The sequence below is a fragment of the Streptomyces sp. NPDC005393 genome (assembly GCF_040606675.1).
Taxonomy (GTDB): domain Bacteria; phylum Actinomycetota; class Actinomycetes; order Streptomycetales; family Streptomycetaceae; genus Streptomyces.
Map to the genome: position 1 here is coordinate 57,672 of NZ_JBEXFG010000018.1, position 57,010 is coordinate 114,681.

Sequence of the window (57,010 nt, forward strand, 5' to 3'; positions counted from 1 at the left end):
AGGAGTCCGGCACCCCCTGCCGCTGCCGCCGGCCCCGCGGGTTCGCCGTGCTTGCGGCCTGGACGATGCCGCGCAGTGCCCGGTGGAAGGCATGGCTGTGGGCGTTGGCCAGGCCGGGGATGGTCAGACCGTGGAGGGTGACGGAGCCTGCGCGCGGTATGGGGCTCCCGGGCCGCACCTCCGTGATCCGCCCGTCGGTCGCGGCCACGATGACCACATCCGGCATCACCCGTCCGTCCAGCCAGGCGTACTCCGCCCAGTAGGTCTGCGCCGTCAGTGACACGCCAGGCCCTCCAGTACATCGGCGAGTGCGGCCACACCGGCGAGGCAGTCATCCTCGCCCGCCGTCTCCGCGGGTGAGTGCGAGACGCCGGTGGGGTTCCTTACAAACAGCATGGCGGTCGGAACGCATGCGGACAAAATGCCCGCGTCGTGTCCGGCGCCGGTGGGGAGGACCGGTACGCCGCCCAGCAGGCTCGACAGCTGGTCACGCAGGCCGTGCGCGAATTCCACGATCGGAGTGAAGGACTCCCGGGTGACCCGGACGTCCACCCCGTCGCGCCGGCCGCGCTCGACGGCGGCGCGCTCGATCTCGCCGACGACGGCGGCCAGGGTCTCCTCGTCGGCGGCGCGGGAGTCCAGCCAGCCGCGTACCAGGGAGGCGATCGCGTTGACACCGTTCGGCTCGACGCTGACCTTGCCGAAGGTCGCCAGCGCCCCGGCGGTCCGGGCCTTCTTACGGGCCGCGAGCACGGTGTTGGCGTACGTGAGCATCGGATCGCGGCGGTCCTCGATCCGGGTCGTCCCGGCGTGGTTGGCCTCGCCGTGGAAGTCGAACCGCCAGCGGCCGTGCGGCCAGATCGCCGAGGCGACGCCCACGGGGGCATCCCCCGCGGCGGAGCCGCTGTCGGACAGCGCCGCCAGGGCGCGGCCCTGCTCGATATGCAGCTCGACGAAGGCGCCGATGCGGGCCAGGCGCTCGGGGTCGGGGCCGATGGCCTCCGGGTCGTACCCCGCGCGCTCCATGGCCTGCGGGAGGCTCACCCCGTCGCCGTCGCGCAGCGTATGCGCCTGCTCGACGCTGAGCTGCCCGCCGGCCAGCCGGGAGCCGACACAGGCCAGCCCGAAGCGGGCGCCTTCCTCGTCGCCGAAGTTCACGATCGCGAGCGGCTTGGCGGGCCGCGCCCCGCGCGCCCGCAGCTCGTCCAGGGCGGCGAAGGAGGAGACGACGCCGAGCGGGCCGTCGAAGGCGCCGCCGTCCGGTACGGAGTCGAGGTGCGAGCCGGTCACCACGGCGTCCCCGGCCGCCGGGTCACCGAGCCAGGCCCACTGGTTGCCGTTGCGGTCCAGCTCGTAGCTCAGGCCCCGGGTCTCCGCCTGGGCACGGAACCAGGCGCGGCAGTCCGCGTCGGCCTCCGTCCAGGCGTAGCGGCGGTAGCCCTTGGTTGTCGCGTCGCGGCCGATGGGGGCCAGGTCGCGCCACATCTCGTGGAACGAGGGCCCGTACGCGGCTTCCGGCCGGCGGGTGGGTTGTGCCCGCCCGTTCCGCCCCGCGGAGGGATGGCCCGCGACCGGGTCGTGCTCCGTCACTCCGACTCCCTCATCGGGATGCGGACCTCGCGCTCCCGTGCCACCTCGTCCGCGCGGTCGTAGCCCGCGTCCACGTGGCGGATGACGCCCATGCCCGGGTCGTTCGTCAGCACCCGGCGGATCTTCTCGCCCGCCAGCGGGGTGCCGTCGGCGACCGTGACCTGGCCCGCGTGGATCGAGCGGCCCATGCCGACGCCGCCGCCGTGGTGAAGGGAGACCCAGGAGGCGCCCGAGGCGACATTGACCATGGCGTTGAGCAGCGGCCAGTCGGCGATCGCGTCCGAGCCGTCGAGCATGGCCTCGGTCTCGCGGTACGGGGAGGCCACCGAACCGCAGTCCAGGTGGTCACGGCCGATGGCCAGCGGCGCGGCGAGCGTTCCGTCGGCGACCATCTCGTTGAAGCGCTCACCCGCCTTGTCGCGCTCGCCGTAGCCCAGCCAGCAGATCCGGGCGGGCAGCCCCTGGAAGTGGACCCGCTCCCCCGCCAGCTTGATCCAGCGGGCCAGCGACTCGTTCTCGGGGAAGAGGTCGAGAATCGCCTTGTCCGTGGCCGCGATGTCCTTCGGGTCGCCGGAGAGCGCCGCCCAGCGGAAGGGGCCCTTGCCCTCGCAGAACAGCGGCCGGATGTAGGCCGGGACGAAGCCGGGGAAGGCGAAGGCGCGCTCATAGCCCGCGAGCTTGGCCTCGCCGCGGATCGAGTTGCCGTAGTCGAAGACCTCGGCGCCCGCGTCCATGAAGCCGACCATGGCCTCGACGTGCCGGGCCATGGCCTCGCGTGCCCGCTGGGTGAAGTCGGCGGGCTTCTCGGCGGCGTAGGACGCCATCTCGTCGAAGTCCATGCCGATCGGCAGATACGCCAGCGGGTCGTGGGCGCTGGTCTGGTCGGTGACGATGTCGATCGGGGCGTTCATGGCGAGCAGCTGCGGGACCAGCTCGGCCGCGTTCCCCAGGACGCCGATCGACAGCGGGCGCCTGGCGTCGCGCGCCTCGACGGCCAGCTGGAGGGCGTGGTCCAGGCTGTCGGCCCGGACATCCAGATAGCGGTGCTCGATCCGGCGCTCGATGGCGCGCGGGTCGCAGTCGACGCAGATCGCGACGCCGTCGTTCATGGTGACCGCCAGCGGCTGGGCGCCGCCCATGCCGCCGAGGCCCGCGGTGAGCGTGATCGTCCCGGCCAGGCTGCCGTTGACCCCTTTACCCATTGAATGCAGCTTCGCCGCCACGGCCGCGAAGGTCTCATAGGTGCCCTGGAGGATGCCCTGGGTGCCGATGTAGATCCACGAGCCCGCGGTCATCTGGCCGTACATGGTCAGGCCCAGGGCCTCCAGACGGCGGAACTCCTCCCAGTTCGCCCAGTCCCCGACCAGGTTGGAGTTGGCGATCAGCACCCGCGGCGCCCATTCGTGCGTCTGCATCACGCCGACCGGACGGCCCGACTGGACCAGCATCGTCTCGTCCTGCTTCAGCGTCCGCAGGGTGCGGACCATGGCGTCGAAGGAGCGCCAGTCGCGGGCCGCCTTGCCGGTGCCGCCGTAGACGACGAGCTTGTCGGGGTGCTCGGCGACCTCCGGGTCGAGGTTGTTCTGGAGCATCCGCAGGGCGGCTTCCTGCTGCCACCCCCGGGCACTGAGCTCCGTACCGCGCGGTGCCCGTACGGGTCGCGGACCTGACATGGGTCGTGCCTCCCTGCCATCGTGGATCGAGATATTCACATCTTGGCCGCAGTGAATATAGCTAGTCAATAGCATCGGGTGGGGCATACACCCGAGTGGTTCACCGAAGACCCGTGAGCGGATGTGCGGCGGGCTCGCGGTGGACACATACGTCAGGAACTAGCGTCGCCGGGTCGCGTCCGCCCCGACCGCCCAGGAGCCCGCCGTTGTCGCTGCCCGCCGCCACCCCGGTCCCGTCTCCGCCCACCCATCGCGAGGTGCGCCTCGCGGCCCGGCCCGAAGGGCCGCTCGCCACCGGCCACTTCGAGGTCGTCAGCGCCCCCGTCCCCACGCCCGGCCCCGGCCAGGTGCTGGTGCGCAACCGGCTGATGAGCGTCGCCGCCGTGATGTGCCCCCTCCGGCTCGCCGACCCCGACGCCCTCGGCCTGCCGCAACTGCTGAACAAGGTCGGCGATGTAATGCGCGGCCCGGCCATCGGCGAGGTGATCAGCGCGCCGGGCACGGACCTCGCCCCCGGCACCCTCGTCCGCCACCACCTCGGCTGGCGCGAGTACGCCGTCCTCCCCGCGGCCGAGGCGCCCCCGATCGCCCCCGAGGTGCTGCCCGACCCCGCCGCCCATCTGTCCCAGGGCTTCACCGCCTGGCTGGGGGTGGTGCGCGGGGCCGGGGTACGCCGCGGGGACACGGTGTTCGTCACCGGCGCGGCGGGCGGAGTGGGCTCCCTGGCCGGGCAGTTCGCCCGGCTGCACGGCGCCGTACGGGTCATCGGCTCCACCGGATCCCGGAAGAAGGCCGACCGGCTCGTCGAGGAGCTGGGCTACGACGCGGTCGTGATCCGCGGCGCGGGGCCGATCGAGGAGCAGCTGCGGGCGGCGGCACCGGACGGCATCGACGTCCTCTTCGACAACGTCGGCGGCGAACAGCTCCAGGCTGCCCTGGCGGTGGCCCGCCGCAAGGCCCGCTTCGCCATCGTCGGCGCGCTGTCCGCCCAGCTGTCCGACGACGCCCTGGCCCCGACCGGGATCAGCACGCTCGCCCTCATCGCGCGGGGCGTCATCCTGCGCGGCATCAGCGGCCTCGACCATCTGGACGCCCTGCCCGAGTACGCGCGCGAGTTCGGCCGGGCGCTGCGCGAGGGCACGATCGCCTATCCGCACGCCCGGCTGACGGGAATCGACCAAGCGCCGCGCGCCTTGGTCGAGTTGATCGAGGGCCGTCACCTCGGCGCGGTGCTCGTGGAGCTGTGAGGGCATCGGCGAGCGGCTGACCCGGCAGCGCGGCGGGCTCGCGCGGCGGGCTCACGCGGCGGGGCCGGCCGCGCGGCGGGTCGGCAGCCCGCTGCTGAGGCGGGGGCGCTGAGGCCGGAGTGCCGAGGCGGGGGTGCCGAGGCGGGGCTGGGCGGCCTGGCCGGGTGCGGCTTTCGTTTCGGCTGCGGTGCTTGGAGCATCGGGCGGGGTGGGGGCATGTGCCGCGCCGTCGCCGGGTGACGGGCCGGTGGTGGGCCGAGCGTAAGACGGGCGCGTGGGGGCGGGTGCCGGGTACCTTCTGCGGAAACGCTTGACGAGATAGTTGCGTTAGGTCAAGCGTTTTTTGTGAGGCGCACCGTGAGGCGCCCGCGCCCGCCACCGACCCGGAAGACGGCGACGCTCCGGTACCTGCCCCCTGCCCGCCCGCTGCTCCCTCTTTGCGCCGAAGGCGCGAGACGATGCCCGCACCCAAGGTGCCCCACCAGCACGAGACCACCCGCCGAGGCCACCGGCCCGGAAGACGGCGACGCTCCGCTGCCCGCCCCCTACCCGCCCGCTGCTCCCTCTTTGCGCCGAAGGCGCAAGACGATGCCCGCACCCAAGGTGCCCCACCAGCACGAGACCACCCGCCAAGGCCACCGACCCGGAAGACGGCGACGCTCCGGTACCCGCCCCCTACCCGCCCGCCGCTCCCTCTTTGCGCCGAAGGCGCAAGACGATGCCCGCACCCAAGGTGCCCCACCAGCACGAGACCACCCGCCAAGGCCACGGCCCGGAAGACGGCGACGCTCCGGTACCCGCCCCCTGCCCGCCCGCCGCTCCAAGCACCACAAGCGAGACGATGCCCGCACCCAGGCACGCCCCACCGGCACGAGACCACCCGGCACCACGAGCGAGACGATGCCCGCACCCAGGCACGCCCCACCGGCACGAGACGGCCTCGCGCTGGTCTTCGGTCGGGCCCCGGTGGTTGGCTGAGGGCATGACATCGAAACCGGTTGCGGCGGCCGTCCGGCGTGAGCGGGCCGTGCGGGCCGCCGTGGAGCAGGGGCTGCTCGGCCAGGATCAGCCCGTCGTCGGGCTGCTGGATGTGGCCGGTATCCGCGCCGCCGCGGCCGAGCTGCGGGCGGCGTTCGAAGAGATCGTCGCGCCCGGCACCCCCGTACTGCACGCCTTCGCGGTCAAGGCCGCCGCGCTCGTCCCCGTGCTGCGGCTGCTGGCCGACGAGGGGCTGGGCTGCGAGGTGGCCAGCCCCGGTGAGCTGGCGCTGGCCCGCGCGGCCGGGGTGGGGCCCGAACGGATCGTTCTCGACTCCCCCGCCAAGACCACCGCCGAGCTGCGCGAGGCCCTCGGCCTCGGGATCGCCGTCAACGCCGACAACCCGCAGGAGCTGGACCGCCTCGGCGAGCTCCTGCAGCCGCAGGCAGGGCCGCCCGGACCGCTGGGTCTGCGGGTCAATCCGCAGGTGGGCGGGGGCAGCATCGGCGCGCTCAGCACGGCCACCGCGACCTCCAAGTTCGGCGTCGCGCTCCAGGACGAGGGGGCCCGCGAATGGGTCGTGCGCGCCTTCGCCGAGCGGCCGTGGCTGACCCGGCTGCATGCGCACGTCGGCTCCCAGGGCTGTCCGCTGGAGCTGATGGCGGCGGGCGTACGGGCGACATACGAGCTGGCCGAGGAGATTAACGAGACGGTCGGGCGGCAGCAGATCGACACGCTCGACATCGGCGGCGGGCTGCCGGTGAACTTCGGCTCCGACGGGATCACGCCCAGCTACCGGGAGTACGCGCAGCTGCTGCTGGCCACCGTCCCCGGGCTCTTCGACGGCCGGTACGGGCTGGTCACCGAGTTCGGGCGGTCCTTGCTCGCCAAGGCGGGCCTCGTCCTGGCCCGTGTCGAGTACGCGAAGTCCGCCGGTGGCCGCCCCATCGCCGTCACCCACGCGGGCGCCCAGCTCGCCACCCGTACGGTCTTCGACCCCGAGTCCTGGCCGCTGAGGGTCGAGACCTACGACGCCGAGGGCCGCCCCAAGACGGCGGGGCCGGACGGCCCGGTCGCCCAGGACATCGCCGGGCCGTGCTGCTTCGCGGGCGACCTGGTGGCGCAGAACCGGCCGCTGCCGGAGCTGGCCGCGGGGGATCTGGTGGGCCTGCTGGACACGGGGGCGTACTACTTCTCCCACCACTTCGCGTACAACAGCCTGCCGCGGCCGGGGGTGTACGGCTTCACGGCTGGAGGCGGGGACGAGGTCCGGTTCGCGACGGTGCGGGAGCCGCAGACGGTGGAAGAGATCGTCACCGAAAGCGGCGCCGCCCACGCGACGTCCCTCGCCGAGCTCTAGCCGGGGCTGTACCCCCCTACCCCCGCGCCCGCCGTGCAGGGATCCGGCCCCGGGCAGGGCCCCGGGGCCCTCAGTGCGCAGCGACCGGGGCCGCGCGGCCCCGCCTCGCCCCGCCCGGCCCCGCGTCGCCGGCCACGATGCCCGTCGTCTGGTAGGCGCGGACCGTCTTGCCCGCGGGCCGGCCGCGGGCCACCCACTCCGGCCGTACCCACAGCAGCACATCGTTCGTCCGCTCCCAGCGGCCCAGCCACAGCGCCTTGCCCCACAGACCGGCGCCGGCCCCCGCCATAAGCATCCCGGCCGCCGCCGGGACGGCGAAGGACGAGGCCACCGCGGCGAGGAAGGCCGGCAGCAGCCACCAGCGCAGGGCGCGCCGGCAGGCCCGTACGGTCACGGCGCGGTCCTGGAGGAAGACCGCCTTGCCCGCGCGCGACGCGGCACGCGCCAGCTCCAGATACCGGTTGCGGCGCACCGTGAAGACCGCGATCGCCGCGATCAGGAAGAGCGCCGCCCCGGCCAGTACGCCGATCCGGCGCCCCGTGAGGCCCGGCACCAGCACTCCGACACCCGCGGCCAGCACCCCCGGCCACCACAGCCACCCCGCAGGCGCCCGCACGATCACCGCTACCCGTGCCAGCGCATACGCCCCGCGCCCCACACCGACCTCCTCATCCCGGCGAACCGACCACCACACACTTACAGCCGTTCGGCGGGGGACTCCAGACAGCGCGCCTGAGAATTCGATAAGACCGGCTCACTCCACGAACAGCCCGCGCGCGGCGGCGTTCGCGTCGAACTCCTCCAGTCGCGCCTGCGCGTCCGGCAGCGCGTCGCACATCGCCTCCAGCAGCACCCGCCCCAGCAGCATCGGCGCGCACGCCGTGTCGAAGGCGAGCGCCGTGCCCACCGCCGCGGGCAGCAGCAGATCGCTGTGGCGGGCGACCGGGGCGAAGGCGCTGTCGGCGACGGTGACCACGGTCAGGCCCGCCTGACGGGCGTACTCCAGGCCCTCGACGACCTCACGCGGATGGCGCGGGAGCGCGAAGCACAGCAGGGCGGTCGCGCCCGCCCGCTTCGCCGCGTCGATGCGGTCGGCGAGCATGGTGCCGCCCTCGTCGAGCAGCCGGACGTCCGGGTGGACCTTGCGGGCGAAGTAGGCGAAGCCGCCCGCCTGCGCGGAGGCGGCGCGCAGGCCGAGGACCGGCAGCGGGCGGGATTCGGCGAGCAGCCGGCCGGCGCGTACGACGGGGGCGGGGTCGGCGAGCAGGGAGGCGAGGTGGCGCAGGTTGTCGATCTCGGCCTGCACCGCCTGCTGGTACTCGTTGGCCGAGCCCTCGCCCGCGGCCCGCTCGGCGGGGGCGACATCGCGCAGATGCTTGCGCAGCGCCGGGTAGCCGTCGAAGCCGAGGGCGACCGCGAAGCGGGTCACGGACGGCTGGCTGACGCCCGCCAGTTCGGCGAGTTCGACGCTGGACAGGAACGGCGCGTCCGCCGCCCGCCGCACCATGCAGTGCGCGATCCGCCGCTGGGTGGGGGTAAGCCGGTGGCCCTCGAAGAGCGCCTGCAGCCGGGCGGCGGTGGAGGCGGTGGAGGCGGTGGAGGCGGTGGAGCCCGGCGCAGCGGTCGTCGCGGCCGATGCGGCATCCTCGGCCGCCGACGTCGCCACCGCGCCGTTCACCCCGTTGTCCGTACTCATCCCGTCCTCCTGACCCTCGTCACTCATGTCTCCGCCAGCCGATCGAGCAGGCCCGCGGCTACCGCCACATCCTCCGTCAACGGCCGGTCCTCCATACGCGGATCGAGTACTTCCGACGCGAGGGCGAAGGCGGCGCCCACCGGTAGCTGCGGATCCGGTTCCAGCCCGCGCTGGCGCAGGGCCCGTACGGCCGCGACGAGTTCGCAGCCCAGCACCAGCCGGTAGTGGTCGGCCACCCGGAGCGTCTGGCGGGCGCCGAGCGAGGCGAAGCTGGCCTGTTCCTCGACGCCGCGCGAGAGCACGGCGTGGCCGAGGGAGGCGGGGTGGGAGACCGCCCGCATCTCGCCGAGGGCCGCCCCCGCGGCGTACTCCAGGATCATCACGCCCGAGCTCGCGGGCGCGGCGTCGCCGAGGAAGGGGCGCAGCCGGGTGAAGTCGGGCTCGCTGAGCGCGGAGAGCCGGGCGGTGGACAGCCGGGCGGTCTGCAGGGCGGCGAGCCGGAAGTGGTCGAGGGCGAGGGCGGTGTGCGCGGCGTAGAAGTTGCCGTGGTGGTAGGCGGCCTCGTCGGCGGGGCTGATCAGCGGGTTCTCAGCGGCCGCGTTGAGCTCGACGGTCAGCACCCGCTCCAGCGCGTCGGCGGCGTCCAGCGCCGGGCCGTGGATCTGCGGCAGGCAGCGGAAGCCGTACGGGTCCTGTATCCGGCCGAGCGGCGGGGTGGGCCGGGCGGGCGCGCCGAGCAGGGCGCGCATCCGGGCGGCGGCGTGAATGGAGCCGGGGTGAGGGCGGGCGAGCTGTACGGGTTCGGCGTACGCCTCGTACGAGCCGCCGACCGCGATCAGCGAGAGCGCGGCGACGGCGAGCGAGGCGGACAGCAGCCGCCGCAGCTCGGCCAGGGCGAGCGCGGACTGGCCGAGGGTGAGGGCGTTGCTGCTGATGAGCGCGAGGGCGTCGTTGCTGTCGAGGCCGATGGGGTCGGGGGCGTGTCCGCCGGGGACGACATCGGTGAGGTCCCAGGGGTGCTCGCCGACGAGCGCGAGACCGGTCTGGGCGAGCGCGGCGAGGTCGCCGGTGCCGACGGCGCCGTATTCGTTGACGACCGGGTGGACGCCACTGTCCAGCGCCTCGACGAGGCTGGTGACGACGGCCGGGCGCAGCCCGGCGCCGCCCGCGAGCAGCTGGTTGGCGCGGACGGCCATCATGGCGCGCACCTCACGGCCGGGCAGCGCGGCGCCGATCGCGCCGGCGTGGCTGCGCAGCAGGCGCAGGCCGTGGTCGGAGTCGGCGGGTCCGACGTCCTCGGTGCGGTTGGCGCCGACGCCGGTGCTACGGCCGTAGACCCGGCCGGTCGCGGCGAGCCGGTCCGCGGTCTCCCAGGCACGCTCCGTGAGGGCGAGGGCGGCGGGGTCGGGCGCGGTGGGCCGGTGCGTAAGGTCAGCCAGGTGCACGACATCGGCCACGCGCAGACTCCGGCCGTCCAGCGTGATCCGCGGTGCGGCGTCCACGCTGTCAGCCGTCGCCGTCGAATCCACCATGTGAGACAACATCCAGGGCAACCCCTTCCGAACACACCCTTTTCGGGCAGCCGCCAAGCGTTCCGTCCCATATCGCGAGCAGAAGTAACCGGTGATTAACGCAGACCTATTGACTTCTATTCACTCGACTATGACTGTGCATGACTATATGCAGACAGGGCAAGGGGAAGCGGATGATCAGCTTCAAGGGCGTCAGCAAGCACTATCCGAACGGCACCACCGCCGTAGACGATCTCAACCTCGAACTCCCGGAAGGGGGCATAACCGTACTTGTCGGCTCGTCGGGCTGCGGCAAGACCACCACCCTCCGGATGGTCAACCGCATGGTCGAGCCCAGCAGCGGCACGGTCAGCGTCGGCGGGCGTGACGTCCTCGAAGCGGACGCCGCCGAGCTGCGGCGCGGCATCGGCTATGTGATCCAGCAGGCCGGGCTCTTCCCGCACCGCACGATCCTCGACAACATCGCCACCGTCCCGCTGCTGCTGGGCTGGGGCCGCCGCAAGGCGCGGGCGCGCGCCGCCGAGCTGCTGGAGCTGGTCGGGCTGCCCGCCGACTCCGGCAAGCGCTACCCGCACCAGCTCTCGGGCGGTCAGCAGCAGCGCGTCGGGGTCGCCCGCGCGCTGGCCGCCGATCCGCCGGTGCTGCTGATGGACGAGCCGTTCGGCGCCGTCGACCCGGTCGTCCGCCAGCAGCTGCAGAACGAGCTGCTGCGGCTGCAGAGCGAGCTGCGCAAGACGGTCGTCTTCGTCACCCACGACATCGACGAGGCGGTACGGCTCGGCGACCGCATCGCCATCTTCCGCACTGGCGGTCATCTGGTCCAGTGCGCGCCGCCCGCCGAGCTGCTGGCCAGTCCGGCCGATGACTTCGTCGCGGGCTTCCTCGGCGCCGAGCGCGGGCTGAAGCTGCTCTCGCTCTCCACGCTCGCGGACGTACCGCAGGAGCCCGCCCCGGCCCCCGGCTCCGGCCGCTGGCGGCTGATCACCTCCGGGCGCGGCGAACCGCTGGGCTGGCGCGACGGCGACGGACCGGACGGCGACGACGCCCCGCTGGTGCCGGTGCGCCCGCTGCGGGACAGCGACTCGCTGCTGGCAGCCCTCGACGAGTCGCTCGCCTCCCCCGCCGGTCTGGTCGCCCGCGTGGACGCCGACGGCGTGCTCACCGGGGTGACCGGCCGCGAGCGGATCCATGAGCACGCGGGGCGCCGCCATACGGAGGCGGGAGCGGGCCGTACGGAGGCGGGAGCGGGCCGTACGACGAAGGCGGCCCAGGCGCGTGAAGACGCTCCGGACCCCGACGCGAGCGTGACCGCGTGACCATCGACTGGGGCTGGTTCCCCGATCACCAGGACGATCTCACCACGCTCACCCTCGACCATCTCTCCACCGCCGTCCCGGCCGTCCTCTTCGGCCTGCTGATCGCGCTGCCGCTCGCCGTGATCGCCCACCGGGTACGGCCGCTGCGCGGGCTGCTGCTCGGGGTCTCGAACATCCTGTTCACCATCCCCTCCATCGCGATCTTCGTACTGCTGCTGCCGGTGACCGGCCTCACCCGCACCACCGCGATCACCGGACTGACCATCTACACACTGGTCGTGCTGCTCCGGAACACCGTCGAGGGCCTGGACAGCGTCCCCGCCAAGGCCCGCGAGGCGTCCACGGCAATGGGCGCCCGTCCACTGCGGACCCTGCTCACCGTCGAGCTGCCGCTCGCCTTCCCCGTGATCATGGCGGGCGTACGGGTGGCCACGGTGATGGCGATCTCGCTGGTCAGCGTGGCCAGCTACATCGGGTACGGCGGCCTCGGCCAGCTGTTCACCGACGGCTTCCAGCGCAACTACCCCACCCCCGTGGTCGCCGGAGTCGCCCTGTCCCTGCTGCTCGCGCTGGTCGCGGACGCCGTGCTGGTCGCCATCCAGTGGCTGTGCACCCCGTGGCTGAGGAGGCGTGCCTGACATGATCGAACTGCTGAAGAACCTTGGCCACTGGCTGACCAGTGGCGCCCAGTGGTCCGGGCCCGACGGCATCGCCATCCGTCTGCTGGAGCACCTCCAGTACTCCCTGCTGGCCACCCTGGTCGCCGCCCTCATCGCCCTCCCCGTCGGGCTGCTGATCGGCCACACCGGGCGCGGCGCGTTCCTCGCCATCAACCTCTCGGGGTTCGGGCGCGCGCTGCCGACGGTGGGCCTGGTCACCCTCGTCTTCCTGGCCAGCGGGCTGAGCATGTGGCCGGTGTACATCTCGCTGGTCGCCCTCGCGATCCCGGTGATCGTCACCAATACGTACGCGGGCATGGCGGCCGTCGACCCCGAGGTCAGGGACGCGGCACGCGGCCAGGGCATGCGCTGGTACCAAGTGCTCTTCCAGGTCGAGCTGCCCCTCGCGCTCCCCCTGATCATGACCGGGCTGCGGCTGGCCGCCGTCCAGGTCGTGGCCACCGCCACCATCGCCGCGTACGTCAGCTTCGGCGGGCTCGGCCGCTACGTCTTCGACGGGCTCGCCCAGCGCGATCTGGTGCAGGTGCTGGGCGGGGCGGTGCTCGTCGCCGTACTGGCCATCGCCCTGGACCTGGCACTGGCCGGAGTGCAACGCCTGCTGTTCCGCAACCGCCCCCCGCGCGCGCACGCGCACTCGTCCTAAGGACCTTGAGGAGAAGTCACCCCATGAACCGCAGGGAACAGCTGAACCGCAGAGCGGTGCTCGGCGGCCTCTTCGCCGCCGCCTCCGTCCCCGCCCTCGCCGCCTGCGGCGGCGGCGTCACCTCGCTCAAGGGCGACGGCGGCTCCGGCTCGGGCGGCGGCAGCAGCGCGGGCGGCCTGGTCATCGGCACCGCCAACTTCACCGAGAATCAGCTCCTCGGCTATCTCTACGCCGAGGCGCTGCGCGCCGCGGGCATCAAGGCGAGCGTCCGGCCGAACCTCGGCTCGCGCGAGATCGTCATCCCCGCCCTGCGGCAGGGCGATATCGATCTGCTCCCCGAGTACCAGGGCAATCTGCTGCTGCACTTCGACGACAAGGCGAAGCAGACCCAGGCGGGCGACCTCCAGAACGCCCTCACCGTCGCCCTCCCCAACGGCCTCGAAGCCCTTCCGTACGCCGCCGCCGAGGACAAGGACGTCTTCTGCGTCACCGGCGAGACCGCCGACAAGCAAGGCCTGCGCAGCCTCACCGATCTGAAGAAGCTGGACCGCAAACTGGTCTTCGGCGGCCCGGCGGAGGACAAGAAGCGGGTCGTCGGCCTGGTCGGGCTCAAGTCCGTCTACGGCGTCACCTTCAAGGAGTTCAAGGCCCTGGACGCCTCCGGCCCCCTGGTGAAGGGCGCTCTGAAGAAGGGCGACGTCGACGTCGCCAACCTCTTCAGCACCGACCCCGACATCGAGGGCAACGGCTGGGTGATCCTCGCCGACCCCAAGGCGCTGATCCCCGCCCAGCACATCGTCCCCGTCATCCGCGGCGCCAAGGCGGACGCCAAGGTCCGCAAGGCCCTGGCCCGGCTCGGCGGCGCGCTCACCACCCATGAGCTGGCCAAGCTCAACAAGCTGGTCAGCGTGGACAAGAAGGACCCGGACAACGTCGCCGCCCAGTGGTCCAAGGACCACGGCATCGCCAAGAGCTAGCCGCGGGAGCGTCCGTATGCCCGCTTCCCTGGTCGAGAAGCGCTCGATCGACGTCGTCCCCGACGCGGAGCGCCATGGCACCGCCTCAGCCAGTTCACCCTGTGGCTCGGCGCGAACCTCCAGATCACCGCCGTCGTGACCGGCGCACGCCCTCGCCGTCGTCTTCGGGGCGGCGCCAAGGAGGTCTTGCCGACCCCCGCGGTGCCGGCGATCACCCAGATCGAGACGGCAAGGGGCTCACCGCCGTCGTTCGCCAGAAGGGCGTCGAGCGCTCCCAGTTCACCGCCCCGGTTGACGAACCCCCGGACACCACCGGGCAGCTGTCGGCAACGGCGGCGCGAGACGGTCAGGCGGGGGGCAGGAGCTTTTTTTGGGGCTTGCCCATGGCGTTGCGGGGGAGGGCGTCCAGGAAGCGGATCTTGCGGGGGCGTTTGTGGACGGAGAGCTGGGTGGCGACGAAGTCGATCAGCTCCTGTTCGCCGATGCCGTCGGCGACGACGTAGGCGACGATCTGCTGGCCGAGGTCGTCATGGGGGGCGCCGATGACGGCGGCCTCGCGGACGGCGGGGTGGTCCAGGAGGGCGTTCTCGACCTCGCCGGCGCCGATGCGGTAGCCGCCTGACTTGATCATGTCGGTGGAGGCGCGGCCAACGATGCGGTGGAAGCCGTCCGGCTCGATGGCGGCGATGTCGCCCGTGCGGAACCAGCCGTCCTCGGTGTAGGAGCCGGTGGTGGCCTCGGGGCGGCCCAGGTAGCCGGCGAAGAGGGTGGGGCCGGTGAGCTGGAGCTCGCCGATCTCGGCGCCCTCCTCGGCGGCGATACGGGTGCGGATGCCGGTGAGCGGGGTGCCGACATAGCCGGGGCGGCGCTCGCCGTCGGCGCGGGTGGAGAGGGTGATGAGGGTTTCGGTCATGCCGTAGCGCTCGACGGGGCGCTGGCCGGTGAGCTGTTCCAGGTCGCGGAAGACCGGGGCGGGGAGCGGGGCGCTGCCGGAGACCAGGAGGCGGGCACCGGCCAGGGCGCGGGCGGACTCCGGGTCCTGGACGATCCGGTTCCAGACGGTCGGCACGCCGAAGTAGAGGGTGCCGCCGGCCGCCGCGTACGCCGCCGGGGTCGGCTTTCCGGTGTGCACCAGGCGGCTGCCCACCCGCAGTGCGCCCAGTACGCCGAGCACCAGACCGTGCACATGGAACAGCGGCAGGCCATGGACGAGGGTGTCGTCCGCCGTCCAGGCCCATGCCTCGGCAAGCGCGTCCAGATCTGCGGCGACCGCCCGGCGCGAGATCAGCGCGCCCTTGGGGGCGCCCGTGGTGCCCGAGGTGTAGAGGATGAAGGCGGCCGACTCCGGATCCGGCTCCGGCTTCGACCACGCCGCGTGCTCGCTGAGGTCCACCGGGACGGTCTCGACCGGGGCCTCGGCGGCTTCCCCGGTGAGGAGCAGCGCGGCGCCCGAGTCCCGCAGTATGTGGTCCCGCTCCGCGGGGCCGGAGTCCGGCGGTACGGGCACCACCGGCACCCCGGCGAGCAGCGCGCCGACCACGGCCACCACCGTCTCCGGGGACGCGGACGCCCGGACCGCGACGACCGGCGCACCGGCAATGCGGGCGGCGACCGCGCCCGCGGCGCCGAGCAGTTCCTCGCGCGCGAGGGGGTGGCCGCCGACGGTGAGCGCGTCGGCGCGGTCACCACCCGGCGCGGCGAGGGACGTAAGGAGAGGTGCGGTCACGGAACTGACTCCTTCCATGCAGGCCGGGGGTACCGGTTGCCCCCTCTTCCTTTCGGGGGGCTAGCCCTACCGACAAAGCGTCCCCGCGACCGTACCGTCGTAAAGCATGGAAGCCCGTGACCCCGATCTGAAGAAGGAACTCGACGCGACCCTGCAGACCCGCAAGGAACTGGGCGCGGAATACGAGTCGGAGCTGGTCGACTCCTTCATGGAGAAGGTCGAACAGCGGTTCAGCGATACGGCCGACCGGCATGTGCGGCGGCAGTTGGCCGAGCAGCAGATGGCGGCGGCGCGCGGGACGCGCCCGTACGCGACCGGAGCGCAGCCGGGGCAGGCTCATGGGCTCGGCGTCAGCGAGCGGTTCGCCTTCGTCGGGGTCTCCCTGGTCCTGGCGGTGCCGCTGTCGGCGATCGGCGCCGTCAACGCGGGGCTGGCCGGGCTGCTGATCACCTGGGCCGGGATCTTCGGCGTCAACGCGGTGCACGCGATGGGCGGCTTCTCCTGGCTGCGGCGGGATCGTAAGCCGGGCGACAGCGACAGCGACAGCGACTGGGACGGCTGAGGGCTCCCCGCTTCTGCCCGGCTGGGGACACCTCCCAGCGGTAGCTGGGGGCGAGCCGAAGGGGCGCGCCGCTGTCGAAAGGGAGAGCGCGCGGAGAGCCCTCGGGCCCCATCCGGTATGGGGTGCCCCCTGGCGAGTGAGCCAAAGGGGCGCGCCGCTGTCGAAACGGAGAGCGCGCGGAGAGCCCTCGGGCCCCCATCCGGTTGGGGTGCCCCCTGGCGAGTGAGCCAAAGGGGCGCGCCGCTGTCGAAAGGGAGAGCGCGCGGAGGCCCCGAGGAACGAGGGGCCGAGCACGGTCGACCGTCGACAGTGGCTGGAGCGCCCCGGAGGCGAACCGAGCCCCAAAAAAGGGGGGCCGAGCACGGTCGACCGTCGACAGTGGCTGGAGCGCCCCGGAGGCGAACCGAGCCCAAAAAAAAGGGGGGATACCGCGGGGACCGCCGCACCCCGGCGCTGGGCGCCGAGGGCGGGACGACGGCGGTCCCCGCGAGGGACGCCGGCCGGGTCGGGCCTTCGCGTCCGGGCGACCGTGGAGGTCCGGGAGCCGCTCCGGAGGTCCTGTCGCCGCACTTCGGGTGTCGGTGTCTTCCTTCCGACACCCACTAATCTGCCAGAGCTGTGTTAACCCTGTGCTGCGAGCGCGTGACACGTACGTACCACTTGCCCGAAGCCCGAGCGGGCCCTTGTCGCCGGCCAGTTGGCCCTGTCACTTGGTGCCGCGGGCCAGGTAGGCCAGCAGGTCCTGCCGGCTCACCACACCCGTCGGCTTGCCCTCCACCAGGACGATCGCCGCGTCGGCCGTGCCCAGCACCGCCATCAGGTCCTCGACCGGTTCGCCGGAGCCGACGTGCGGCAGCGGCGAGCTCATGTGCTTCTCGAGCGGGTCGGTCAGCTCGGCGCGCCGCGCGAACAGGGCGTCCAGCAGTTCGCGTTCCACCACGGAGCCGATGACCTCGGCGGCCATCACATCCGGGTGCCCCGCGCCGGGCTTGACGATCGGCATCTGCGAGACGCCGTACTCCCGCAGCACGTCGATGGCCTCGCCGACCGTCTCGTCCGGGTGCATATGGACGAGCGAGGGCAGCCCGCCCTCCTTGCCCTGGAGCACATCGCCGACGCGCACCGCGGGGCCGTCCTCCTCGAGGAAGCCGTAGTCCGCCATCCACTCGTCGTTGAAGATCTTGGACAGATAGCCGCGGCCGTTGTCGGGCAGCAGCACGACCACTACATCGTCCGGGCCGAGGTCCTTCGCGACGCGCAGCGCGCCGACGACGGCCATGCCGCAGGAGCCGCCGACCAGCAGCCCCTCCTCCTTGGCCAGCCGCCGGGTCATCTGGAAGGCGTCCTTGTCGGAGACGGCGACGATCTCGTCCGCGACCTTGGGGTCGTAGGCGGTGGGCCAGAAGTCCTCACCGACGCCCTCGATCAGATAGGGGCGGCCGGAGCCGCCGGAGTAGACCGAGCCCTCGGGGTCGGCGCCGATGACCTTGACCCGGCCCTCGCTCACGTCCTTCAGATAGCGGCCGGTGCCGCTGATCGTGCCGCCGGTGCCGACACCCGCCACAAAGTGGGTGATCTTCCCCTCGGTCTGCTCCCACAGCTCGGGGCCGGTGGTCTCGTAGTGCGAGCGCGGGTTGTTGGGGTTGCTGTACTGGTCGGGCTTCCAGGCGCCCGGCGTCTCGCGCACCAGCCGGTCCGAGACGTTGTAGTACGAGTCGGGGTGCTCGGGGTCGACCGCGGTCGGGCAGACCACGACCTCGGCGCCGTAGGCCCGCAGCACATTGATCTTGTCGGTGGACACCTTGTCCGGGCAGACGAAGATGCACTTGTAGCCCTTGCGCTGGGCGACCATCGCGAGGCCGACGCCCGTGTTGCCGGAGGTCGGCTCGACGATCGTGCCGCCGGGCTGGAGCTCTCCGGAGGCCTCGGCCGCCTCGATCATCCGTACCGCGATCCGGTCCTTCACCGAGCCGCCTGGGTTGAAGTATTCGACCTTGGCCAGGACGGTCGCCCGGATGCCCTCGGTCACGGTGTTGAGCTTCACCAGCGGGGTGTTGCCGACCAGCTCAATCATCGATTCGTAGTACTGCACGCCTGCTCCTGGTCCGGTTCCGCGGGATCTCCGCGTCGGGGCGGCCGCCGTGGCGGGCCCGTGCTGCCAGCTTATTGCGCGCCGGCGCCCTCCGACCGGCGCGTTGCGAGGAAGCCTGGGCGGGGCAACAAGTTGTTGGCAAGGCGTACAAAGGAGCAATAAGGCGCATGCGCGTGCGGACGGAGGTGGGCTGGGCCATGTCGATGTCGAGGGCGAGGGTTGCGCGGCGGATCGCGGCCGCGGCGGCGTACGGGGGCGGCGGCATCGGGCTGCTGGGCGGGGTCGCCGCCGTGCTGGTGCTCACCGAGGTGTCACTCGCGAAGCGGGTCGTCGGCGGGTCCGAGGCGGCCCCGCCGCGCGCGGACGGCCGATATGGCTTCGCCTTCGCCCGCAGGACCGGCCAGCCACCCTTGCGGCTGGCCTTTCTCGGCGACTCCACGGCCGCCGGACAGGGGGTCCACCGCCCTAGTCAGACGCCGGGCGCGCTGCTCGCCTCCGGGCTGGCGGCGGTGGCGGAGCGCTCGGTCGACCTGCGCAATGTGGCGCTTCCGGGGGCGCAGTCCAGCGATCTGGAGCGCCAGGTCACGCTGGTGCTGGAGGATCCCGAGCTGCTCCCCGACGTCTGCGTGATCATGATCGGCGCCAATGACGTCACCGGCCGGATGCCGCCCGCCCAATCCGTGCGGCTGCTGTCGGACGCGGTGCGCAGACTGCGCGAGAGCGACTGTGAGGTGGTGGTGGGCACCTGCCCCGATCTCGGGACCATCGAGCCGGTCTATCAGCCGCTGCGCTGGATCGCGCGGCGGCTGAGCCGGCAGCTGGCCGCCGCGCAGACGATCGGGGTGGTCGAGCAGGGCGGGCGTACGGTCTCGCTGGGGGATCTGCTGGGCCCCGAGTTCGCGGCGAATCCCCGCGAGCTGTTCGGCCCGGACAACTACCACCCGTCGGCGGAGGGGTACGCCACGGCCGCGATGGCCGTGCTACCCACCCTGTGCGACTCGCTGGGCCTGTGGCCGGAGGAGGCGCCGGAGACGCGCGACGAGGGCATCCTGCCGGTGGCCAAGGCGGCGGCCGAGGCGGCCTCCGAGGGCGGCTCCGAGGTCACGGCGGCCCGCGGCCCCTGGGCCCGGCTGCTGCGCCGGCGCCGGCTCGCCGAGGAGGAGCCGGAGGTGTCCGCCGGGGACGCCGCGGACGCCTCGTCCCCGGCCTGCCCACCGGGAGCCGGCTGCTGAGGGCGTCAGCCGGCCGCTGAGGACGGGCGTCAGCCGCTGAGGACCGGCTGACGCCCTCAGGGCGGGCGTGGCCACTGAGGACCCGCGTCGACCGCTGAGGACCGGCGCCAGCCGCTCAGCACCCGCGCCAGCTGCTCAGAATCCGCGTCGACCGCTCAGGACCCGCGTCGACCACTGAGGACCCGCGCCATCCGCTCAGGACCCGCGCCATCCGCTCACGCTGAGGACCCGCGCCAGCCGCTCAGGACCCGCGTCGACCACTGAGGACCCGCGCCAGCCGCTCAGGACCCGCGCCATCCGCTCACGCTGAGGACCGGCGCCAGCCGCTCAGGACCCGCGTCGACCACTGAGGACCCGCGCCAGCCGCTCAGGACCCGCGTCGACCACTGAGGACCCGCGTCAGCCGCCGAGGACCGGCGTGGGCCTCTGGGGGCGGGAGCCTGAGCCCGGTGGACCGGTCAACGGGCCGATTCGGGTCCCGCCGGGGCCGACTGAGCGTACGCTTGAAAAAAGAGTCCCGCGTCACAGCCCGCGCCTCGTGACCCCCTGCGGTACGTGCGGGTAACTTCCCTCAGAGTCCAGCCTTCCCTTCCGCCTCATGGAGCCGTGATGCCCGAAGCCGTGATTGTCTCTGCCGCCCGTTCACCCATCGGCCGAGCCTTCAAGGGGGCGCTCAAGGATCTGCGGCCGGACGACCTGACCGCCGAGATCATCCAGGCCGCGCTCGCCAAGGTCCCCGAGCTGGACCCGCGCGAGATCGACGACCTGATGCTCGGCTGCGGTCTGCCGGGCGGTGAGCAGGGGCACAACCTGGGCCGGATCGTGGCCGTGCAGATGGGGATGGACCACCTGCCGGGCTGCACGATCACCCGCTACTGCTCCTCCTCCCTCCAGACCTCCCGGATGGCGCTGCACGCCATCAAGGCGGGCGAGGGCGACGTCTTCATCTCGGCGGGCGTCGAGATGGTCTCCCGCTCGGTGAAGGGCAGCTCGGACGGGCTCCCGGACACCCACAACCCGCTCTTCGCGGACGCGGAGGCCCGTACGGCCGAGCGCGCCGAGCAGGAGGGCACCGACTGGCACGACCCGCGCGAGGACGGCCTGATCCCCGACCCGTACATCGCGATGGGCCAGACCGCCGAGAACCTGGCCCGGATCAAGGGGATCACCCGCGAGGACATGGACGAGTTCGGCGTGCGGTCCCAGAACCTCGCCGAGCAGGCCATCGAGAAGGGCTTCTGGGAGCGCGAGATCACCCCGGTGACGACGCCCGACGGCACGGTCGTCTCGCAGGACGACGGCCCGCGCGCGGGCACCACGCTGGAGGCGGTAAGCGGCCTGAAGCCGGTCTTCCGCCCCGACGGTCTGATCACCGCGGGCAACTGCTGCCCGCTCAACGACGGCGCCGCCGCGTTGGTGATCATGTCGGACACCAAGGCGCGTGAGCTGGGCATCACCCCGCTGGCCCGGATCGTGTCGACCGGCGTCTCCGGGCTCTCCCCCGAGATCATGGGGTACGGGCCGGTCGAGGCGTCCAAGCAGGCGCTGGCCCGCGCCGGGCTGGCGATCGGCGATATCGACCTGGTCGAGATCAACGAGGCGTTCGCCGCGCAGGTGATTCCCTCCTACCGCGATCTGGGCATCGACGTGGACCGCCTCAATGTCAACGGCGGCGCGATCGCGGTGGGCCACCCCTTCGGCATGACGGGCGCCCGGATCACCGGCACGCTGATCAACTCACTCCAGTTCCACGACAAGCAGTTCGGTCTGGAGACGATGTGCGTGGGCGGCGGCCAGGGCATGGCCATGGTGATCGAGCGGCTGAGCTGAGCTGCGGCGGGGTTGTGACCTAATCTCCCCCAGGATGTGACAAACGTCCCGGGGGAGGCTTGTCTCCCCAGCTCAGCAGCGTTGACCCGGGCCCTTCCGGACTCCAAGTCTGTCCATTTCGTGACGTTTTGCGCTGAGGCCGAGAGGCGGTGCGCGTCAAGCTGAGGTAGGAATTCGGGGGATCCAAAGCAACCGGGAGTTAAGTCAGTGAGCCCCATGATTCTTGCCGTCCTCCTGGCCGCGGTCACCGCCACGGCCGTGGGGGCCGCTGCCCTGCACACCGCACGCGGGGTGCGCCGGCAGATCGGCGAGCTGCGCGCCGAGCTCGCGGCCACGGTCCCCGCCGTGGGCGGCCCGGCGGGCCGGGGCGGCCAGGCGGGCACCGTGACGGTGCCCGCCGCCCGTGCCACCCCCGCCGCCGAGATACGCGCCGCAGTCGCCGACGCGCTCGCCGAGGAGCGGGAGCGCGAGCTGGCCGAGGCACGGGCGTTCTGGGCCGCACAGGAGGCCAGGGACTCCGCCGGCTCGGCCGACGCGCATTCGCTGCTGGGCGGGCCGGCCGGGTTCGGCGAGGACTCCTCCCAGGACGCGCAGCTCTTCGTGCCCCGCCAGGCCGATCTGGCCGGGCTCGAACCGCTGCTCGGCCTGGACGCGCTGGGCCCCGACACCCTCGACTCCGCCGGGGAGCAGGAGCCCGAGGCGGAGATGGAGCTGGAGCTGACCGTGGAGGCGGGCGCAGAGGCTGAGCTGGAAACCGAGCCCAGGGAGTCGGCCGAGCTCGCGGCGGCGCGCCGGCGCCATCCGTCCCATCCGGACTTCACGCCGTCGTCGCCCGTCGCCGACCACGACCGGACCGTGACCCGGCTCACCGAGCTGGCCGACGCCCGCACGCCGCTGGCCGATGTGCGCCCCGGCCCGCTCGGCACCCTCGATGTGTATGTCTTCACCGACGGCACCACGATCTGTATGACGCCGGGTCACCGCGAGACGGCGGAGCGGCTCGCGGAGGCGGTGCGCGAGGGCACCGCCCCGGTGCTGCTCGGCGGCTCGGGCGTCTCCGGCGCGTACGCGCTCACGTTCGGCTGCGGGGACGAGAACGTCTACGTCCTCGCCGACCGCGTCATCACCTCGCGGTGACCCCGGATCCGGCCACCCCGGCCCCGGCTCCGGCCACCCGGCCCGGCCCCGCGCCACCCGGCGCGAAGGGCAGCGGCCGGCGCCCGTACCGCCGGTCAGACCCCGCAGCGCGCGGCCGCCTCTTCGACGAGGGCCACCGCCGCGGCGAGCTCCTCCGCCGTGCGCCCGCTCCCGCCGTCGCCGACGCCGCCCGGCGCACGCTCCAGCGCGTGCGCCAAGTCATGGCCGGCCACCGCGACCTGGTCGGCGACCACGAACGTCCCCGCGTCCGGGACGGTCAGCGGCGCGGCTCCCGGGTCCTCAAGACGCTGGGCGCGCAGCGACAATTCCCTTGCCAGCGCGAGTCCTTCGGCCGCCGCGCCCGCGCGCAGCCGGGACTGGGGCAGGGTGCGCAGCCGGTCGGCGAGCCGGTCGACGGCGGTGAGCAAAGGGGTCACATCATCCACGCTCCGAGCGTATGCGCCACCCAGGGGCTGTTGCCAACAGCCGAACACTCAGGCACGGTGAGCTGAAGGACCCCACCCGGGCCGCACAGCCCGGGTCCGGCACGGACGCGTCCGGAGGCGCCGATGTCCCAAATCTTCTCCGACGAGACTCACCGGAACCTACTCTCCCGCATCCCCCAATGCACCGGCCGTGAAGTCGCCGACTGGCTGCGCACGGTGGACGAAGGCCCCGCTCTCTTCCGCTTCGAGGAGAAGGTCAGCTGGCTGCGCGGTGAGCACAAGCTCGCCTATGGCCACGCCAAAGCGATCATCCATGAACACGACTTGAGGCGAGCGGCGCGCAAACTGCTGTAGCCGCCGCCCGGAGTCAGAAGCGTGTCCGACAGACGGACCCAAACGGGGCGGGTTGTCCCGAAGATGGCGAAGGGCCCGCGGAGGCGACTGCCTCCGCGGGCCCTTGTGCTACCGGGAGCCTTACGGCCCCTGACGCTAGTCCCTGAAGATGGAGATCAGCCGGAGCAGCTCCAGGTAGATCCACACCAGTGAGAGCGTCAGACCGAAGGCGGCCAGCCACGACTCCTCGCGCGGAGCGCCGTACCGGACGCCGTCCTCGATCTGCTTGAAGTCCATCGCCAGGAACGCCGCGCCGAGCACGACGCCGACGAGGCCGAAGACGATGCCGAGGCCACCGCTGCGGAAGCCGAGGCCGTCACCGCCGCCGAAGGCGGCGAACAGCAGGTTGACCGTCATCAGCAACAGGAAGCCGATGGCGGCCGCGAGCACAAAGCGCTGGAACCGCGCGTTCACCCGGATGAGCCGGGTCTTGTACGCGGCGAGCACACCGACGAAGACGGCCATCGTGCCGAGGACCGCCTGCATCGGGATGCCGGACCAGCGCTCGTTGTACACCTGGCTGATGACGCCGAGGAAGAGCCCCTCGAAGAGGGCGTAACTCATGATCAGCGCCGGCGAGGCCGTGCGCTTGAACGACTGGACGAGACCGAGCACCATCGCCACGAGCGCGGCACCGAAGCCCACGCCCACGGGAAGCTGCGCGATCCAGGCGACCGCGGCGGCGACGATGACCGTACCGAGGGTCATACCGGTGCGCATGACGACGTCGTCCATCGTCATCCGGCCGGTCTGCAGCGGGCCCGCCGGTGGCGCGCCGTACATCTGCTGCAACTGCTCGGGCGTCAGATTCTGCTGGTCACCGGCTGCGTAGGGGTTCGTCGGCGCCTGCGCTTGCGCGTACGGGTTACCACCGGCGTACGGACTGCCCTGACCTGCGGCGGGGCTCCCGGCCTGCGGCGCCGCGCCGAAACCGGCGTAGCCGCCGGCGCGGCTGAATCCCCGTCGCGAGAAAACCGGGTTGCTGCTCCTCATCTCACTCCTCCATGGCCGCCCTGCGCGACCTTGACTCAAGAGTAATGGGTAAGCAAAGAAGACACCCTAGTGCCCAAGGAGGATCTTTTCACGCGCGCGCAGACCGCGCGAGGCCCCCGCGGGCCCCGCGCACGAACCGTGGGCAACGGCATACGCACGCTGAGTGCGCCCACCGGATCTGGAGGTGCCCGGAACCGGACTTGAACCGGTACGCCCGCGAGGGCAGCGAGGTTTAAGCTCGCCGTGTCTGCATTCCACCATCCGGGCATCGGCTCCCTGGGCCGTACGAGGCGCATACGACCCTCCCCTATAGGAGAGCAGCACGAGCCTATCCGGGGACAGTTCCCCGAACAGCGAATCCCCGGACCGAGGTTGTCTTATTTTATTGGCAACTGAGGGCCCATCAGCAGCGGGGCGGGGCCCCGTGGATGCCCGCTGCCGACCGGACCTGCCCATATACCGTGAACCCCGTTTAACAGGGGATTGACGCAATCTCGACGCCCCGTCCGGGGGTCCTCCTACCCAAGGAGGACCTGCGCGCCCGCGCCTACGACCCGAGTCGCCCGCAGAACCGGAGCACGGGCTGATCCCGCCCCCGTATGGCGCAAGGAACCATAGGAGGACGTCCCGCCCAGCCCCGCACAGCACGACAGGAGCCCTCCACCGTGACGAACACCTCTCCCGGCGTTGAAACCGCCAGCCGCTCCACCGTGGCGGCCGCCCGTGCCACGGACCTCTCCAAGGTCTACGGCCACGGCGAGACCCAGGTGATCGCCCTGGACACGGTCTCCGTCGAGTTCCGGCAGGCCGAGTTCACCGCGATCATGGGCCCCTCCGGCTCCGGCAAGTCGACCCTGATGCACTGCATGGCGGGGCTCGACTCGGTGTCGAACGGCTCGGCCCGGATCGGCGATGTCGAACTGACCGCGCTCAAGGACAAGAAGCTCACCCAACTGCGCCGCGACAAGATCGGGTTCATCTTCCAGGCGTTCAACCTGCTGCCGACGCTCAACGCGCTGGAGAACATCACGCTGCCGATGGACATCGCGGGCCGCAAGGCCGACCAGGCGTGGCTGGACCAGGTCGTGGACACCGTCGGGCTGTCCGGGCGGCTCAAGCACCGCCCCAACCAGCTGTCGGGCGGTCAGCAGCAGCGCGTCGCCGTGGCCCGCGCGCTGGCCGGCAAGCCCGAGATCATCTTCGCGGACGAGCCGACCGGAAACCTGGACTCCCGCGCCGGCGCCGAGGTCCTCGGCTTCCTCCGCAACTCGGTGCGGGAGCTGGGGCAGACGGTCGTCATGGTGACCCACGACCCGGTCTCCGCGTCCTACGCCGACCGGGTGATCTACCTCGCCGACGGCAAGATCGTCGACGAGCTGCTCGACCCCACCGCCGAGGCGGTCCTGGACCGCATGAAGCGTTTCGACGCCAAGGGCCGCACGAGCTGACGCGAGGCGCGCGCCTGTCCCCGTAACGCCGCCCCGCACCTGTCTCTCTCATCTCAGGACTGACACCTCATGCTCCGTACCGCCGTGCGCAACGTGCTCGCGCACAAGGCCCGGCTGCTGATGACCGTGCTCGCCGTACTGCTCGGCGTGGCCTTCGTCTCCGGCACCCTGGTCTTCACCAACACCATCTCCGCCGCCTACCAGAAGAGCTCCGAGAAGGGATTCGCGGGCGTCGACGTCGCCATCACCCCGCACACGTCCGACGACGACGCGGCGAGCCCCGGGTCCGCGCCGCGCCTCGGCCAGCGGGTGCTCGACAAGGCGGCCAAGGTGCCCGGCGCCGCCTCCGCCACCGGCGTCGTCCACGGCTACACCGCCCTCTCCAAGAAGAACGGCGACCTGCTCGGCAGCGGCTTCTCCACCCTCGGCGGCAACTACTACCCGGGCACCGACGGCAAGGACCCGCGGTACACCATGACGCAGGGCCGCGCGCCCAGGGCCGAGGGCGAGATCGCGCTCGACTCCAAGTCCGCCGAGCGCGGCCACTACAAGGCCGGGGACTCCATCCGGGTGTCCGTCGACGGCCCGGTGCGCGCCGAGAAGATCGTCGGCGTCTTCACCACCGACGACGGCAATGTCGCGGCGGGCGGCAGCCTCGCGCTGTTCGACAACGCCACCGCGCAGCGGCTGTTCGCCAAGCCCGGACAGTTCGACGAGCTCGATGTGAAGGCCGCCCCCGGGACCTCGCAGGCCGCGCTGAAGTCCGCGGTCGACAAGATCCTGCCCAAGGAGGCCGAGGCCGCCACCGGTCAGAAGCTCGCCGACGACCAGGCCGAGCAGATCAAGCGGGGCATGAGCACCATGCAGACCGGCATGCTGGCGTTCGCCGGGATCGCGCTCTTCGTCGGCATCTTCATCATCGCCAACACCTTCACCATGCTGGTCGCCCAGCGCACCCGTGAGCTCGCCCTGATGCGCGCGGTCGGCGCGACCCGCCGTCAGGTGACCCGCTCGGTGCTGATCGAGGCCACCTTCGTCGGCGCTGTCGCGGCCGTGGTGGGCCTCGCGGCCGGTGTCGGCATCGGCGCCGGGCTGCGCTCGCTGCTCAACTCCACGGGGGCCCTCGTCCCGGACGGCCCACTGGTCGTCAAGCCGACCACCGTGCTCGTCTCGCTGGTCGTCGGCATCGTGGTGACCGTGCTCGCCGCCTGGCTGCCGGGCCGGCGCGCCGCCAGGATCCCGCCGGTCGCCGCGATGAACAGCGTGCACGCCAAGCCGAGCACCCGCGGTCTGGTCGTACGGAACTCGATCGGCGCGGTCCTGGCCGCGGGCGGCATCGCCCTGGTCCTGGCCGGGGCGGGCATGGGCGCCGACGGCAAGGGCCCGATGGGCCTCGGCGCGGGCGTCCTGGTGATCGGTGTCTTCGTGCTCACCCCGCTGCTGTCCCGGCCGCTGATCGCGGCCGCCGCGCCGGTGCTGCGGGTGTTCGGGATGCCCGGCAAGCTCGCCCGGCAGAACGCGGTGCGCAACCCGCGCCGTACCGCCGCCACCGCCTCCGCGCTGATGGTCGGCCTCACCCTGATCACCGGGATGACCGTGATCGCGGGCAGCGTCCAGAAGGGCATCAACAAGATGGCCGCCGACGGGCTGAAGTCCGACTACGTCGTCAGCATGGGCGGCTTCGGCGGCTCGCGGCCGCTGTCGCCGGATGTGTCCAAGACCCTGGGCAAGCTGCCCCAGGTCACCGCGATCAGCCCGCTGCGCACCTCCCCCGCCCGGGTCGGCGGCGACACCGACTCCCTGACGGGCGTCAACGGCAAGGCCGTCAGTGACCTGGTGGGCGTGGACTTCAGCCAGGGGTCCTTCTCCGGGCTCGGCGGCGACAAGGTCGTCATCGACGACAAGACCGCCGACAAGCACGGCTGGAAGCTCGGCTCCAGCATTCCGGTGACGTACGAGGACGGCCGCGGCTCCAAGCTGACCGTGGGCGGTGTTTACACGGGCAACCAGATGATCCGCGGCATCATCATGGACAGCGCCACGATCACCCCGCACATGTCCACCGTCACCGACTTCCAGGTGATGCTGAAGACCAGGGGCGGGGGGACCGAGGCCAACAAGCACGCCCTGAAGAAGGCGCTCGGTGACAACCCGGCGATCCAGGTCCAGAACAAGAAGGACATCTCGGATGGCATCGCCAAGTTCTTCACCCTGATGCTGAACATGCTCTACGGGCTGCTGGCCATGGCCGTGATCGTCGCGGTGCTGGGGGTCATCAACACCCTGGCGATGTCGGTCTTCGAGCGGTCCCAGGAGATCGGGATGTTGCGCGCCATCGGCCTCGACCGGCGGGGCATCAAGCGGATGGTGCGGCTGGAGTCACTGGTCATCTCGCTCTTCGGCGGGGTGCTCGGGCTCGGCCTCGGTGTCTTCTTCGGCTGGGCGGCCGGCGAGCTGATCTCCACCGGCCTGCCGACGTACCAGCTGGTGCTGCCGTGGGGCCGGATGGGTCTATTCCTGGCGCTGGCCGCCTTCGTGGGCGTGCTGGCGGCGCTGTGGCCGGCCCGGCGGGCGGCCAGGCTGAACATGCTGGCGGCCATCAAGGCCGAGTAGCGCGGACGGCGCCTCTCGTGCGGCGGGACGTCCCCGTCCGCCCCGGTGCGGGGTGGGCGGGGACGTCCCTTTGGTCACTCCCGCCAGTCGCGGGCGCGCAGCGGAAGCCCCGAGGCCCCGTCACCGGGGGTACGGACGGCGAGGATCTGGTTAACGCCGATCCGGTTGCGTTCGAAGGAGAGCACACAGGCGGCCATATAGAGCCGCCAGACCCGGGCCCGGCCCGGGGAGGTGAGCCGTACGGCCTCCTTCCAGGACGCTTCGAGGCGGGCCACCCAGCGGCGCAGCGTGAGCGCGTAGTGCTCGCGGATGGCCTCCACGTCGCGCACCTCGAAGCCCGCCTCCTCCAGCTGGGAGACGGTCCGGCCGACCGGGGCCAGCTCCCCGTCGGGGAAGACATAGCGGTCGATGAACTCGTCGACGTGGTACGTCTCCTCGTCCGGCTCGGGGCGCCGGGCGATCTGGTGGTTCAGCAGCCGTCCGCCGGGCTTCAGCAGCCGGTGCAGAATGCCGGTGTACTCGGCGTAGCGGGCGGCGCCGACGTGCTCGGCCATGCCGATCGAGGAGATCGCGTCGTACGGGCCGTCCGGGACCTCGCGGTAGTCCTGGACCCGGATCTCGATCTGGCCGGTGAGCCCGGCGTCCGCGATGCGCTTACGGGCGTACGACGCCTGCTCCTCCGAGAGCGTGATGCCGACGGCGCTCACGCCGTACTCGCGCGCCGCGTGCAGCACCATCGAGCCCCAGCCGCACCCCACGTCCAGCAGCCGCTGACCGGGTTTCAGGGCCAGCTTGCGGCAGACGAGGTCGAGCTTGGCGCGCTGGGCGTCTTCCAGCGTCGTATCCGGTCCGTCCCAGTAGGCGCAGGAGTAGACCATCGAGGGTCCGAGCACCAGCGCGTAGAAGTCGTTGCCGACGTCGTAGTGGTGGCTGATCGCCTCCTTGTCGCGGCGCGGGGTGTGCAGCGGTCCGCGCCGGGTGGTCCGGGCCTCCTCGCGGGGCGGGGGCGGCGGCAGACCGGGGCCGGCGAGCGCGATGAAGGTACGGACGGCGGCGCGCCGCCGGGGGTCGCGCAGCACCTGGAGGGCGGCGGTCAGCCGGGACTGCCGCGGGGTGGCGGAGTCGCGCTCCCACAGATGTCCGGCCAGCCGGCCCAGGGCGTCGTACAGATCGCCCTCGACATCGAGGTCGCCGGAGACCCAGGCGCGGGCGAGCCCCAGTTCGCCCGGGGTCCACAGCAGCCGGCGCAGCGCCCGGCGCCGCCGTACGACCAGGGTGGGTGCGCCGGGCGGACCGGTCTCGCTGTGGTCCCAGGCGCGGATGCGGATCGGGAGGGGGGTTCCCAGCACCTCCTCGGCCAGGGTGGCGAGTCGCCCAGCGGCGTCGGCCATGTCGCACCTCCGTGATGGCGAGTCAGGAAGATTCACTCATCACGTAAACACCATGGAACCCCCCGCGCAGTCCCGCCGACACGTCCGGAATCGGCAAAAGAGCGGAAATTCCTTCCGGATCACGGCATGACGAAGGGCGTCCGCCCCACGGATGGCGGACGCCCTTGGCGTCGGAGGTGCTCGGGTGACCCGGGTGTCAGGACGCCTTCGCCTTCTCGGCGGCCGGGGCCGGCTTGGCGGTGGCCGCGGAGACCGGGGAGACCGGGGAGACCGGGGAGGCGGCCTCGTAGAACTCCTCGCGGGGGTTCTCGATGGCGCCGAGGGAGACGACCTCACGCTTGAGGAACATGCCCAGCGTCCAGTCGGCGAGCACCCGGATCTTGCGGTTGAAGGTCGGCATCGCCATGCCGTGGTAGCCACGGTGCATGTACCAGGCGAGGCGGCCCTTCAGCTTGATCTTCATCTTGCCGAAGACGATCATCGCGACGCCCTTGTGGAGGCCGAGGCCCGCCACGGCGCCCTTGTTGGCGTGCTTGTACTCGCCCTGCGGGAAGCCCCGCATGCCCGAGATCACGTTGTCACCGAGGACCTTGGCCTGGCGCAGCGCGTGCTGGGCGTTCGGCGGGCACCAGGCGCCCTCGCCGACGGCGAGGTCCGGCACCTGGGCGTTGTCGCCGGCGGCCCAGATGTAGTCGGTGCCCTTGACCTGGAGGGTCGGGGCGGTGTCCACATGGCCGCGCGGGCCGAGCGGGAGGCCGAAGCGGGCGAGCGCCGGGTTCGGCTTGACGCCCGCGGTCCACACGATGGTGTTGGAGTCGACCTCAAGGCCGTTCTTGAGGACGACATGGCCGTCGACGCAGGAGTTCATCGAGGTGTTGAGGTAGACCTCGACACCGCGCTTCTGCAGGTGCTCAAGACCCCACTGGCCGAGCTTCGGGCCGACCTCGGGGAGGATCTTGTCGGCGGCGTCGACGAGCACGAAGCGCATGTCCTCGCGCTTCACGTTCGGGTAGTACTTGGCGGCGTCCCGGGCCATGTCCTCGACCTCGCCGATGGTCTCCGCGCCGGCGAAGCCGCCGCCGACGAAGACGAAGGTGAGCGCCTTGCGGCGGATCTCCTCGTCCGTGGTGGAGTCGGCCTTGTCGAGCTGCTCGAGGACGTGGTTGCGCAGGCCGATGGCCTCCTCTATGCCCTTCATACCGATACCGTTCTCGGCGAGACCGGGGATCGGGAAGGTACGGGAGACCGCGCCGAGAGCGACGACCAGGTAGTCGAAGGGCAGCTCGTACGCCTCACCGACGAGCGGCTGGACGACGGCGACCTTGCGGTCCTGGTCGATGGTCGACACTCGGCCGGTGAGGACCTCCGCCTTGGGGAGCACGCGCCGCAGCGGAACCACGACGTGGCGCGGGGAGATGCTGCCGGCCGCAGCTTCGGGGAGGAAGGGCTGGTACGTCATGTACGAGCGCGGGTCGACGACCGTGACAGTCGCCTCGCCGTACCGCATCTTCTTGAGGATGCGGCGCGCCGCGTACAGGCCTACGTACCCACCGCCTACAACGAGGATCCTGGGACGCTCCGTGGTGCTCATGATTCGAGTATCCAGCACCCCCTGGGGGTGAGCTCGTGAGCCCCTTCACAAGCATAGTGAAGGTATCTGCTACACTCCCCCGCCCCAAGTGACGGACGCCATAGCGACACGGGGGACCAGAAGGCGGATCAGCGCGCTCCGGGCCCCGCTGAGCAGGACTTGCCGTTGAACGCGGGAGTAGACCACCCCTGCCGCGGGCGGCCCCGCGGGACTGTTGGGATACCTCACGATTCATTCAGCGGCCAGGCGCGGTCACCGAAACCGCCCTGGAGCCCCCCATACGGCGGCCACCAGGCATCTTTTTCATGTGAAGGATTTCACGAACTTTCTCCGAAGCGGCTCACGGAAGGCCCTCACAGGGGGTTCCGCGGCCGCTCATACGATATCCCGCCCGCTCAGGCGATGCTCCACGCGATCCCGTCAAGGATGTCGTGCTCGCTCACCACGACCTCCGACGCACCGGTCCGTTCCATGATCGAAAGCAGGACGAGCGCCCCGGCGGCGATCACATCGACCCGCCCCGGATGCATCACCGGAATCGCCGCGCGCTCGGCGTGGGTGGAGCCCAGCAGCCACTCGGTGATCTCGCGGACCCGGCCGACCGGGATCCGGGAGTGATGGATGGCGGCGGGGTCGTACGTGTCGAGCTCCAGGGCCATCGCGGCGACCGTGGTGACCGAGCCGGCCAGCCCGACGAGCGTATGGCCGCCCTCGCCGGGCCGGCAGGCGCCCGTGAGCGGCACGGTCTCCTCGGCGAGGTCCAGCGCGCGATCGATATCGCCCTTCATGGCGGAGACCTGATCCGCCGACGGCGGATCTGCCACCGTGTCGTGGTTGACCAGATGGCGCTCGGTCAGCCGTACGCAGCCGATGTCGACGCTGCGGGCGGCCCGTACATGATCGTCACCGACGACGAACTCGGTCGAGCCGCCGCCGATGTCCACCACCAGATACGGCCCCGCCACATGCTCATGGCCCTTCAGCTCCTTGGTGGCGCCGGTGAAGGAGAACTCCGCCTCCTGGTCCCCGGTGATCACCTCGGGCTCGACGCCCAGAATGTCGACGACGCCGCGTACGAACTCCTCGCGGTTCTCCGCGTCACGCGAGGCGGAGGTGGCGACGAAGCGGACGCGCTCCGCCCCCAGCTCGCGTATGACCTCCGCGTACTGGCGGCAGACGGCGAAGGTGCGCTCCAGCGCCTCGGGGGCGAGCCGCCCCGTACGGTCCACGCCCTGGCCCAGCCGGACGATCGTCATCCGGCGGTCGAGCTCGATCAGCTCACCGGTGGCCGGGTCGGCGTCGGCCACCAGCAGCCGGATGGAGTTGGTGCCGCAGTCCACGGCCGCGACGCGGGTCATGCGCTCTCCTCCTCGGCTGGCGGTTCCGTAGCGCCGTTGTCGTCGGTGCCGCACGGCGCCACGCACGGGCCCTTGCGCCACCACTCGGGCAGCATGGCCAGGGCCTCGTCCCCGAGCGGATTGACCCCGGGGCCGGCCGCGAGCGCATGGCCGACCAGGACGTGCAAGCACTTCACCCGGTCCGGCATGCCCCCCGCGCTCGGGAAGCCCTCCAGCACCTCGATGGCGTCGCGGCGCGCGAGGTAGTCCTCATGGGCGGCCCGGTAGGCGGCGGCCAGTTCCGGGTCGGTGGCCAGCCGGGCCGTCATCTCCTTCATCACGCCCTCGGCTTCCAGCGTGCCGATCGCGGACGCGGCGCGCGGACAGGTCAGGTAGTAGAGGGTCGGGAAGGGCGTGCCGTCCTCGAGCCGCGGCGCGGTCTCGACGACATCGGGGTTGCCGCAGGGGCAGCGGTGGGCGATCGCGCGCAGGCCGCGCGGCACGCGGCCCAGCTGCTTCCGGACGGCGGCGATGTCCGCGTCGGTGGGCGCGGTGGGCTCCGTCTGCGGAGGGGGCGTATCCATGAGTGGGAAGTTCTCTTCGATCGGTTTCGGACCGGGTACGGCCGGGCGGCTCACGGCGGACGCCTCAGCGCCGCGCGCTGTGCGCCTTCGCCGCGTCCGCCGTGTCCACGGCGTCCCAGAGGTTGCTGTACCAGGGGCTGTCGGCCACGCTCCGGTGGGAGGAGCGCTCGGTCGCGCCACGGCCGTCCGCCACGCTGTAGCCGGTCTCCCCCGGCATCAGGAAGTGCAGCCGCTCACGGGCCTGCCGCTCGGTGTAGGCGGGGTCGCGCAGCCGGGCCTTCTGCTCGCGCAGCTTCTTCACGTCGTCCCGCGCCTGTTGGGCCTCGCCCCGCTGGTCGGCGATGTCGGAGCGCTGGGAGATGTACTGCCGCATCGGATAGGCGAGCGCGACGACCAGTGAGCAGACGACCAGCGCGAGCAGGGCCGCGCGGCCGGTCAGCCGGCCCCGGCGGCGCTTGACGCGGGCGCGGTAGACCCGGGCGGCGGCGTGCTCGCCGAGCGCCTTGAGCCTGGTCGCGGTGGAGAACCGATCCCGATCCGCCGGCACGTCGCCTCCCCGGTGATGACTTCGCGTAGCTACGCCGTCCCCGGCCACGGTACGGGACCGCGGCCGGGGACGGGCGTCAGACGTGTCTGCTACTTGAGGTGGAGCGCGCGCTCAGCGGAGGTCAGCCCTTGAAGCGCGGGAAGGCGGAGCGGCCCGCGTACACCGCCGCGTCGTCGAGGATCTCCTCGATGCGCAGCAGCTGGTTGTACTTGGCGACCCGCTCGGAGCGGGCCGGGGCGCCGGCCTTGATCTGGCCGCAGTTGGTGGCGACGGCCAGGTCGGCGATGGTGACGTCCTCGGTCTCGCCGGAGCGGTGGGACATCATGCACTTGTAGCCGTTGCGCTGGGCGAGCTCGACGGCGTCGAGGGTCTCGGTGAGCGAGCCGATCTGGTTGACCTTGACCAGCAGCGCGTTCGCCGTGTCGTTCTCGATACCGCGGGCCAGCCGCTCCGGGTTGGTGACGAAGAGGTCGTCGCCGACGAGCTGGACCTTGTCACCGAGCTGCTCGGTGATGGCCTTCCAGCCGTCCCAGTCCTCCTCGTCCAGCGGGTCCTCGATGGAGACCAGCGGGTAGGCCGCGACCAGCTCGGCGTAGTACGCGGTCATCTCGGCGGCGGTGCGGGACTTGCCCTCGAACTCGTACGAGCCGTCCTTGTAGAACTCGGAGGCGGCGACGTCGAGCGCCAGTGCGATGTCCTGGCCCGGCTGGTAGCCGGCCTTCTTGATGGCCTCGAGGATCAGGTCGAGGGCCTCCCGGTTGGAGCCGAGGTTCGGCGCGAAGCCGCCCTCGTCGCCGAGGCCGGTGGACAGGCCCCGCTCCTTCAGCACGGACTTCAGGGTGTGGTAGACCTCGGCGCCCCAGCGCAGGGCCTCGGAGAAGGACTCCGCGCCGACCGGAGCGATCATGAACTCCTGGATGTCCACATTGGAGTCGGCGTGCGAGCCGCCGTTGAGGATGTTCATCATCGGGACCGGCAGCAGGTGGGCGTTCGGGCCGCCGAGGTAACGGAAGAGCGGGAGGTCGGACGCCTCGGAGGCGGCGTGCGCGACGGCGAGGGAGACGCCGAGGATGGCGTTGGCTCCGAGCGAGGACTTGTCCGGGGTGGCGTCCAGGTCGAACATCGCCTGGTCGATCAGGCGCTGCTCGGTGGCGTCATAGCCGACCAACTCGGGGCCGATCTGCTCGATGACGGCGAGGACAGCCTTCTCCACGCCCTTGCCGTTGTAGCGGTTCTTGTCGCCGTCACGGAGTTCGAGGGCCTCGAAGGCGCCGGTGGAGGCACCGGACGGAACGGCGGCACGGCCGGTGCTGCCGTCGTCGAGGCCAACCTCGACCTCGACCGTGGGGTTGCCTCGCGAGTCGAGGATCTCGCGAGCTACGACGACGTCGATGGACGGCACGAGGTTCTCCTTCGTATGTGTCTGCGCTAGCAGCACGAGCCTAACGGGCCGGGAGGGCTGCACCCCCCCCGTCAGCCCGCCCCGCGAGACAGGACGTGGCACAAATACCCAGATTTGAGCTTGAATATCCATATTTCTGCGGGAACTGATAAGCCCCGGCGGGGCACACCGAGGGGGCGGCGCGCCCGGCCGGGGCTCGATTCCCAGGGGGCCGGCTCGAGCGGAAGCTCAGCCGGGATGGCTCAGCTGAGGTGGAGCTGCTGGCCCGGGTAGATCAGGTCGGCCTGCTCGACGATGTCCTCGTTGAGCCTGAAGAGCTTCTTCCAGCCGCCCTTGACGCGGTGCTCCTGGGCGATCTTGCCAAGGGTGTCGCCGGACTCGACCTCGTACTCGCCGTCGCCCTTCTTGACGGGACCGCGGGCCTGCGAGCGCCCGGCGTGCTCGGGCTCGGCGTGGGTCTCGGCCTTCGGCTGGTCGGGCTGGGCCGCCGGGGCCGACTGCGAGGACTGGGAGGACTGGGAGGACTGGGAGGAGGCGTCGGACTGCGCCTGCGAGCCCGAGGAGGAGCCCGCGGAGGAGGACGAGGGGGTGCCACCGGTGGTCAGGCCCGTGCCGCAGACCGGCCAGGCGCCCTTGCCCTGGCTGGCGAGAACCTTCTCGGCGACCTGGATCTGCTGGTCCTTGCTGGCCTTGTCCGCGGTGGGGGCGAACGCGGTACCGCCGTAGGCGCCCCAGGTGGAGCTCGAGAACTGCAGTCCGCCGTAGTAGCCGTTACCGGTGTTGATCGACCAGTTGCCGCCGGCCTCGCACTGCGCGACCTGGTCCCACTGGGCGGAGGTGGCGGCGGAGGCGGAGGTGGCGCCGATGAGCGGCGCGGCCACGGCCGCGCCGGCCAGACCGGTGAGCGCGGCGATCCGGGTGACCTTCGACGGGCGGCGGTGCTTGCCGTTGCACTTGAGCATCGTTGGTTCGTTTCCTCACCGACGCCTACGAGGTGAGCTGTCGGGTTCGGGCGTGAGTTGCCCGGCCGGATGCGGAGACCGCACCCGGCTTCACCCCTAGCCGACGAGCCCGCTTCCACAGGCCTTTCGGCACCTACCTTGGGTCCCCCGCTCCTGCCTTCGGCGCTGACGCGTCGGTTCCAGCCGACCGCCGGCAGGATTCGGCGTGACGATCGACGGTGCCCGCGGTAGCGAGCGGAAAGACGTTAAACACACCTCCCGAGAAGGTTCAAACACCTTCATCTCGTCGCAGGATGGTGTTTCTGATCTCACTCGGCCCACATCTACGCAGGTAGGACCGGGTGTGGAGGGATCGGACAGGGGGCATACCCTGGACGATGTGACGAGAGGTATATCTCACCGGTTCCAGACCGGGCAATTCCCCCCGAACTACCGCTCCTTGATGGTCAGGTCAAGGCGCTGACCAGGGAGAATGAGATCCGGGTCGGACCCGATGAGGTCCTCGTTGGTTTGATAGAGCCCATGCCATCCGTCGGCCAACTCGCCCCGCTCGGCAATCGCTGACAGATTGTCACCCGGTCGGACGGTGTAGCCGTCACCCGTAGAGCTCTGGGCGCGATCCGCGTCGCCGCGCGAGGCATGCCGCCCGGAGGACCGTGAATCCGCCGTCGAACCGTCGCTCGCGCGCTCCCCCGTACCTTCTTCGCCACGGTGGCGGCCGGTGGGCGCGGGGTCGGCGGACGAGTCCGGCGCATCCGGGGAAGAGGGGTCCGCCGAGGACGTGGAGTCGTCCAGCCCGTCGGGAGCCTGGGAGGTTTGGGGCGCCGCCGGCTTCTCCGTGCTCTCGGACACATCCGGCGTCCGGGGCGTACCGGATGAGCCGGAGTCATCCGACGCCTCGGGTGACGGGGAGTCGTCCAGCCCCGGGTCCTCCTCCGTGTCGCCACGCTGAGCCGAGCCCGGCTGGGCCGGGGTGGCCGTGGAGCCGGGGTCCACATCCGGGGCGCCGCTGCCGTCGGTGAGCCCGGCGTTCAGCGCACAGCTCGGCCAGGCGTCCGGACCGCGGTCACCGAGGATCGACTCGGCGACGGCTATCTGCTGGGAGCGGCTGGCCAGATCGGGGCGCGGGGCGTAGCTCGTACCGCCGTAGCTCTTCCACATGTCCAGCGTCAGCTGGAGCCCGCCGTAGAAGCCGTTGCCGTCGTTGGCGCTCCACATGCCGCCGCTCTCGCATTCGGCGACGCGGTCCCATGTGGCGGTCTGGGCGGCTTGGGCGCCGCCCGCCCCGAACAGCGGTATGGCGATGCTCGCCCCCGCGACCCCCGCCGCGACGACGATGGCCGGAGCCTGACGAGGGCGGCGGTGCCGACCATTCCCGGAACGCATGCGATGGGCCTCTCGTGTGACCTTCGATTGTCGGTTGAACATAGCGAGGTCACGCGATCATCACAACCCGATGTATCCCAGGTCACGCCCAGGTCACGCAGTTGAGCGTTCGTCACTTATGTCGCCTCACAAGGGGCTTGACCGATTCACCCGTCCGGGGAATTCCAGGTCACCGGAAGGGTGCGCAGCCCGCGCATGATGAGTCCACCGCGCCAGCGCAGATCCCGCGAATCCACCGCAAGCCGCAGATCGGGCAGCCGCCTCAGCAGGGTGCCGATCGCGGTCTGCGCCTCCAGTCGGGCGAGCGGTGCGCCCAGACAGTAATGAATGCCGTGGCCGTACCCGAGATGCTGATTGTCCGTACGGGTGAGATCGAGGACCTCGGGCGCGTCGAACCGCTCGGGGTCGCGGTCGGCGGCGGCGAGCACCACCAGTACCGGCTCCCCCTCCGCGATGCGCTGTCCGCCGATCGTGACCGGCTCGATGGCGAACCGCCAGGTGGCGATCTCCACCGGCCCGTCATACCGCAGCAGCTCCTCGACCCCGGCCGCGAGCACCTCCTCGTCCCCTTCCTCCAGGGCCCGCTGGAGCAGGGCACGCTGCTCCGGATGGCGCAACAGCGCGTACACCCCGTTGCCGATCAGATTGACGGTGGTCTCGAAGCCGGCGAACAAGAGGATGAAGGCCATGGCCGCCGCCTCGTTCTCGGTGAGGTGCTCACCGTGGTCGCTGGCGCGAATCAGCCCGGAGATCAGATCCTCCTCGTCCCCTTCTTCTCCTGGTGCCGCGAAGGCCAGCCGCTTCCGGTGGATCAGCTCGGCGAGATACGCGCGGATCCGCTTCACCGCGCGGGCCACCCCGCCGCGCGGCCCTCCGCCGTGCCGGATCATCGTTCCGGCCCAGTCCCGGAAGTCGTCCTGATCCTCGCGCGGCACCCCCAGCAGATCGCAGATCGCATAGATAGGGAGAGGGAAGGCGAACTCATGGATGAGATCCGCCTCTCCCCTCTCCACGAAGGCATCGATGAGCTGGTCGGTCAGCTCCCGCACGCGCGGGGCGAACGCGGCGACGCGGCGCGGGGTGAACGCCTTGGACACCAGCCGCCGCAGCCGGGTGTGATCCGGAGGGTCGATGTTCAGCAGATGTGTCATCAGATCCGCGCGCTGCTCGCCGGGAATGCCCACCTTGCCCCGGGCGTGAGCCGACTCGCTGTGCCGCAGGGGATTCTTCGACAGCCGGGGATCGGCCAGCGCCTGCCGCGCGTCGGCGTAACGGGTCACCAGCCATGCCTCGACACCGCTGGGAAGCGTGGTCCGGTGCACCGGTGCGTGCTCGCGCAGCCAGGCGTACGCGGGATAGGGATCGGTGGCGAACTCCCAGCTGAAGAGGGTGGGAGCGGGGAGGTCACGGGGCTGTTCTGGCACCCCCCGACGATACCGGCCGCCCTCCAAGGACCCCCCGATACAGCCCTTACCGGGAGTAACGGATAAAGCCGCGACAAAAGAGATAAACGTTGAATGGAATTCAACAAGTATCTCCACGCATCCTCCACAAGGCGCACATGGCGCGGGGCGATTGCCCGATATCTGATGGGTGCGGATGACGGTCCGCGGATGCGCCGCCACTCCTTCGCACCATCCCGGAACACGCTCTGACGTGGGCCAACGCAAGGGGAAGGGGGTGCGGCTGATACGACGTCAGATGGCTTGAATGAGACTGGGGCACATGCACGGCGACCCCTGATGCTGGTGATACGATCACCGCGCTTGCCAGGCGAGCCAAGGGCGCGTAAGACACATGGCGATCCCGGCAGAACAGCCGAGAGGGTCACCACTCTGAGGAGCATTATGCCGCCAGTCGGGCATACGGAGCCGTTCCGGCGCACCGACTCCCGTGCGCTGCCGTCGGCAAGACGAGTGCGATGTCCCCGGACCCTGCGGACGCCGTACGGGCGCTGACTCACCGCCTCCTCTCAGCACACCAGGATTCATAACGCACAATACCTCCTTATCAAGTCCCTGGCGGTCTAGTCGTTTAAAGAGAGTCTTATGACGCAATACATACAGGATCCAGCACTCTGGGCCCTGATCGCTGGCACGCCTCTCGCCGCAACCGCCATCATCCGCGGGCGAAAGGCGCGGGCGAATCTGCGCGATGAGAAGGCGGAGCTGGAGAAACGCTCGGCGGAGCTCGAGAACAATTACGCCGAGGCGGTACAGGAGGCTCACGTCCGCGCGGAGGAGGCCACCAAGAGCGCTCTGAAGTCCGCCATGCGAACGCTTCAGGGCCTCGCCAACGAGCAGCAGCTGGCCATCTCCAAAACCCAGGACAGATACGGCGAGCACCAGATTCTCCAGGACCTTCTGGAGATCGACCACATGAACTCGCAGTTCGGGCGGCGTGCGCAGTCCATCGCCGTTCTCTGCGATGGCTGGCTGGGCCGCCAGCGGGCCGTCGCCTCGGTGTACGACGTGGTGCGCAGCGCCAAGGGCCGCATCCGTCACTACACGCGTGTGGACATCCGCTCCCAGAGCAATTTCGCACTGGTCAGCAAGGCCGTGGAACCGGTCGCGCTGGCGCTGGCCGAGCTCCTGGACAACGCGACCAGTTACTCCGCCCCCGATTCTCCGATCGATATCACCATCCGCACCGTGCCCAAGGGCGTCTGCGTCATCATCGACGACGCCGGTGTGGGTATGAATGAGGAGGAGAAGAACCGGGCCGACAAACTGCTCTCGGCCACGCGGGCGACGGGTGTCACGGGACTCGGCAATCCGCCGCAGTTCGGCTTCGCGGTGATCGGCGTGCTCGCCGCGCGATACGGCTTCAGTGTCTCGGTCGATTCGGCCTCTCCTTACGGTGGTGTGCGCGCGGTCGTGCTTCTTCCCGAGGACCTCCTGACCAACATGCCCGAGCCGGAAGAAGCGCCGACGCCGCGTGAGGCTGCGGCAGTGGACCAGCCGGAGGCGAGCGAGCAGAGCGGCTCCACCCCCGGCGGCCTGCCCAAACGCCGCCGAAAGGGCTCGATCTCCATCGTCCCGAGAGCAGATTCCACCAGTGCCCCGGCCCGGACGAGCGAGGAAACCGCTTCGATCATGGGCGCCTTCCAGCGCGGCACTCAGTCCGGACGCTCCGCAAACCCGAGCAGCGAAGGGCATGATCCTCAGTGAACAACGACCTGTCATGGATGCTTGACAGCGCCCTGGAAGTACCAGGGGCCCGTCATGCGATCCTGGTCTCCGCCGACGGTCTGCTGATGGCCCGTTCTCACGAGGTCAAGAAGGACGAGGCCGATACCGTCGCCGCCGCGATGAGCGGCATCCAGTCCCTGAGCCGCACCATGGCCGGCTTCTGCGGCGGCCCCCATATGAACTGGCGTCAGACCCTGGTCGAGTTCGACGGCGGATGGGTCTTCCTCATCTCCGCGGGGGAGGGCGCGTATCTCGCGGTCTCCTCCGCTCCCGATGTCGACATGGCCGACATCACCTTCCGGATGCAGCAGCTCGTCGGGCAGCTCGGCAAGGTACTGACCACTCCACCTCGCGAAAACACGAGCGTTCAGGCATGACAGCGCCGGGTGAGCAGGAGCCAGAGTCCGCCCAATTAGTGCGACCGTATGTCATCACGAACGGTCGCGGGCTCCCGGACAACGACCAGTTCAACCTGATCACATTGGTCACCGCGTCCGACCAGGTGCGCCCCGGTCATCTCGACCCGGAGAAGCGCGGCCTCTTGGACCTGTGTGCGGGAGGCTATCTCTCGGTCGCCGAGATAGCGGGGCACATGGGTCTTCCGATCGGCATCGTCAAGGTTTTGCTGTCCGATCTCTCCTCGGACGGATACCTCATCACGCGTGCCCCCGCGCCTCCCGCTCAGCTTGTCGATGTTTCGCTCCTTCAGGAGGTGCTGGATGGGCTCCAGGCCCGTTTCGGATGATGACGTCTATCTGGACGACGCGGTGCAGATCGCGGCCAAGATCCTGGTCGTGGGGCATTTCGCGGTCGGAAAGACGACGTTCATCGGCACCATGTCCGAGATTCCTCCGCTGCGCACCGAGGAGCGGATGACACAGGCCGGAGCCCATGTCGACGACCTCATGGGCACCCGGGGCAAGACCACGACCACCGTGGCCATGGACTTCGGGCGTCTCACGCTGAGCGAGAGACTCGTCCTGTATCTGTTTGGCACACCCGGACAGGAACGCTTTGTTCAGGTGTGGGAAGACATGACCCGAGGCGCCCTCGGGGCGTTGATCCTGGTCGATCCCGATCGGCTCAAAGAGTCCTTCCCCGTGATCGACCTGGTGGAACAGTACGGACTTCCCTACGCGATATCCGTCAATCGCTTCGACGGCACACCGGTGCGCCCCGACGAGGAGCTGCGCGAGGCGCTTGATCTGCTGCCCGAGACCCCCATCGTCACCTGTGACGCACGTGACGAGAAGTCATCGGCCAATGCGCTGATGGCGCTTGTCCGCTACCTACAGGAACGTACCCGCCAGGAGCACGAATGAACATGCAATCGGATTTTCCGGCGGCGCCGCCACCCGGCTGCCCCGCCCATGGCAGCGGCAAGCGGGTGCCGCTGTACGGGCCGGAGTTCGCAGCCGATCCGGGTGCGTACTACGCGCATATGCGCGGGTACGGTCCGGTCGCACCGGTCGAGCTCTCCCCCGGTGTGGAGGCCATGCTCGTCACGGACTACGGGGCGGCGCTGCAGCTGCTGCAGAACCCCGACACCTTCCGGAAGGATTCGCGCCGCTGGCGCGACTTCAACGAGGGCAAGGTCACCCGGGAGAACCCGGTCGTACCCCTGCTGGCATACCGGCCGAACTGCATGTTCACCGATGGGGCGGAGCATATGCGGCTGCGCCAGGCGGTGACGGACAGCCTGGCCCGGGTGGATTCACACCGGCTGAGCCGGCATGTCGAGCGCGTCGCCAGCTATCTGATGGATCAGTTCATCGCCCGCGGCTCGGCCGATCTGCTCAATGACTATGCCAAGCTGCTGCCGCTCTTTGTTTTCAATGAGCTTTTCGGCTGCCCGGCGGAAATCGGCGACCGGGTAATCTTCGGTATCTCCGGTATCTTCGACGGTATCAACGCCGAAAAGGCGAACGAGGTGCTCACCCAGAGCGTTATCGAACTCGTAGCCCTCAAGCGGAGCAAGCCCGGCGACGATGTCACGTCCTGGCTTATGCAGCACCATTCCCAGCTGACCGATGAGGAACTGGCTCATCAGCTTGTGCTGCTGCTGGGCGCCGGTGCCGAACCCCAGCGGAATCTCATCGCCAATGGGCTGCTGCTTCTGCTGTCCGATGAGCGGTATGCGGGGGGCGGGCTGCTGGTCGAGGACGCCCTCGACGATGTGCTGTGGAACAGTCCGCCTATGTCCAACTACGCACCGCACTATCCGGTATCCGATGTGGATTTCGCCGGGACGCCGCTGCGCGCGGGCGACCTCGTCCTGGTGAGCATCGCGGCGGCCAACACGGATCCGGCGCTCTCCGCCTCCCGTCAGCAGCTCAGCAAGCGGGCGCATCTCGCCTGGAGCGCGGGCCCGCATGCCTGCCCGGCCAAGGACACGGCCCAGCTCATCGGCGTGGTGGCCATCGAGAAACTGCTCAACCAGCTGCCCGATATCGAGCTCGCGGTGCCCGAATCGAGCCTGACCTGGCGACCCGGCCCGTTCAACCGCGGACTGACCGCATTGCCTGCCCGTTTCACACCGATACGGACAGACAAACGGTCTGTTTCCCAGCAAGAAGCCCCCGCGGGTGACCAGCACAGCCGTCAGCAGAACAAACAGGAAAAGGGCGGCTTGTGGAGTTCGTTCCTGAACTGGTGGAGAGTGTGATCCACGCCACAAGGCCAAACGATTTCATACTGCATGAATATTCAATCTGACGGGTAGGCAGTATCGCGGAATTCGTGTTGGTCAAAATCTAAAAGGAGCTGTCGTGGAGCTCACCGCCGACGACGACATCACTGTTGATCGACGTTTTGTGGTTTCACTCATATCCCGACCACACCACCCCCGCGGTCAATCGAACACCTACCCTAATTGCGCGGAACCGCGCGCGATGGGAACCGAGATACTCGCCCCCCGGGGCGGGTATCTTCTCGTTTGGCGCAAACGCCGGAGCGACGGTCCTTCCGCGCCACACAAACCCCTGTGCCTTCGTCCCTCGTCCCCCCGGGGGGCCCGATGAGCGGCGTCATACCCGCCGAGCCGCGGCTCGGCGACTTCGCCGCGGGACAGCTGATCCGGCTGTGCGAGGTGGCGGGGCTGGGCCCGACCGACACGGCGGCCTACGCCCGCGTGCTGAGTGAGAGTCTGGGCCCCGTGGCCGAACGGTCATTGGCGCTGCCTCCTCCGTCGCGGAGCTCTCTGTCCGACGACCACACACCAGTGGAGTACTCCCTGGCCTTCCTGCCGGGCACGGCCCCCGCGCTCAGGGTGCTGCTGGAACCCGGCTGCGCAACCGACGACCTGGTGGAGAACGGCCGCACCGGGCTGCGCGCGATCCGCGCCATGGCGGAGCGCTGGGGGTTCGCCACCCGCCAGCTCGACCGGATCGAGGACCTGTTCTTCCCCGGCTCCCCCGAGGGTGGTTTCGCCCTGTGGTGCGCCCTGGAGCTGCGCTCCGGCGGCGTCCCCGGGGTCAAGGTGTATCTCAACCCCTCGGCGAACGGCCCGGAGCGGGCCGCCGAGACCGTCCGTGAGGCGCTGGCCAGGCTCGGCCACCGGCAGGCGTTCGACGCGCTGCCTCGCGCCGACGGCTTCCCGTTCGTCGCCCTGGACCTCGGGGACTGGGAGGCGCCGCGGGTCAAGGTCTACCTCATGCACCAGGGCCTGTCCGCCGCCGAGGCCGGCTCGCTGCCCCGGATGGCGCCCCCACCGGGCCAGGAGCGGCTGGAGGAGTTCTTCCGTACCGTCGGAGATCTCCCGGCCGCCGGTGATCTCACCGCCGAGGGCGAGGACCGGCTGACCGGACGCCCCGCCCTCACCTGCCACTCCTTCACGGAGACGGCGACCGGCCTGCCCAGCGGCTACACCCTCCATGTGCCCGTCCGCGACTACGTCCGGCACGACGGGCAGGCGCGGGAGCGGGCGGTGACCGTACTGCGCCGCCATGGCATGGACAGTGTCGCGCTCGACCGGGCGCTGGCCGCCGTCGGTTCGCGCCGGCTGAGCGACGGCGTGGGCCTCATCGCCTATCTGGCGCTGGTCCATGAGCGGGGCCGCCCGCCGCGGGTGACCGTCTACGTCTCCTCGGAGGCGTACGAGGTACGGCCGCCCCGCGAGGCCTTCCCCACCCGCGACCGGGTGCGGGCAGGGCTGTGACACACCATCGATTGACGGACATACGGAACGACGGGAGCAGCGGTCAGCGTGGAGCCGTACAGGATCAAGGTCGTCGAACCCATACCCTTCACCACCCGGCAGCAGCGCCAAGAGGCGCTGAAGCGTGTCAACTACAACCTCTTCGACCTGCGTGCCGAGGAGGTGACCATCGATCTGCTGACCGACTCGGGCACCGGTGCGCTGTCGGCCGCGCAGCAGGCCGCGGGCATGGCCGGTGACGAGTCGTACTCGGGCTCCCGCTCCTTCTACCGGTTCCATGAGACCGTGACCGAGCTCACCGGGTACGCGCACATCCTGCCGGCCCATCAGGGGCGCGCGGCCGAGCGCATACTCTTCTCCTCCCTCCTGGAGCCCGGCCAGATCTCCCTGGCCAACACGCACTTCGACACCACGCGCGCCAATGTGGAGCTGGCCGGCTGTGAGGCCCGGGATCTGCCGTCCCCCGAGTCCCGGGACCTGGACAGCACCCAGCCGTTCAAGGGGAACATCGACCTGGAGGTGCTCCGGGCGACGCTGACCGGGCCGGACGCCTCCCGGGTCGCCGTGGTGGTCATGACCCTCACCAACAACGGCGGCGGGGGCCAGCCGGTCTCCATGGAGAACCTGAAGCAGACGGCCGCCCTCTGCCGCCAGTACGGCGTCCCGCTGTTCCTGGACGCCGCCCGGTTCGCCGAGAACGCCTGGCTGGTGACCCGCCACGAGGATGCCTACCGCGACCACGCCCCGCGCCAGGTCGCCGAAGAAGCGTTCCGGCTGGCGGACGGCTGCATGATGAGCGCCAAGAAGGACGGCATCGTCCACATCGGCGGCTTCGTCGGGGTCAACGACCCGGAGCTCGCCCAGAAGTGCGAGCTGCTCCTCATCGCCACCGAGGGGTTCGCGACCTACGGCGGTCTGGCCGGGCGTGACCTGGACATGATGGCCCAGGGGCTGAACGAGGTGCTCGAACCCTCCTACCTCCAGGAGCGGGCCGATATCGCCGGTTACCTGGCCAAGCGGGTCCGGGCCGCGGGCGTCGACATCATCGAGCCGCCCGGTATGCACGCGCTCTACCTCAACGCCGGGCGTCTGCTGCCGCATATCCCGCCCCACAACTACCCCGGCCACGCGCTGTCCTGCCAGCTGTATCTGGAGGGCGGCATCCGCTCGGCCGAGCTGGGCTCCCTCTACCTCGGCAAGGAGGACGAGGACGGGAACCCGGTGGCCAGCGCGCCGTACGAGCTGGTCCGGCTCGCGCTGCCGCGCCGCGTCTACACCCGCAGCCACTACGACCACATCGGCGACACCCTGGAGAAGATCGCCAAGGACACGCACAGCGTGTACGGCTTCCGGATCGTCGACCAGTCCCCGATCCTGCGCCACTTCCGGGCCAAGCTCGAACCCGTGCCCATCGCGCGATGAGCTGAGCCCCCCTTTTTTCAGGGGCTCGGTTCGCCTCCGGGGCGCTTTAAGCCGCTGTCGACGGTCGATCGTGCTCGGCCCCTCGTTCCTCGGGGCCTCCGCGCGCTCTCCCTTTCGACAGCGGCGCGCCCCTTCGGCGCGCCGCCGGCTACCGCTGGGAGGTGCCCTCAGCCGTTTTTGGGCTCGGTTCAGTTCGACCGGCCCTCGGTGCCGCCTTTGCCGGGCTCCCGGGTGCCCGAGCCGCCCAGCTCGTGCGGGCGTCGGCGGGCGCCGTCCCGCGGCAGTTCATCGGGTTCACGGTGCTCGGTGACGTAGCCGACCCGCGTCTCGTCGTCCTGATGCCCGGGGCCGTGGCCCGTCTCCCGGGCCTCGCGGTCGGTCTCGTCGGCCTGCTGCCAGGCGTCCGAGCGGGGCTGCGGGCGCTGGGGCGGTTCCGGCTCCCGGGCCCGTACCCGTATCCCCCACCACACGGCCGCGATCAGTACGACGACGATCACGGCTCCGACGATGAACGGGCCGGTCCCGATCAGCGGATCCCGGGCCACGGCGAGATCACTGGCGTACGCATACATGACAGCCGGGTACCCCCCGCCGCCTGGGTCACTCCGGCCCCGCGCGGGTCACTCCGGTGCGGGGCCCTGTGCCGGTGAGTCCGGTGAGTCCGGTGAGTCCGCCGAGTCCGCGACGCCCTCGGCCGCGCGTATCGCGTCGCGGTAGGCGCGGGCCGCGGCGCGCAGGGCCGTCTCGGGCTCGATGCCGTCCGCCTCGGCGCGCACCGCGAGCGCCAGCAGCTCGTAGCCGATGCCCGCGCCCTCGGGGAGGGCCACATCGAGACCGGCGGTACGGGCGCGGGAGGCGAGCTTGGCGGTCAGTGCGAGGGCGGGCTGACCGAGTGGCACCCCTTCGGTGACCGAATCGCGCTGCTTCTCCATCGCCTTGGTACGCAGCCAGTGCGCCTTGACGTCCTCGGCGGTCTCGGCGGCCTCCTCGCCGAAGACATGCGGATGGCGGTGGATCAGCTTGTCCACGATCCCGCCCGCCACATCGTCGATCGAGAACGGCTGGTCCGGGTCCTCCTGGGCGATCCGGGCGTGGAAGACGACCTGGAGCAGCACATCGCCGAGCTCCTCGAGCAGCGCCTCGCGGTCGCCCTCCTCGATGGCCTCGACGAGTTCGTACGCCTCCTCGATGCCGTACTTCACCAGCTCCTCGCTGGTGCGGGCGCCGCTCCACGGGCACTCGACCCGGATCCGGTCCATGACCTGCACCAGATCGAGCAGCCGCGCGCCCGGCAGATCGTAGGAACCGGGCAGCAGCTCCAGATCCGGCATCGCCTCACGGCCGGATCCGGCCAGCCGGGCCAGCCCGTCGGTCAGCTCGGACTCACCGGCGGCCGAGGTGATCACGACCGTAGTACGGCCGCCCTCCGCGCGGCAGTAGTCGACCAGCTCGCGCGCGTCCGGCGCCGCCAGCCCGACCTCGATGCCCGCCTCGCGCAGATACGGCAGCTGCGGGTGGTCCGGATCGCCGCACAGCACCCGGTCGGCGCCGCGCAGCACCTGCCACGCGGGCCAGGACAGCAGACCGGGCGCCACCCGGTGGCTGGTGGTGAGGAGGACGACACGGCCGGTGGCGGCGGCTTCTGCGGGGGTGGCGGAGTCAGGTGCGGTCACCCTTGAAACGTAACTTACGCCTGCTGCTGGGAGCTGTTCGAGGTGCGCAGCCACGCCTCCTTGGCGAGGACGGCGGTGCCCTGGGTGTCGTCCCACTTGCCGTACCGCGGGTTGACCCGGATGGCGAGCTCCTTGGAGGTGCGGGTGAACACCTCGTTGACCTTGGCGGTGCCGAGCTTGCGCAGCAGAGCGGTGCGCGTGAGCTCCATACGGATGGCGTCGTCGATCCGGCCGGGCGCGATGCCCTGCTCCAGATAGACGGCGCGCAGCGCGGTGGCCCCACCGCTCTGCGCCTCGGCGGCGGCGCGGGCCCGCTGCATCTCGCGGCGGGTGACGCTCATCCCGTTGTCCTTTCCGGCCCGCTCAATGACCCGGAACTGGATCATCCGGATCAGTGTGTCCTGGCTCAGCCGGCCGCTGCCCGCGACCAGCTGGTCGGCCCTCGGGGAGCCGCGCTGCGCATCCCGGACGGCCTTCACCTGTGCCTGGAGCTGGGACACGGTGATCCGGCCCCCGTCCACGACGGCCGCGGCCCCGGGGCGCGGGGCGTTACCGCACGCGGTGAGCAGCGGGGCGGAGAGGAGCAGGGCGGACGCGGCGGAAACGGAGAGCGCAGTACGGCGGCGGATCATGGAGCCTCCCGGCAGAGATCGTGCGGCGCGACATCGATCGTTGATCGATGGTAGGGAGTCGGCGCGGCCGAGGCCACTGCTTCGACCACGATTCGCGGGCGGTCAGGCATCGCGCGGTTCCCGCCAACCCCGCCGTACGGGCGCCATCAGCCGTGGACCCGGCCGAGCCAGTGCAGCGTCCGGCGGATCTCCTCGGGGAAGGGGTGATGCGGTCCGTGCAGCCGCTCGGCGTCGTGGAGCAGCCGGACGAGGGTGTCATGGGCCGCCGGACGGTCGCCGAGGGAGAGCAGCAGATGGCCGATGCGGCGGCGGATGTCCAGCGGCTGGTCGGGGTCGGCGGCGGCGTACTGCTCGAAGTACGGCAGCAGGGTGCGGTATTCGAACAGCGCGGCGGCCGCCTCGCCGAGCTGTTCCCGGCACTGGGCCGCCTCATAGCGGAACTGGAGCGACTGGCGCAGCGCGACCGGGCCCGACTCGGCGGCGTACTCATCGGCCAGCCGCCGCAGTTCGGGCAGGGCGCGGCGGTACTGGCCGTCGTCCATCAGCGTTGCCGCGTACTGCTTGCGCAGCGACCGTACGACCCCGGAGCGCTCACCGTGCTCGGCGGCCGCGGCCGGGAGGATCGCGCCGAGGATGTCCACCGCCTGGGTGATCCGGCCCTGGTCGAGCAGGCGCTTGACCTCGTCGACGGCCCCGGCGACATCCGGCCGCCCGGCCGTCTCCGCGGGCCGCGGCAGGGGTACGGGGACGACGGGCGCCGCGGCGGGACGGTCCGGGCGGTCCGGCCAGGGGGCGTGTGGGCGCAGAAAGGGGCGCGTGGGGTCCATCGGTCCGCCGGCCGGACCGGGGCCCGCGCCCGGGTGGGGCAGCAGCGGCACCAGCGCCTGGTAGACCTCCTGGGCGTCGGCGGGCCGGGCCTCCGGGTCCTTGGCGAGCAGCCGCAGGACGAGCGCTTCGAGCGCCTCGGGCACCTCGGGGCGCATCTGGCGGACCGGGACGGGCGGCTCGTAGAGATGGCGGTGGAGAACGCCGAGGGCGGTGGACCCGGCGAAGGGCACGCTGCCTATGAGGAGTTCATGGAGCAGCACACCGAGCGCGTACAGATCGGTGTACGGGCCGACGGCGCCGCCCATGGCCTGCTCGGGAGCCATATAGGCGGGGCTGCCGATGGGCGAGCCGGTGTGCGTGAGACGGGTGGTGTCGGTGTCGAGGACGGCGGCGACGCCGAGGTCCAGGACGGTCACCGAGCCATCGGGGCGGACCATCACATTCCGCGGCTTGAGGTCGCGGTGGACGATCGGCACCGCGTGCACGGCCGAGAGCACGGCGCACAGCTGGGCGGCGACGCAGACCACCCAGGGCCAGGGGTACGGATCGTGCTCGGCGAGGTGGTCGGCGAGGTCGGCGCCCTCCACATGGCTCATGACGAGGTAGAGGTCGTCACCGTCGCTGCCCGCGTCATGCACGGTGACCAGTCCGCGGTGGTCGACCTGCGCGGTGACCCGGCACTCGCGGACGAAGCGGCGGCGCAGCTCGTCCACGGCACCGCCGCCGCCACCGGGGCCGCCGGGGCCCGCCACCCGGTCGGGGCGCAGCAGCTTGACGGCGACGCGGCGATCCAGTCTGCGGTCGTACGCGGTCCACACCTGGCCCATACCCCCCTGGCCGAGCAGGGTGGCCAGCTCATAGCGGTCGGCGATGACGCGTCCGTTCAACGGCCCTGCTCCTTGCGCAGGTAGTCACTCAGCTCATCGAGCTCGGCGCGGACGCGGTCGATGCGCTGCGGGTGGGGCGGCTGCGGCAACGGGGGCTGCGGCAGGATCTGCGGCTGCGGGTAGGCCGGGGGCTGGGGCGGGACATAGCCGTACGGCGGCGGCCCGTACGGCAGCGGCACGGCGGTCGGGACACCCGAGGCGGCCCGGACGGCCGAGACCGCGCGGTAGTGGCCGATGTCGACGATCAGATAGTGCGTCGTCACCCCGGCGGCCAGCGTGAACAGCACCGCCAGGGCGATGTACCCCAGCGTGCCGGGCTCGTCGTCCGGCCCGGTACCGAACTCCACCAGGGCGAACACGACCAGCACACAGGTGCCCCAGAACAGCGCCCAGTCCAGCGGCCGGCGGCGCAGGATGGCGATCCGCAGCATCGTGATCCAGGACAGGATGCCGAGGCTCAGCAGGGTCACGGACACGAAGATCACCCGCACGATGACCACCAGAGCGGTGGCGGCGGGGCGGGGCTGCGGCGGCGCGGGGACATGGCCGTGCATTGCTGCTCCTGGAGGGACCTGATGTCGGCGGACGCCGAGGGACGCTGACGCGCTTTTGAGCGTATACATGGACACTGCGGACCGGGTCTGGGTTGTACGGATCCGGCATCTGATTGATCACACAATTGTGATCAATCAGGCTGGACGGTGCCGTCCGCGAGGCCGTCGTACAGCCCGCGCACCAACTGGTCGCCCAGGCGCGCCGCGAGCCGCAGCGTTTCCTCGAAGGAGGCCAGCGTGCGGTAGCGCTCACCGTAGCGCCGCTGGTCGGCGAGGGGTAGCCGGGGCAGCCGCAGTCGGCGTACGTCCAGCCGGGTCGCGGTGGAGGCGTAGCTGCTGGCCTGCCGCTGGTTGGCGCTGCCGCGCAGATACCCGGCGAGGAACCAGGGGTCCAGCGCCTCGGGGTCCGGCCGGAGCAGACACAGATTGCGGGCCGGGGCGGCCCCGGCCGTGGCCTCGTCGATGACGCGGGCGACGGTGCCGCCCCCGATCAGCGGGACGACGACATCGCCGACCTCGGTCAGCACGGGCTCCTCGGCCGAGGCTTCGGGGGCGGCGGGGGCGGCGGGGGTGCCGGTGGGGCCGGTTCCGGCGAGGACGTCCTGTTCGGTGAGGAGCGGCGCCGCGACGGGGCCGCCGCCGGTCTTGAGCACCAGGGCGCCCACGCGGGCGAGTTCGCCGACGGTGGTCATGGGCCGGCGGCCCTGGGCCCCGGGCAGGGGCGGGGCCTCGTCGCGCGGCTCGGCGGGGGCGGCGGGGGTCAGTTCGGCGGTACGGGCCAGGGTGGCGGTGAGCCGCCGGCGTACGGCGGCGAGCTCGGCGACGCCGCCGCCCGCGGCGGGCGGCGGGAGATGGCGGGCGGGTGCCAGGTCCACGTCGTCGTCGAGGAGTTCGATGACGGGCAGGGCACGGCAGACGCCGGGCTGCTCGGGGACGGTGCCGTCGCGGTCGAAGGCGCGCCAGGCGTCGAGGACGGTGGTGTGCACCGTCTGCCAGGGCAGCTTGTCGCGGCCGGGTGAGCCTGATGAGACGGCGGCGCCGTCCGGTGCGGGCCCGGCGGCGGCCGCCGCGTCGATGAGCAGCAGCCGGGGGGCGGCGGGCTGCCCGGCCCCGGGGCGGCGCAGCACCCACAGATGCAGCGGAATCCCGTACGGCGGCGCCGCCCCGGCGGGCAGCGCGACGACGGCCCGCAGCGCACCGCGGCGCAGCAGATCGGCCCGGATCCGGCGGCCGGAGCGGCGGGAGGCGGCGGCGGGCGGCATCAGCAGTACGGCGGTGCCGCCGTCGCGGGCATGCGCGAGGGCGTGCTGCACCCAGGCCAGCTCGGACTCGGTACGGGCGGGGAAGCCGTACTCCCAGCGCGGGTCGTAGGCCAGCTCGTCATGGCCCCAGTCGCGCTCGTTGAACGGCGGATGGCAGACCACGGCGTCGACGGCGAGCCCCGGAAAGGCGTCCGCCCGCAGACTGTCCCCGCCGCGCACCCGCACCTGGCCGTCGGAGCCCAACGCCAGCCGCAGCGCGGTGAGCGCGGCGAGACCGGGGTCCAGCTCCTGTGCGTACACGGTCTCCGCGCCCCGGGCGGCCCGCAGCACTCCCCCGGTCCCGGAGGCGGGATCGAACCCGGCACGGGCGGAGACGCCCTGGTCATCGGCGCGAGCGGTGGCGAGGCCCGCCAAGGCGGCCATAAGGGTGGCGGGGGCGGGCGGGGTGAGGGTGTACTGGCGGGGGTTGGCGTCCAGATGACGGCCCAGCAGGAATTCGTACGTCTCGCGCGGGCCGAGTTCGGCGGCGAGCTCCACCGCCCCGCGCAGCAGCGGCACCGAGGGGCGCAGCCCGGCCGGGTCCGGGGTGTGCACGGGGTGGTCCTCGCCGAGCCGCGCGGTCAGGGCGGGGGCGAGGGCGGCGGGCAGCAGTTCGGCCAGCTGATCGTCGCCGGCCTCGCCCAGCCGGCCCCAGACCCCGGGCCGGTCCCGTACCAGCAGGAGTACGGCGCCCACGTGGCACAGCGCGGCCGCACCGCCCGCCGGGTGTCCGGCCAACAGCTGCCGGACGCGCTCGCGCAGCGGGACCTCGGCGAGCTTGCCCTGGGCGCGCAGCCAGTGCTCGATGTCGCCGAGCGCGAAGGTCGGGCTGGTCTCGGTGCCGCCCACCGGCTTGGGGAAGTCGGCGTGGCGGCGGCGCCAGTTGCTCACGGCCGCGCGGCCCACCCCGGCGAGCCGGGCGATCCCGGCTGCGGTCACCTCTGCTGCGTTCTCCGGCACCTGGCTGACTCCGTCCCGTGGTGCTGCGTGGCGGTCAAGCATACCGGCGATCATCACACAGAGACTCATTCACGCCGTGAACTCGCATCTCTCAAAGGTTGTTGTTGACTCGGTTCACAAGCTCTGCTCTTATTAACGCATCGGTTAACGGAGTCTCATCCAGCGCCTGAAAGGTGCCCATCCGTCATGTCCCAGCAGCAGAAGCAGAAGAACTGGTTCGCCCGCCATAAGGTCCTCACCGGCACGGGTGCGCTCGTCGCCGTCATCGCCCTCGGCGGCGTCACGGGGGGCGGCGGAAGCGGCGACGGCAAGAGCGACGGCACGGACACCAAGGCCTCGTCCGTCGGCGGTGGATCGGACCACAAGACCCAGGAGAAGAAGGAAGAGCGGGCGGAGAAGAAGACCAAGGCCGCGTTCAGCGGCGACGGCACCCTCCAGGTCGGCAACGACGTCAAGCCGGGCACCTACAGAACCACCGGCAACAGTGACGGCATGTGCTACTGGGAGCGGGCCAAGGACTCCTCCGGCGAAGCCGACGCGATCATCGCCAACGACAACGTCACCGGCGGCAGCTACGTGACGATCAAGGCGAGCGACAAGATCTTCAAGTCGGAGGGGTGCGAGGACTGGGAGGCCGTCCCCACGACCGCCTCCGGGACTCCGAAGACCGAGATACTGGGCGACGGCATGTACCGGATCGGCGCCGATATCGCTCCCGGCACCTACAGGTCCACCGGCAACGCCTCCGGCAACGGCTGCTACTGGGAGCGCAGCAAGGACGCCCTCCACGGCATTGAATCGATCATCGCCAACGAGAACGCCTCGGGGAACGCCATCGTGACCATCGGCGCCGAAGACGCCTTTTTCAAGACCAACGGCTGCGAGAACTGGAAGAAGACGGGCTGATGCGCTCCACCACGACCCTGGCGGCACTGTGCGCCGCCACCGCCCTCGCCCTTACGGCGTGCGGCAGCGACGCCGACGGCAATAAGGCCGGCAGCGGCGCACCCAAGGCATCCACCCCGGCCGGGATCGCCGGGCTGACGGGGCCGCAGATCTCCGACAAGGCCATCAAGGCCACGAAGTCGACGTCCGCCCTCACCGTCGACCTCGACGGCATCGTCGACGGCGGCGCCATGAAGTACCACATGTCCTCGGACAGCAAGGGCGAATGCGTCGGCACCATGTCCATGGGCGGCGAGGGCAGCGTACGGCTGATCAAGACCGGCGGCACGGCCTATATGAAGTACGACGCGGCCTTCTGGCGGGAGCAGGGCGGTGAGGACGGGGAGGCCGCGGCCAAAATGATCGGCGACCGCTGGACCAAGGCCGACGCCTCCGGCGCGGACGCCAAGGACCTCACCGGCGCCTGCGACTTGGACCAGCTGCTCGCCGGGTTCGTCAGCGGTAACGACCTCGCGCGCAAGGGCAAGCCCGCCACCGTGGACGGGCAGCCGGCCATCACGGTCGTGGAGAAGGACGGCGACGAGACGTACACCATGTACGTCGCGACCGAGGGCAAGCCGTATCTCCTCAAGCTGGTGACCAAGGGCGGCAAGGAGCCCGGCACGATCCGGTTCAGCGACTTCGACCGACCCGTCGACGCCAAGGCCCCCACCGGGGACATCGTCGACCTCGACAACCTCGGCGGCTAGCCGTCGGCAGCGCGTCGCCGCAGCTCTTCGTTGAGCCGCTGGGCTTCTTCCAGCTGGTCTTCGAGGATGACGATGCGGCAGGCGGCATCGATCGGGGTGCCCTGGTCGACGAGTTCACGCGCGCGTGCCGCGACGCGCAGCTGGTAGCGGGAGTAGCGGCGATGGCCGCCTTCGGAGCGCAGGGGGACGATGAGGCGGGCATCGCCGACAGCCCGCAGGAAGGCGGGCGTGGCGCCGATCATCTCTGCCGCGCGGCCCATGGTGTAGGCGGGGTAGTCGTCGTCATCGAATCTGTCGGTGGCGCGCTCTGGGGGCTTTGACGTCATTGCACCTCTTTGCTGGGACGCGTCAGGGGGCCCTGGTGCCGTACGGCACCAGGGCCCCGAGGGGTTTCAACACCATCTATCTACCGGCGCTGTGCGCCGACCTTCTGTTTCCGCATGCCCGCCCGAGGGGCGGATCGCGGGGATCGCGACTGCGTGACCGGGGACCACCTTCCAATCCGGGGCCTGCGGTACCCGAGCGGACCAGGTCCGTGCTCGGGCGATCCCGATGGCGTCTTCTCCTCTCCTGCTTCTTCTGTGCTTGCTCTTACCGATGCCGCTGTACTGCGTCATGCCTGGCGGTCCTGGAACCGCCCGGCCCGGCAGTCAGTGGCGGGACCTTGCTGCACTTCCCGGCCCCGCCACTCCACGGCCGTGCCGTGTACTGCTCGCGGCAGTTCGTCTCTGCCGCGCCCGACTGTCGTCTTGGCTACGAGAGAAAGGCTAGCCACAACAGTCGCGGATGTCTACTGCGGCGGGTGCAGGTTTACCCCGACCGGGGGAAGAGGTCCGGGACGGGAGGGGCCCGCGCGGCCGGTCCCGGCCGGACCGGCCGACCCGCCACCCGGCACGGCACCGGGCGCCCGACGGTCGGCCTTTTCCCCTCCGCCGATACCGAATACCTAATGCCGCAACTGCAGAAATAGGCGCCGCGGCGGCAAGGTTTTTTATGCCGTTGAATGACGCGGATCAAGTGCCCGTGCATGACCTCGCACGCCGTGCTACTGTGGTCGTCAGTTGCAGTTGTGGTTCCCATAGACTTCAGGTGCACTCGCCGCCGTATACGGCGGGAGTGGCCTTTGTGCTTTCCGGTGCTTTTCCGGGCAGGGCAATCATCGCGGCGACGCGGGATCCGCAGAGTGTGGGATCCGGATATTGCCACAAAGGAGATAAAAAATGGCTAATGGCACCGTGAAGTGGTTCAACGCGGAAAAGGGCTTCGGCTTCATCGAGCAGGACGGCGGCGGCGCTGACGTCTTCGCCCACTACTCGAACATCGCCACCCAGGGCTTCCGCGAGCTGCAGGAAGGCCAGAAGGTGACCTTCGACGTCACGCAGGGCCAGAAGGGCCTGCAGGCCGAGAACATCCTTCCCGCCTGACGCTGACGCGTACAACGACGCTGGGGCCCGCACCTGGGGTGCGGGCCCCAGCTCGTTGCCCCCCGCAACTCCCCCAGCGACTCCCTCGTGCGCGCCATGACGGCGGCACGATTCTGATCCGGCATGTTGAGCGTCCGCCTTACGGCGCACGCATGCCGTTCATCTCTCGAGGCGATGGGCCCATCTCTTTCGCCCCGCTTCGATTCGTCTATTTTTTCGGTTCGTTCTTGCGATTCTTCTGTGCGCGGCTTCTTGCTGCCGAGAATTCCTCGACGTACCGCATCGAGGAAGGTTCCGCGTGAACCGCACAGCCCGTACGAACAACCGCTCCGCCCGCTACCGCCCCGCCGGGAACGGCCGTCGTCCCGCCGCGCCGCAGGGAGAATTCGCCCTGCCCGTCACCCACACCCCCGCTCTGCCCCCGGTTGAGACCTTCGCCGAGCTGGACATGGCGCCCGCGCTGCTGGCGTCCCTGACCGCGGAAGGCATGGCCGTGCCGTTCCCGATCCAGGCCGCCACGCTGCCGAACTCCCTCGCGGGCCGCGACGTCCTGGGCCGTGGACGCACCGGTTCGGGCAAGACCCTCGCCTTCGGCCTGGCCCTGCTGGCCCGCACCGCCGGGCAGCGCGCTGAGCCCCGCCGGCCCCTGGGGCTGGTCCTGGTCCCCACCCGGGAGCTGGCCCAGCAGGTCACCGACGCGCTCACCCCCTACGCCCGGTCGCTGAAGCTGCGGCTGACCACCGTCGTCGGCGGTATGGCGATCGGCCGGCAGGTCAGCGCTCTGCGCGGCGGAGCCGAAGTCGTCGTCGCGACCCCCGGACGGCTCAAGGACCTCATCGACCGCGGTGACTGCCAGCTGAACCAGGTCGGCATCACCGTGCTGGACGAGGCGGACCAGATGGCCGACATGGGCTTCATGCCCCAGGTCACCGCCCTGCTCGATCAGGTGCGGCCCGAAGGACA

At 71.0% G+C, this 57,010-nt stretch carries 50 protein-coding genes, 1 tRNA gene, 1 pseudogene and 1 riboswitch (2 of these 53 only partly in view); of the genes and pseudogenes, 25 read left to right on the forward strand and 27 right to left on the reverse strand.

Annotated features, from left to right (window positions below; translation table 11 throughout):
• The 3 genes from ABZS71_RS17415 to hutU all read right to left on the reverse strand — a co-directional run.
• Nucleotides 1-277, reverse strand: partial view of a formimidoylglutamate deiminase gene (locus ABZS71_RS17415; RefSeq protein ID WP_355847123.1) — the start only. 1,109 nt of this gene lie to the left of the window's left edge; the window shows 277 of its 1,386 coding nt (coding positions 1-277); it begins with the start codon at nt 275-277; its stop codon lies beyond the left edge, outside the window.
• Nucleotides 274-1,485, reverse strand: coding sequence for an allantoate amidohydrolase (locus ABZS71_RS17420; RefSeq protein WP_356211052.1), 1,212 nt, complete (start codon nt 1,483-1,485; stop codon nt 274-276). Before ABZS71_RS17420 ends, ABZS71_RS17415 begins: the two co-directional genes overlap by 4 nt.
• 101 nt (nt 1,486-1,586) lie before the next feature.
• The gene (hutU, locus tag ABZS71_RS17425) at nt 1,587-3,263 is read right to left on the reverse strand and encodes a urocanate hydratase (protein ID WP_356210951.1); all 1,677 of its coding nucleotides are present in this window, start codon (nt 3,261-3,263) and stop codon (nt 1,587-1,589) included.
• Nucleotides 3,264-3,469: 206 nt separating this feature from the next.
• Here hutU and ABZS71_RS17430 point away from each other — a divergent pair, with 206 nt between their 5' ends.
• Nucleotides 3,470-4,510: an NADP-dependent oxidoreductase gene (locus ABZS71_RS17430; RefSeq protein ID WP_356210954.1), complete on the forward strand. Its 1,041-nt coding sequence runs from the start codon at nt 3,470-3,472 to the stop codon at nt 4,508-4,510.
• 982 nt (nt 4,511-5,492) lie between these two features.
• On the forward strand, nt 5,493-6,848 hold the full coding sequence (locus tag ABZS71_RS17435) for a diaminopimelate decarboxylase (RefSeq protein ID WP_356210956.1): 1,356 nt from the start codon (nt 5,493-5,495) through the stop codon (nt 6,846-6,848).
• Between the two features lie 70 nt (nt 6,849-6,918).
• Here the strand turns inward: ABZS71_RS17435 and ABZS71_RS17440 are convergent, their stop codons facing one another.
• The 3 genes from ABZS71_RS17440 to ABZS71_RS17450 all read right to left on the reverse strand — a co-directional run bounded on the left by ABZS71_RS17440 (nt 6,919) and on the right by ABZS71_RS17450 (nt 10,088).
• A complete protein-coding gene (locus tag ABZS71_RS17440) occupies nt 6,919-7,506 on the reverse strand; it encodes a hypothetical protein (RefSeq protein WP_356210958.1) in 588 nt (195 codons plus the stop codon).
• 96 nt (nt 7,507-7,602) lie between these two features.
• Entirely contained in the window at nt 7,603-8,544 is a 942-nt protein-coding gene (locus ABZS71_RS17445; RefSeq protein ID WP_356210961.1) for a MurR/RpiR family transcriptional regulator, read from the reverse strand.
• A 23-nt stretch (nt 8,545-8,567) separates the two neighbouring features.
• On the reverse strand, nt 8,568-10,088 hold the full coding sequence (locus tag ABZS71_RS17450; protein WP_356210964.1) for an aromatic amino acid ammonia-lyase: 1,521 nt from the start codon (nt 10,086-10,088) through the stop codon (nt 8,568-8,570).
• Between the two features lie 161 nt (nt 10,089-10,249).
• Here ABZS71_RS17450 and ABZS71_RS17455 point away from each other — a divergent pair, with 161 nt between their 5' ends.
• The 5 genes and pseudogenes from ABZS71_RS17455 to ABZS71_RS17475 form a co-directional block, all read left to right on the forward strand.
• Nucleotides 10,250-11,392 carry an ABC transporter ATP-binding protein gene (locus ABZS71_RS17455; protein ID WP_356211055.1) on the forward strand — a complete coding sequence of 381 codons (1,143 nt, stop codon included), beginning with the start codon at nt 10,250-10,252 and terminating at the stop codon, nt 11,390-11,392.
• Nucleotides 11,389-12,030: an ABC transporter permease gene (locus ABZS71_RS17460; RefSeq protein WP_356210966.1), complete on the forward strand. Its 642-nt coding sequence runs from the start codon at nt 11,389-11,391 to the stop codon at nt 12,028-12,030. Before ABZS71_RS17455 ends, ABZS71_RS17460 begins: the two co-directional genes overlap by 4 nt.
• A 1-nt stretch (nt 12,031) precedes the next feature.
• Nucleotides 12,032-12,715, forward strand: a complete 684-nt coding sequence (locus ABZS71_RS17465; RefSeq protein WP_355846969.1) for an ABC transporter permease — start codon at nt 12,032-12,034, stop codon at nt 12,713-12,715.
• Nucleotides 12,716-12,756: 41 nt separating this feature from the next.
• On the forward strand, nt 12,757-13,692 hold the full coding sequence (locus ABZS71_RS17470; RefSeq protein ID WP_356211058.1) for an ABC transporter substrate-binding protein: 936 nt from the start codon (nt 12,757-12,759) through the stop codon (nt 13,690-13,692).
• Between the two features lie 16 nt (nt 13,693-13,708).
• A pseudogene (locus tag ABZS71_RS17475) lies at nt 13,709-13,839 on the forward strand (permease, cytosine/purine, uracil, thiamine, allantoin family protein); the annotation flags it as partial.
• 199 nt (nt 13,840-14,038) lie between these two features.
• Here ABZS71_RS17475 and ABZS71_RS17480 read toward each other — a convergent pair.
• A complete protein-coding gene (locus ABZS71_RS17480; RefSeq protein ID WP_355846972.1) occupies nt 14,039-15,418 on the reverse strand; it encodes an acyl-CoA synthetase in 1,380 nt (459 codons plus the stop codon).
• 106 nt (nt 15,419-15,524) lie between these two features.
• On the opposite strand from ABZS71_RS17480, the gene ABZS71_RS17485 reads away from it, so the two are divergent.
• Nucleotides 15,525-15,980, forward strand: coding sequence for a hypothetical protein (locus ABZS71_RS17485; RefSeq protein ID WP_355846975.1), 456 nt, complete (start codon nt 15,525-15,527; stop codon nt 15,978-15,980).
• 706 nt (nt 15,981-16,686) lie between these two features.
• On the opposite strand, the gene ABZS71_RS17490 is transcribed toward ABZS71_RS17485, so the two are convergent.
• Nucleotides 16,687-18,072 (reverse strand): cystathionine beta-synthase, encoded by a 1,386-nt coding sequence (locus ABZS71_RS17490; protein WP_356210968.1) that lies wholly within the window; start codon nt 18,070-18,072, stop codon nt 16,687-16,689.
• Between the two features lie 197 nt (nt 18,073-18,269).
• Here ABZS71_RS17490 and ABZS71_RS17495 point away from each other — a divergent pair, with 197 nt between their 5' ends.
• The 3 genes from ABZS71_RS17495 to ABZS71_RS17505 all read left to right on the forward strand — a co-directional run bounded on the left by ABZS71_RS17495 (nt 18,270) and on the right by ABZS71_RS17505 (nt 22,271).
• Complete coding sequence (locus tag ABZS71_RS17495; RefSeq protein WP_355847131.1) at nt 18,270-19,304, forward strand: SGNH/GDSL hydrolase family protein; 1,035 nt, start codon at nt 18,270-18,272, stop codon at nt 19,302-19,304.
• A gap of 609 nt (nt 19,305-19,913) precedes the next feature.
• A complete protein-coding gene (locus ABZS71_RS17500; protein ID WP_355846981.1) occupies nt 19,914-21,134 on the forward strand; it encodes an acetyl-CoA C-acetyltransferase in 1,221 nt (406 codons plus the stop codon).
• Nucleotides 21,135-21,341: 207 nt separating this feature from the next.
• A complete protein-coding gene (locus ABZS71_RS17505) occupies nt 21,342-22,271 on the forward strand; it encodes a hypothetical protein (protein ID WP_356210971.1) in 930 nt (309 codons plus the stop codon).
• A gap of 95 nt (nt 22,272-22,366) precedes the next feature.
• Here ABZS71_RS17505 and ABZS71_RS17510 read toward each other — a convergent pair whose 3' ends face one another.
• Nucleotides 22,367-22,717, reverse strand: a complete 351-nt coding sequence (locus ABZS71_RS17510; protein ID WP_356210973.1) for a hypothetical protein — start codon at nt 22,715-22,717, stop codon at nt 22,367-22,369.
• A gap of 123 nt (nt 22,718-22,840) precedes the next feature.
• Between ABZS71_RS17510 and ABZS71_RS17515 the strand changes: the two genes are divergently transcribed.
• Entirely contained in the window at nt 22,841-23,071 is a 231-nt protein-coding gene (locus ABZS71_RS17515; protein ID WP_355846990.1) for a DUF4287 domain-containing protein, read from the forward strand.
• Nucleotides 23,072-23,206: 135 nt separating this feature from the next.
• On the opposite strand, the gene ABZS71_RS17520 is transcribed toward ABZS71_RS17515, so the two are convergent.
• Entirely contained in the window at nt 23,207-24,103 is an 897-nt protein-coding gene (locus ABZS71_RS17520) for a Bax inhibitor-1/YccA family protein (protein ID WP_355846993.1), read from the reverse strand.
• A gap of 185 nt (nt 24,104-24,288) precedes the next feature.
• Nucleotides 24,289-24,370: transfer RNA gene (locus ABZS71_RS17525), tRNA-Leu, on the reverse strand.
• A gap of 398 nt (nt 24,371-24,768) precedes the next feature.
• On the opposite strand from ABZS71_RS17525, the gene ABZS71_RS17530 reads away from it, so the two are divergent.
• Together ABZS71_RS17530 and ABZS71_RS17535 are read left to right on the forward strand one after the other, a co-directional pair.
• Entirely contained in the window at nt 24,769-25,551 is a 783-nt protein-coding gene (locus tag ABZS71_RS17530; RefSeq protein ID WP_356210976.1) for an ABC transporter ATP-binding protein, read from the forward strand.
• 69 nt (nt 25,552-25,620) lie between these two features.
• Complete coding sequence (locus ABZS71_RS17535; protein ID WP_356210978.1) at nt 25,621-28,164, forward strand: ABC transporter permease; 2,544 nt, start codon at nt 25,621-25,623, stop codon at nt 28,162-28,164.
• A 74-nt stretch (nt 28,165-28,238) separates the two neighbouring features.
• Here ABZS71_RS17535 and ABZS71_RS17540 read toward each other — a convergent pair whose 3' ends face one another.
• The 9 genes from ABZS71_RS17540 to ABZS71_RS17580 form a co-directional block, all read right to left on the reverse strand.
• Nucleotides 28,239-29,555 (reverse strand): cyclopropane-fatty-acyl-phospholipid synthase family protein, encoded by a 1,317-nt coding sequence (locus ABZS71_RS17540; RefSeq protein ID WP_356210981.1) that lies wholly within the window; start codon nt 29,553-29,555, stop codon nt 28,239-28,241.
• A 196-nt stretch (nt 29,556-29,751) separates the two neighbouring features.
• Nucleotides 29,752-31,146 (reverse strand): NAD(P)/FAD-dependent oxidoreductase, encoded by a 1,395-nt coding sequence (locus ABZS71_RS17545; RefSeq protein ID WP_356210984.1) that lies wholly within the window; start codon nt 31,144-31,146, stop codon nt 29,752-29,754.
• A gap of 395 nt (nt 31,147-31,541) precedes the next feature.
• Nucleotides 31,542-32,504, reverse strand: a complete 963-nt coding sequence (locus ABZS71_RS17550) for a Ppx/GppA phosphatase family protein (protein ID WP_355847008.1) — start codon at nt 32,502-32,504, stop codon at nt 31,542-31,544.
• Nucleotides 32,501-33,067 carry a DUF501 domain-containing protein gene (locus ABZS71_RS17555; protein WP_356210987.1) on the reverse strand — a complete coding sequence of 189 codons (567 nt, stop codon included), beginning with the start codon at nt 33,065-33,067 and terminating at the stop codon, nt 32,501-32,503. The genes ABZS71_RS17550 and ABZS71_RS17555 overlap by 4 nt, the downstream gene beginning before the upstream one ends.
• Nucleotides 33,068-33,131: 64 nt before the next feature.
• On the reverse strand, nt 33,132-33,614 hold the full coding sequence (locus ABZS71_RS17560; protein ID WP_356210990.1) for a septum formation initiator family protein: 483 nt from the start codon (nt 33,612-33,614) through the stop codon (nt 33,132-33,134).
• Between the two features lie 121 nt (nt 33,615-33,735).
• Complete coding sequence (gene eno, locus ABZS71_RS17565) at nt 33,736-35,016, reverse strand: phosphopyruvate hydratase (protein WP_355847017.1); 1,281 nt, start codon at nt 35,014-35,016, stop codon at nt 33,736-33,738.
• 242 nt (nt 35,017-35,258) lie between these two features.
• Nucleotides 35,259-35,978, reverse strand: a complete 720-nt coding sequence (locus ABZS71_RS17570) for a transglycosylase family protein (protein ID WP_356210993.1) — start codon at nt 35,976-35,978, stop codon at nt 35,259-35,261.
• 7 nt (nt 35,979-35,985) lie between these two features.
• A riboswitch (cyclic di-AMP (ydaO/yuaA leader) is annotated at nt 35,986-36,153 on the reverse strand.
• 254 nt (nt 36,154-36,407) lie between these two features.
• Nucleotides 36,408-37,364, reverse strand: a complete 957-nt coding sequence (locus ABZS71_RS17575) for a transglycosylase family protein (protein WP_355847023.1) — start codon at nt 37,362-37,364, stop codon at nt 36,408-36,410.
• 146 nt (nt 37,365-37,510) lie between these two features.
• On the reverse strand, nt 37,511-38,788 hold the full coding sequence (locus ABZS71_RS17580) for a cytochrome P450 (RefSeq protein WP_356210996.1): 1,278 nt from the start codon (nt 38,786-38,788) through the stop codon (nt 37,511-37,513).
• Between the two features lie 624 nt (nt 38,789-39,412).
• Between ABZS71_RS17580 and ABZS71_RS17585 the strand changes: the two genes are divergently transcribed.
• The 7 genes from ABZS71_RS17585 (at nt 39,413) to ABZS71_RS17615 (ending at nt 46,133) form a co-directional block, all read left to right on the forward strand.
• Nucleotides 39,413-40,534: an ATP-binding protein gene (locus ABZS71_RS17585; RefSeq protein WP_356210998.1), complete on the forward strand. Its 1,122-nt coding sequence runs from the start codon at nt 39,413-39,415 to the stop codon at nt 40,532-40,534.
• On the forward strand, nt 40,531-40,932 hold the full coding sequence (locus ABZS71_RS17590) for a roadblock/LC7 domain-containing protein (RefSeq protein ID WP_355847032.1): 402 nt from the start codon (nt 40,531-40,533) through the stop codon (nt 40,930-40,932). The genes ABZS71_RS17585 and ABZS71_RS17590 overlap by 4 nt, the downstream gene beginning before the upstream one ends.
• Nucleotides 40,929-41,300, forward strand: coding sequence for a DUF742 domain-containing protein (locus ABZS71_RS17595; protein WP_355847035.1), 372 nt, complete (start codon nt 40,929-40,931; stop codon nt 41,298-41,300). The genes ABZS71_RS17590 and ABZS71_RS17595 overlap by 4 nt, the downstream gene beginning before the upstream one ends.
• On the forward strand, nt 41,275-41,877 hold the full coding sequence (locus ABZS71_RS17600; RefSeq protein ID WP_356211000.1) for an ATP/GTP-binding protein: 603 nt from the start codon (nt 41,275-41,277) through the stop codon (nt 41,875-41,877). The genes ABZS71_RS17595 and ABZS71_RS17600 overlap by 26 nt, the downstream gene beginning before the upstream one ends.
• The gene (locus tag ABZS71_RS17605; RefSeq protein WP_356211003.1) at nt 41,874-43,220 is read left to right on the forward strand and encodes a cytochrome P450; all 1,347 of its coding nucleotides are present in this window, start codon (nt 41,874-41,876) and stop codon (nt 43,218-43,220) included. The genes ABZS71_RS17600 and ABZS71_RS17605 overlap by 4 nt, the downstream gene beginning before the upstream one ends.
• A gap of 351 nt (nt 43,221-43,571) precedes the next feature.
• Nucleotides 43,572-44,711, forward strand: coding sequence for a tryptophan dimethylallyltransferase family protein (locus tag ABZS71_RS17610; protein ID WP_356211005.1), 1,140 nt, complete (start codon nt 43,572-43,574; stop codon nt 44,709-44,711).
• A 48-nt stretch (nt 44,712-44,759) separates the two neighbouring features.
• Nucleotides 44,760-46,133: a tryptophanase gene (locus ABZS71_RS17615; RefSeq protein WP_356211007.1), complete on the forward strand. Its 1,374-nt coding sequence runs from the start codon at nt 44,760-44,762 to the stop codon at nt 46,131-46,133.
• Nucleotides 46,134-46,321: 188 nt separating this feature from the next.
• Here the strand turns inward: ABZS71_RS17615 and ABZS71_RS17620 are convergent, their stop codons facing one another.
• The 6 genes from ABZS71_RS17620 to ABZS71_RS17645 all read right to left on the reverse strand — a co-directional run bounded on the left by ABZS71_RS17620 (nt 46,322) and on the right by ABZS71_RS17645 (nt 53,010).
• Nucleotides 46,322-46,705 (reverse strand): DUF6479 family protein, encoded by a 384-nt coding sequence (locus ABZS71_RS17620; RefSeq protein WP_356211010.1) that lies wholly within the window; start codon nt 46,703-46,705, stop codon nt 46,322-46,324.
• 48 nt (nt 46,706-46,753) lie between these two features.
• Entirely contained in the window at nt 46,754-47,806 is a 1,053-nt protein-coding gene (locus tag ABZS71_RS17625; RefSeq protein WP_356211013.1) for a nucleoside triphosphate pyrophosphohydrolase, read from the reverse strand.
• Nucleotides 47,807-47,820: 14 nt separating this feature from the next.
• Entirely contained in the window at nt 47,821-48,438 is a 618-nt protein-coding gene (locus ABZS71_RS17630) for a SurA N-terminal domain-containing protein (RefSeq protein ID WP_356211016.1), read from the reverse strand.
• 146 nt (nt 48,439-48,584) lie between these two features.
• The gene (locus tag ABZS71_RS17635) at nt 48,585-50,153 is read right to left on the reverse strand and encodes a serine/threonine-protein kinase (RefSeq protein WP_356211019.1); all 1,569 of its coding nucleotides are present in this window, start codon (nt 50,151-50,153) and stop codon (nt 48,585-48,587) included.
• Nucleotides 50,150-50,707, reverse strand: coding sequence for a hypothetical protein (locus ABZS71_RS17640; protein WP_356211022.1), 558 nt, complete (start codon nt 50,705-50,707; stop codon nt 50,150-50,152). Before ABZS71_RS17640 ends, ABZS71_RS17635 begins: the two co-directional genes overlap by 4 nt.
• Nucleotides 50,708-50,838: 131 nt before the next feature.
• Nucleotides 50,839-53,010, reverse strand: coding sequence for an N-6 DNA methylase (locus ABZS71_RS17645; protein ID WP_356211025.1), 2,172 nt, complete (start codon nt 53,008-53,010; stop codon nt 50,839-50,841).
• A gap of 144 nt (nt 53,011-53,154) precedes the next feature.
• Between ABZS71_RS17645 and ABZS71_RS17650 the strand changes: the two genes are divergently transcribed.
• Both ABZS71_RS17650 and ABZS71_RS17655 read left to right on the forward strand, forming a co-directional pair.
• Complete coding sequence (locus ABZS71_RS17650; RefSeq protein WP_356211028.1) at nt 53,155-53,874, forward strand: hypothetical protein; 720 nt, start codon at nt 53,155-53,157, stop codon at nt 53,872-53,874.
• Nucleotides 53,874-54,623, forward strand: coding sequence for a hypothetical protein (locus ABZS71_RS17655; RefSeq protein ID WP_355847071.1), 750 nt, complete (start codon nt 53,874-53,876; stop codon nt 54,621-54,623). Before ABZS71_RS17650 ends, ABZS71_RS17655 begins: the two co-directional genes overlap by 1 nt.
• Here the strand turns inward: ABZS71_RS17655 and ABZS71_RS17660 are convergent.
• Complete coding sequence (locus tag ABZS71_RS17660) at nt 54,620-54,949, reverse strand: MerR family transcriptional regulator (RefSeq protein ID WP_355847074.1); 330 nt, start codon at nt 54,947-54,949, stop codon at nt 54,620-54,622. The two genes, ABZS71_RS17655 and ABZS71_RS17660, sit on opposite strands and share 4 nt — an antisense overlap.
• An 894-nt stretch (nt 54,950-55,843) precedes the next feature.
• Between ABZS71_RS17660 and ABZS71_RS17665 the strand changes: the two genes are divergently transcribed.
• Nucleotides 55,844-56,047 carry a cold-shock protein gene (locus ABZS71_RS17665; RefSeq protein ID WP_355847077.1) on the forward strand — a complete coding sequence of 68 codons (204 nt, stop codon included), beginning with the start codon at nt 55,844-55,846 and terminating at the stop codon, nt 56,045-56,047.
• Between the two features lie 298 nt (nt 56,048-56,345).
• On the forward strand, nt 56,346-57,010 hold the 5' end (the start) of the coding sequence (locus tag ABZS71_RS17670) for a DEAD/DEAH box helicase (protein ID WP_356211031.1). Its footprint extends 787 nt past the window's final position; 665 of the gene's 1,452 nt are visible here — the first part of the coding sequence; the start codon lies at nt 56,346-56,348; its stop codon lies beyond the right edge, outside the window.

Coding starts and splice junctions, on each gene's coding strand:
- ABZS71_RS17650 (WP_356211028.1), top strand. CDS start 53,155: ATGTCCCAGCAGCAGAAGCAGAAGAACTGGTTCGCCCGCCATAAGGTC.
- ABZS71_RS17570 (WP_356210993.1), bottom strand. CDS start 35,978: ATGCTCAAGTGCAACGGCAAGCACCGCCGCCCGTCGAAGGTCACCCGG.
- ABZS71_RS17655 (WP_355847071.1), top strand. CDS start 53,874: ATGCGCTCCACCACGACCCTGGCGGCACTGTGCGCCGCCACCGCCCTC.
- ABZS71_RS17660 (WP_355847074.1), bottom strand. CDS start 54,949: ATGACGTCAAAGCCCCCAGAGCGCGCCACCGACAGATTCGATGACGAC.
- ABZS71_RS17435 (WP_356210956.1), top strand. CDS start 5,493: ATGACATCGAAACCGGTTGCGGCGGCCGTCCGGCGTGAGCGGGCCGTG.
- ABZS71_RS17540 (WP_356210981.1), bottom strand. CDS start 29,555: ATGGCCGACGCCGCTGGGCGACTCGCCACCCTGGCCGAGGAGGTGCTG.
- ABZS71_RS17610 (WP_356211005.1), top strand. CDS start 43,572: ATGAGCGGCGTCATACCCGCCGAGCCGCGGCTCGGCGACTTCGCCGCG.
- ABZS71_RS17500 (WP_355846981.1), top strand. CDS start 19,914: ATGCCCGAAGCCGTGATTGTCTCTGCCGCCCGTTCACCCATCGGCCGA.
- ABZS71_RS17495 (WP_355847131.1), top strand. CDS start 18,270: ATGTCGATGTCGAGGGCGAGGGTTGCGCGGCGGATCGCGGCCGCGGCG.
- ABZS71_RS17575 (WP_355847023.1), bottom strand. CDS start 37,364: ATGCGTTCCGGGAATGGTCGGCACCGCCGCCCTCGTCAGGCTCCGGCC.
- ABZS71_RS17465 (WP_355846969.1), top strand. CDS start 12,032: ATGATCGAACTGCTGAAGAACCTTGGCCACTGGCTGACCAGTGGCGCC.
- ABZS71_RS17585 (WP_356210998.1), top strand. CDS start 39,413: ATGACGCAATACATACAGGATCCAGCACTCTGGGCCCTGATCGCTGGC.
- ABZS71_RS17420 (WP_356211052.1), bottom strand. CDS start 1,485: ATGTGGCGCGACCTGGCCCCCATCGGCCGCGACGCGACAACCAAGGGC.
- ABZS71_RS17545 (WP_356210984.1), bottom strand. CDS start 31,146: ATGAGCACCACGGAGCGTCCCAGGATCCTCGTTGTAGGCGGTGGGTAC.
- ABZS71_RS17515 (WP_355846990.1), top strand. CDS start 22,841: ATGTCCCAAATCTTCTCCGACGAGACTCACCGGAACCTACTCTCCCGC.
- ABZS71_RS17455 (WP_356211055.1), top strand. CDS start 10,250: ATGATCAGCTTCAAGGGCGTCAGCAAGCACTATCCGAACGGCACCACC.
- ABZS71_RS17665 (WP_355847077.1), top strand. CDS start 55,844: ATGGCTAATGGCACCGTGAAGTGGTTCAACGCGGAAAAGGGCTTCGGC.
- ABZS71_RS17450 (WP_356210964.1), bottom strand. CDS start 10,088: ATGTTGTCTCACATGGTGGATTCGACGGCGACGGCTGACAGCGTGGAC.
- ABZS71_RS17445 (WP_356210961.1), bottom strand. CDS start 8,544: ATGAGTACGGACAACGGGGTGAACGGCGCGGTGGCGACGTCGGCGGCC.
- ABZS71_RS17595 (WP_355847035.1), top strand. CDS start 40,929: ATGACAGCGCCGGGTGAGCAGGAGCCAGAGTCCGCCCAATTAGTGCGA.
- ABZS71_RS17645 (WP_356211025.1), bottom strand. CDS start 53,010: ATGCTTGACCGCCACGCAGCACCACGGGACGGAGTCAGCCAGGTGCCG.
- ABZS71_RS17600 (WP_356211000.1), top strand. CDS start 41,275: ATGGGCTCCAGGCCCGTTTCGGATGATGACGTCTATCTGGACGACGCG.
- ABZS71_RS17640 (WP_356211022.1), bottom strand. CDS start 50,707: ATGCACGGCCATGTCCCCGCGCCGCCGCAGCCCCGCCCCGCCGCCACC.
- ABZS71_RS17520 (WP_355846993.1), bottom strand. CDS start 24,103: ATGAGGAGCAGCAACCCGGTTTTCTCGCGACGGGGATTCAGCCGCGCC.
- ABZS71_RS17605 (WP_356211003.1), top strand. CDS start 41,874: ATGAACATGCAATCGGATTTTCCGGCGGCGCCGCCACCCGGCTGCCCC.
- ABZS71_RS17620 (WP_356211010.1), bottom strand. CDS start 46,705: ATGTATGCGTACGCCAGTGATCTCGCCGTGGCCCGGGATCCGCTGATC.
- ABZS71_RS17555 (WP_356210987.1), bottom strand. CDS start 33,067: ATGGATACGCCCCCTCCGCAGACGGAGCCCACCGCGCCCACCGACGCG.
- hutU (WP_356210951.1), bottom strand. CDS start 3,263: ATGTCAGGTCCGCGACCCGTACGGGCACCGCGCGGTACGGAGCTCAGT.
- ABZS71_RS17535 (WP_356210978.1), top strand. CDS start 25,621: ATGCTCCGTACCGCCGTGCGCAACGTGCTCGCGCACAAGGCCCGGCTG.
- ABZS71_RS17485 (WP_355846975.1), top strand. CDS start 15,525: ATGGAAGCCCGTGACCCCGATCTGAAGAAGGAACTCGACGCGACCCTG.
- ABZS71_RS17550 (WP_355847008.1), bottom strand. CDS start 32,504: ATGACCCGCGTCGCGGCCGTGGACTGCGGCACCAACTCCATCCGGCTG.
- ABZS71_RS17630 (WP_356211016.1), bottom strand. CDS start 48,438: ATGATCCGCCGCCGTACTGCGCTCTCCGTTTCCGCCGCGTCCGCCCTG.